Genomic DNA, 57465 nt, shown 5'->3' on the forward strand with positions numbered 1-57465 from the left:
CCTGACCAGCAAGTGTTTGATTAAGCTCTGCACAAATCCTACGATACCCATACCTGCCTTTGTGGGTGTGGTAGATGTGCTTGATTTGTTCTTTTTGATGCCCGCCGACATAAATCCCCCCAAAATTTTGAGATAATTCAGGGGGATTTTTATTGCCGATGGTGCAATACAGTTTCAGATTTTAAAAATCATGTTGTCTTCATACGTTGAACTTTTATTGACGTACGATGTAAAAGACAACTTCTCAAAGCCACCCAACCGCTCCCACATCACAGGCTCGTATTCCTTGACATAATCCAAATACGACAAAAACTCGCTTTTGGTACTGCTAAAAAACAAATACGGCGGTCGCACCCACTTCATCAGCTTTAAAAACTGTATCATGCCAAAATACTCACCCAAACCATAGGCTTCTTGCTTGGTGCGTAGGTAGGGTGGGTCTAGGATAAACAGTGTTTTATCTTGATGATAAAACTTAGGCATCAAGATTTCAAAGCTCTCCGACACAATTTCCAAGCCGTCCAAATAGCCGTCCGCAGTCGGATAATCGCTTCTGCGAATGGTGTTATAAAACTCGTGCTTGGGCAACTCGTCAATATGGCTAATTTGGTTGCCACTAAACAATAACCAAGTAGAAACGCTATGGCAGTCCACAAAGCCGTCAAAGTTTTGGATAATTTCCAGCAACTTTTGCTTGGTAGGTTCGTCAATGCGTTTGGCTCGTGGCAACGGCTCTAAAATGGCATAAAGCTGTTGTCGTAAGCGGTTGGTGTCACAGAGATGATAAAGTCTTTGGCTAAAATTATCAAAGTCATTATAGATAACCCTTGCCTTTGGTTTTAGGTATTTGGCGTTGTGGGCAAGCAGTCCACTACCACCGAATACATCTATAATCGTCCACCCTTGACCGTCATCAGGCACGATGCGGTCAAGGGTGTTACGAAAGACTTGAATAATTTGCCGTTTTTGCCCGATAAAGGGCAAGGGGGCGGTGCTGTGGGGTTTATTGTGTTGATTGGATTTCGCCACAAGTTTCTCCATTTTTGGGAGTCTCGTGGACTTCTGGCAGGACGCTGATGGCGTTCAAGGGATTTTGGCTTAAAATAGCTTGATAATTGTTGATTGCCTTACATCTTGGACATTTGACCTGCAAACGGTCAAAGTTTGCGATTTTAAGTAACTTTTTGTGGCAAGATTGACAAGCGATAAAGTTCATAAATAACCTATTTAAATTTTGCAATGGCATTGCATTTTTGATAGAATAATCAGCGTTGTGTACACAACGGCTGGGCTTTGCTTTTGACAGCTTGCTTGTCAGAAGGTCGGTGTATTGTTCCACCAATGCACCGTCCCCAGTTTTCTTTTTCAAGTTTTGAAAGTCGCCTATTCTACTTGCCATTTTTCAAATGGTCTTTTAACCCATTTTAAAGATTAAGATTAGCCCACCGCCACTTCTATACTGTGCCGTTGCCAGCTTGTCAGTCCGTCTTTAACCGCCCAAAGTTCCACTTTTATCATCACTGCATTGTCCAAATTTACCACCAATTTTGTCTCATCATTACTTGGATTATCAGCAACAATATCCAATGAAAAGCCTGTGATACCGCTCTTTTGCACCACCCTTTGATATGAGCCATTGGCAGATGTTTTCTTTGAGATAATTAGACTGACCGTTGCCCCTGTTTCTACACTCTGGTGAGGGGCGTTTTGGTCTAAAATGGCGGTGTTTTGGCTGATTTTGTTGCGTCCTACCCACGAGATTTTGTTTAGAGCTTGGATTTGATTAGGGTAAGACAGCCCATTGATTTGCACATTGGCAGGGGCAAAGGGGCGAGCGTGGCGGTTGTCAATCAAAAGCGAATTTGCAGTCGCTTTTGATAAATCCAGCGTGCCTTGTGAAGTTTGCGACAGTAGTTTAACTGTCAGCGTTTGCCCTACCTTGATCGCCTTTTCTGCCACCAACGCCACATCGTCATAAAACCAAATCGCTGAATTTTCATCGTGGGCGGTTGGCACGGTGTCCATACAGCCCCGTTTAACGCTGATTTGGCGGTTGTCAAAATTAATGGCTTGGATTTGTACGATTTCATCATTCAACAAGGCACATTGTCCAATACTCATCACGCCAATAGTATCAAGGGTTAGCGTGGTAATTTGACTGGTCTGATGAACCGCATTTTGCACCATACCACGACTGACAAATTGCCCTTGCCCTACGTACTGCTCGCTTGGCTCGCCTGTGGTTTTTGCCCACATCTCAAAGCCTTGTTGCAAAGAATTGGGGCGTTCTGCCAGCACAAGGGCATAGCCATCCGAATTTAGGGCGAGCTGTTCAGGGCTAAATACGTCCAATAAATGCGGATAAGGCAACTGCCAAAGCCGTGCATTGACAATCGGTTCTGGGCTAAGGCTTGGCTGTATCCATAGGCTTGGCTGAACTTGGCTATAAGTGGTGCGTGGCAAACCAAACACATCTTGGACGGCGGTTACCGTGATTTCGCCATTGGTCAGCGTGCCGTGTTCTACACGCACCGCACGCATCATCATACTGTCAATGCCCCTTTGGGGGATTTTGAGTACAAAAGCACTGGTTGGTTGCAGGGCATAGGCTCGTCTGTCCAGCACGATTTTAAACTTTTTAAGGTGCGATTGGATAATTTTCATATCACGACTGGCGACACGCCCTGCCAAATCGCTCGTTGGTAGTCCGACATAGGTTTTGTTTTGTAAAATTATGCCGTCCCTTTGAATGCTGGCAAGATTCTCGGTGCGAACGGTGCGAGTTTCGTTAGAAACAGGGTCTGTATAGCTGACGACCAGCTGATTGGTAACCAGCTCATTGGACGAGTTGTTGTCTTCTTCTATGCGGAGCATACCTGTGCCATAGTCAAAACTGGGCAAGGTTTCAGGCTTGTCGCTTTCACGAATGAGTACGAGTTTCCAAAGCCCTGTGGTGCGGTCAATCATTAACGCACCGCCAATGTGGTCAAGGATTTGCTGGATAAATTGTTTTAAGGTGTCTTGTCTTTTCCACGCAATGCACATTCCAAATTTCTCATCGTACAAAATATCAGCACACTCTTTAAAACTATCCAAGTCAAGCTGTCCAATATCCGTACCACGCCCCCAATCTTCATTGGTTTGGGCTTCAAAAATGATGTGGGCAGGGTTCATGGCTTTGATTGGGTTGCCATTACCGTCATCAAGCCAAATTGTTGCTTTTTCATTATACCATTCGCAAGTCGTACGGCGAACACGAAACGCCCACGCCTTTGGATAGGGCGAACCTGAACATACCATACCATCAAAAAAGAATGTTACCACCCCACGATAGGCAGGGACTGGACTGTCATACATTTGTTGCAACTGGGGGAGTGGTCGTTGGTCGCTCGCCCCTTTCATGATGATGAGCGTGCCATCAATGCCCCCTTCTTTATCATCACCACCAAACAAATCGGGCTTGTGAATGCGAATGTGACTTTGGTTGGCACTGTCGCTAACCCCTTGCCATGCCACACGATCGCCAATTTTTATCTGTGTAATTTCGTCCATCAATAGACAAAGCCCCATGTGAAGCGACATCAAGTAGCGATGTCCCACCGTTTGGCGTTTTGAGCCGAACAGCCCTTTTTGTTTTTTGACAATGGGACTTGTGCGATAATTACCTGCCCCAATCACGCACCAGTCGGTCAGCCACACATCACCAAATACCACCATGCGTGGCGTGCCGTCATCAATCGTTGGAAATTTAATGTCATCAAAAGCAGACGGCTTGGCTTGTGGTGGTTTGGGTTGTAAAAGATAGCTGATGACCAGCGATGCGACAAATAAAGCAACTTGTACCCACATATTTTATCTCCTAAAAAATTGGTGTGCCGTCAAAAGGCGATTTTTGGGGCATGTGTGGACTACCGCCATAATTATCAGTATTATTAAATTTGCTCTGGCAAGCGGTAAAGGTGCGGTTGCACCCTGCAAAAACCTTGATATTTTGCCCCACCACCAAGCCTTGTACACCGCCAAACAGTTGCAAGCGGTTGCCAAGTTGCCGTTCAATGCCACGCTGTTCAATGCCGTACTCGGACGACCATTCTACATAACCGCCTGTAAAATAATCGTCCGATGATTTATCGCTTGGCAAAACCACATCTACAAATGAGCCGTCCACCGCCACAACAGTCATCTCGCTCATAAATGCCCGTCTGTCTAGGTTGCACCCCTTGCCGTAGAGCTGATGAGAGCATAGCTTACTCCAAGTTTTTCTAAGCCCTGTGCGTTCCAATGACACAGACAAATTTTGGCATTGCACTTGGGCGGTAAAGTCACCCACAAATTTCACACCCACCACAAAGCCTTTCCAAACTGCCAAATACGCCCCTTGTTCGGTGCTTGTAAGTTCTGGATAATGCAAATCAAAAATCGTCAAATTGACCGCCTGAGCAGGGGCAAAATGGCGGTACATCAAAGCCAAATCCGAACTGGCAGGAACGGTTAAAGTCAATAAATCCGCCCCACTGTCCTGCGTTTGCCTAATACCATCATCTTTAATTCCACCCAAAAGCGACACAAAAGTTATGCTATTAAACCGCACATCACGGTCAGCTGAAGTATAGCCCCACCGCAATGCTCCCCGTTGGAATTGGTATAGACGTATCGGCTGGGCGTTTTGTAGCGAAGTTTCAAAATTATAAAAGCTCATTTTCTTACGCTCTTTATTCAACAATGCCTCTAAAAGTAATCTCTGCCGTTGATAGCCCTTGTATGTCATTGTGATGCACGATATTGACGGTGTCGCTGTTAAGACGGCAAAGGCTCATAAAGCTAATGCGTTTGACAAGGTGTGGACTAATGCTGTTCAAAAACGGCTCATCAAGCGTTAATCGCTCTACCGTGCCAAGTTCTTCTGATAAGACAATTTTGCGATAAAATCGTTCGCCATTATGTAATTCAATCTGCACAAATTGCCGTCCGTTTTGCCCTTGCCCAAACTTGGTATAGCCACAATTTGCGACTTCTAGGCGAGTGCCTGATATGGCTTTGATAAGCTGTAAATCATCGCTAAAAGTCGGCAACCACACCGCTTTTTGTCGTCCATTAAGTAAATTCAGCCACGCATAAAAAGTAGCGTGCTGTTCACTCCCCACCAAAAACCAACGGTACTGGAATAATGAAAAACTGGCGTTGGCACTGTCCACAAACAAAGGACGACCTGACAAATTGTCCAGTTGTTGTTGCAAGCGTTCGTAAGAATGGGTTAAATTGTCCACTTCGTTGGGGGCAATGGATAGGACTGGATAACCCCTAAATGTGTCAGGCTTGACAGGGTCTGGCAGGTTCACACCGTCCACCGCTTGTAGGCTGACCGCCGTTCGCATTACTTGACTGCTGTGTTTAGTCAATCTTGGCAAGCCATTTAATTGGGCAGACAGAGCAGGGAAAATCTGCGTGCCACGCTCCCAAGCGTGTTGCAATGGGCGTTTTAAAATGATTTGATCGTCATTGACCGCCCCCACTTCGCCCACTTCATAAGAAAATGCGTCTTTGATAAGCATAATGTATTGAAAATTGCCATAAGGAATTTGGGTGGTATCGCAAAGAATGATACGGCTTTGACTGTTAATTTTTGTCGTCAAATAGGCTTGATAAAACCACACAGGCACAACAAAATTTTTACTCGCCCAAGCGGTCATTGCTAAGTCAAACAGCGTGCGTTCTTGACCGTGTAAAAGCAAATTCACATCAAGCGTTTGGCGTGGGGCAAGGCGTAAACTACGGCGTTGCTCAAATCCTGTTTGGGATTGCAAAATATCGGTGTGCCACGCTAGGCTCTCATTCACGCCCTTATCCCAGTCAATGAGCCACGCAAAGCCGATGACCCTTTGACCGCTCAGTTTGCTTGCGACTTGATAGGCGTTTTGGCTTACCTTGCCGACAAATCGCCACGCCAAATCCAAATTAAGCTGTGCGTCCCCGTCTGGTAAAATATGCAGTTGCCACGACCGCTCTTCCAATGCCTGAAAAACTAAGGGTGGCAGGTCGTGGTTGTCAAAATACACACCTGCCGTCAAGCCATCAATGCGTTTTAAGTCAAGGGGTTCAAAATACGCATTCCACAGGGCAAAATTGATGACCTGCTTGCTTGCCACCACACCCAAATCGGCTTGCAAATTGTCAATATGAATGCGATGATAAAAATCGTCCACAAAGCTGTGAGCCACGACAAAATCAAGTGGTTTTGGGTGCGTGCTGACAGGAATGTTTGATGTGAGTGGGTGGGCGATGATGTCGCTGACTCGGGTGTTTCGGGCGGTGCTGACTGGATACCACACCCCGTCCACCGCCAAATCAAAGTCGCTCGTCAAATACTCGTTAATGGCGTGATTGGGCGACAGCGTTACCACATAGTCAATGTTTGCCATTACGCACCTTCATAACGAATTGCCCAGCCGAACGTACCAGTATGGTCAAATGCCCTGCCTGAGCCGTCCGTGCCGTCTCGCACGCTGATGTCTTTGCGATAGAAAGGAAAAACCATCCAACGCTCATGCCCTAATGTGATGATTTGTTCAGGTTCGTGGTTGTCAATGCGTAAAAAACGAGCGTTGGCAAATTGACAAATCAGACTCATTTTGTTTTCGGGGCGTTCAAGATAAACGTTATACGGCAATAGCGGACTATCTGCAAAATGAGCGGTGGGTAAGCGGTCAATGAGTGGCTCAAAACTAGCATAAGCACGGCTAGTGCCTGACGACCACAACACTCCGCCAATGCCATGACAAATGGTAGCATTTGACCAGTCATCACTCCAATTTCTTCTATTCCAAAAGGGGGCAAAAGCTGACGAGCTGTGCGTGCCACTACTGCCACCATATGTTTTGCCAATATAAACCGTTTCTGGCAGTCTAGACGAACTGGCTCGGTAATAGCACGCATTGGCAGACAGCCATAGCCCATTGCCCTGTGTGCCTTTGATGAATGATGATTTACCAAAGGTGAGATGGTAAAATCTATCTACATCAAACTTCATGACCAAATAGACTTCATCAACAAAGATAAATAAATGATAATTGGCAGGAAAAAAGCGTGGTGGGACGTTATAGCCTATCCCTGTTTGCCCCAGTCGTACACGGCTAGACGGATTGACAAGCTCCGTGCCGATTTTGCTTGTGCCACCTGTGAGCGTGATGCCCTGATGTTGCCCCCAAAAACTACTTTCTACTTGCTCTTTAACCGAGATTTTTACAAACAAGTTGTCTTTGCTTAAAATCTCATCTCGCCAAGTCCAGCCATGAGCTTGACATTTTTCTACAAGTACATCAGTAAGATTTTGAAAGCTGGTGCAAAGCCCTGAATAATATGCCATATTTACCCCCTTATTTATCCATTTTTAACGCAATATAATCATTAAAGCCCGTCCGCCCTACATCTTGCAACACCACCCATTCATCACCGCAGGTATTTTCAGTTACATTGTCAAAACCACTGACAAATCGCACGCCGTCCAGCTCGCCATAAATACCATCTTTATCGGTCAAAATAATCGGCATGAGTGGATAAATGCCATTGGCGTCCCTAATTTGCCGACTGCTCGCCAATGCTGATGAATTGTAGGGGTAGCACTCAGGCTGTGTATACACGCCTGTATTAAACCGCATGGCAAAATTTCGGCGGTCGCCTTTTGCGATGTGTCTGAAAAACGAGTGGTGGGCGTGCCATTAAGCATTCCTGCACACACGACTGGGTACGGATATTGCGATGGGCGAGCATAGGGCAAAAATTTGCCAATATAAAAATGCTCATACACAGGCGTGCCAACTTTCATACAGCATGCTATGCGTTGGGGATTGACGGTGAGCCAATAATCAATGCGTTGGTTGTGAGCAGGGACACCGCTAATCTTAGCGGACGGTTGATTGTCAAAGGGATTGGACGGCACATAGCCTGTAAAAGTCGCCACCGCCAAATTATAATAATCGGCTTGTGGGTTTTGATAAGTACGCACACCAACAAAAATTTCTTCTTTTTGACTATACCCACGCCCCTTTAAAATAATTTCGTGATTGTCGGTACTGATGTCTTCTCGCAATAACTGCCAATCGCCTGACCGTAAAGCTAAGTCTTTGATTTTTTGGAGCATTTGATAGTGGGCAGGTTTACCGTCTTGGGCGGTTACAAAACCGATGTCGTGTGGCATTTTGATTGACCTATTTTTAATCATAAAAAAACTTAGGCTATCATAACCTAAGTTTTTTAAACCGTCTTTTAACCCATTTTAAAGCTATTTTATAGTCCGTTTACAACCGCAGGGCGGTTTTAAACTTTTCAGGGTCACGGCTCATCATCACGACTAAGTTTTCTTGCCCTTGACTAGAATTAAGCGTGTCTAAAATCCGACTGGGGTCGTCCACAAGGTAAAAGTTTTGGTTGGCGTTGAAACTGGTGGATTGGGCAATTTTTTCGCTGGGGCTAGACAGCTTTGGTGCTTGGATGTTTGGAGCAAAGATTTGTGGCATACTTGCCCCCACCAATCCCCCACTTGAATAGCCCTGCAAGCCTTTAATGGCGTTCATTCCATAGTGGTTAAATTGTGCCAAAAATTCTTTTGCCCCTACTTGGTTGGTCATCTCTTTTCGGATAACAAATTCATCTCTATGAACAATACCTGCTGGCTCGTATTTTCCGCCTTTGCCTGTGTAGCCACCTGTTGCATAGCCTTTACCGCCAAAAGCCGAGCCAAGCACGCCAGCCACCATTCCACCCCAGCCACCACCACCTGCCTTACCTGCGGTTGAAATGGCATTAAAAATCATCTGTTTTAAAATCATTTGGGCGATTTCTCTAAAAAAGCTGGACGCAAATTCACGGAAAGCCTGTTCAGCCGACTTTGTGCCGTCCGCAAAAGCAAAAAATGCGTCTGTTAGCCCGTTGGTAATGCGGTCATTTAATTGCTCGGCGGTTGGTAAAAACTGTTGAAAACTGCTTTGAGCTTGGTTTAAGCCATCAATAAATAGCCCTAATTTTTCCACCGAAAAGGCATCGCCTAGACTTTGGGCGAGTAGTTGGGCATAAGTCGCCATTGTTTGTAATTGGGGGTTGATTTCTGTATCAATCGCCTGTTTTTGGGTGTGAAATTCGTGGGCGGTCATGTTGGTGTTGTCATAGCGTTGTTGTAGAATATCAAGCTGTTGCTGTTTGCTTGCTTGCAGTTTGTCAAGCTCCGTCATGGCATTGTCGTATTCTGCCTTTAATTTTTCCTTATCAATAATCAAGCGGATTTTATGTTCAGCATCGGTCAACTCGGAGAGTTGCATAGGGTCAATGGCAAGCTCTTTTAAGGCGTTGATGTCGGCAAGCAAGTCATCGTATTTATGCTCTATGTCATGCATGGTTTTTTCATGCTCACTGACTGTCGCCCCCAAAAAGTCTTGTTCAAGCTGTTTAACCGCTCCCAATGCTCGCCCCAAAATCTCTGGGCGACGGGTCAGCTTATCTTGATACTCTTGCTCCGCCTTTTGCAAAAGCTCGGTTTCTTGGGCTGGCTCAAACCCTGCCGACTTAATGTCTGCCACCTGCTTTTCATAATCAGTTTTGAGTTTAATGGGTTCACTGGCATAGTAATATTCTAGCTCGGCTCGCTTTTCGGCTTGCTGGCGTGCAAGCTCGGCTTGCTTTTCGGCTTCTTCTTTGGCTTTTCGCTCTTGCTCTTTGATGATGTCGTTTTGGGCTTGGATATAAGCAAGATTTTGGCGTGCATCATGCTCACGGTCTAATGCTTCATCACCCCCAAACCATGCCGACCACTTTGCGATTTTTGGGACATATTCACGCACTTCTTTGTTGCGAGCTTTACTACCCTTAACCTTACCTGTGCGAGCAAACTGAGACGCACCGCCACGCCCTGCATTATAGGAACGAATGGCATCTTCCCAGTTACCGAACTGTTCATAAGATTTTGCCAAAAACTCAATGGCTTTTGCTCCTGATTTTTTCAAATCAAAACTGTCTTCTTTTGACATTTTCATGTCTGTGCGATAAGAACTGGTTGTCTGAAAGTAGCCCAATGCCCCCGTTGGGCTTTTAGCATACTGCAACCCCTTTGACTCTTGCATCATTAAACCTGCCAAAAGCTCTGCTGGCACACCATGTTTTCTTGCCAAGTCTGCCAAGCCAGAGTTGCCATAAATAAGCCCCTGCACACGCTTTAATGCAATAATCTCATCTTTTGTATAGTTGTATTTTTTCTCATTTTTAACTTTTGATGTACCGCTTGATGATGAGCCACTTGACCCACCCATGACTTTCTTTTGCATGGACGGGTCTTGGTGTAATAGCTTCATCACCAAACCATCTTCAAACATGACTTCGCTAACCCAGCCACCTTTTTTATCATACCATTTTTTAACATCTTTGACAGGGACGGTGGTGGTTACTTCCGTGCCCTTCGCAATGGCAAAATCAAGCCCTTTATGAAATTTGGACGCACCTTCCACATTAATATTGCGATGACCATAGCCTGATGTCATGCGATAATCGGTCAGCTTTTTGCCCCCTGCCCGAAAGCGGTCAAGGTCGGACTGGGTAGGCTTTTTGCCGTCCGCACGGCGAATGTCCAAGTGAGTCGCCCCAATGCCTGTATCGCCCACAATGCCCACCACTCGAGGGGCGGTAGATTTTTTGGCACTTGTGGTGCTGGGTTCGTCTTTTTTGGTTAATTCGGCATGTTTGTTTTGGGCGGACAAATGTCTGTCAATCAAGGCAATGTCGTCTTTGGTTAGGTCCGACCCTTTGGCACTTCTTGCTTTGGCAATGGCACTCGCTCGTTCTGGCTCAAACCCGTGTTTTTGAATAAGAGCATTGGTCATTTCAAGCTCAAAAATATCTTTTTTGGTCTGCTCCATTAAATCCTTATACTGCTTGGACAATTCGCCAATCTTGGCGGTGGTTTTTTCGGCGGATCTGCCAACATTGTCAAGCCCACTAGACAGTCCGTTGGTGGCAGATGTAGCGGATAGGGTTTTGCCCTGATAAGCAGATAACACAGTGTTGGCGTTATCCAGTTCGGATTTGGCTTGCCCTGTGGCGTTAGCTTGTTTGTCAATTTTGTGCTTTAAGTCATCAGAGATAAAGCTAAGTTTGTTCATCTCATTAGCAAATTGCTCTGCTGATAGTGTGCCATTGTTGTAGGCTTGGATAAGGGCATAGACTTGCTCTTTTTGTTCTTTGCTAATTTTCCAAAAGTCGTAAATGCTTTCGGTTGCCAAGATTTTTAAAGTATTAGATTGCTGTTTGTAGGCTTTTGTTAGCTCATTAATTTTATCCAGTTGCTCGGCGGTTTTGATGCGTTTTTGGGTTTCGGAGAGCTGATTGTATTCGTGTTTTAATTCCGCCACCGATTTTCTTTGACCATCAAGGCTTGTTGCGACATCGTCTGACGATTTTTTCATGAGCAGAAAGCCAGCGACAATGCTTGCCACCGCCACCCCAAGCCCAATCAAGCCACCGCTTGCCGTCAGCATTCGTGATGCCATTGTTAGGGCATTGAGCCGTGTGGCGGTCAGTGCTGACACATCTGCCATACGAGCCAGAGCCATTTGATAACGAATGGCTTCGGCTTGCCCTGCAATAAATGCCACCGTAGTCGCCACCATTGATGCTGTCATTCGCCCTGCAAATACGCTTGCCACCACAATCCCTGCCTTAACAAGTGCATCAAGGTGCTGACTGACAAATTGCAAGGCAGGTATTAAATTAACCGTCATGCGATTGCCCACGCCCTGCATTTCGTTGCTAAACTCGGATATGGCGGATTTGGCTTTGAGTGCGTCATTGACGGTGGCTTGGCTTAAAATCGCTCCTGCCCTTTGTGCCTGTTCGCCATACTTACGAAAGCCTTCGCCCCCTTCGTTTAAAAGCGGTAAAAGTGCCGATGCCTCATCAGCGATAGACTCCATATAAAAAATCATTTCGTTTTCGGAAACATTGGCTTCTCTTAAACTGTTTACATACAGCTGTAATGCATCCGCACCGCTTAGATGACGAAACTGCTCCGCCGTTACGCCCACCTGTGGGGCAATGGTTTCAAAAAAGTCTTGCAGTTCACCGCCCCCAGTCGTCAAAAAGTCGCCCACCTTGTCTCTGGTGTCCTTAAAAATATCGGACAATTTGTCCATTTCAATGCCGACTGTCTTTGCACCCACCGCAAAATATTGAAACTGCTCCACATTCATTCCAGAGATGTTTGACAAGTTTTTAAGCTGTGCTGATTTTTCAAGGGCGTTCATACTGGCAGTCAAAAGTCCCCCCGATAGCCCAATCAAGCTCATAAAATGGGGCGTGAGTGAACGCAAGGACTGCTCCATTCGCTCATTGATATTGACCGTATTTTGCGTAGCCCTTGTGGTGTCGTTCATTGCTTGCCCAAGCCTTTGGGTTTGGCGGATTTCATCGGTCAAATCAAGGCTATCGCTTGCTTGTGCTAGGGCTTGCGATTGTTGATTGATTGCGGTTGTGGTTTGGCTTGTCGCTTGGGCGGATTGGTTTTGGGCGGTGGTTGCCCTTTGCCCTGTTTGTGTGATGTTGCTTTGTAGGCTGTTTAATTGGTTGACCGCCCCTGCGACATCGGCACGAATGCGTAACGCCAGTTCTAGGTTATTGTTTGCCATAGTTTTCTCCGACAAAAATAGGGCTAAAAAGCCCCATTTCTTAACTTCAATTTCTCAAATCTTTTAAATACTGCGTGGTTTGACTGCCACCATTAAAACCTAAATTAACCGCCTCAATGGTGTCGGCTTTTTGGGCGTGTTTATCTTTGATAATGGTGTGATAAAACAGCTCAATTTGTCTTTGGGTATAACCGCCAATCGCCCCAAAATGGTGTCCATTTGCCACAAGGGTCTGGATAATCACACCCCAGCCGATTGGCTTTTGGCTTGATTTTTTCGCACCGCCCTTACCACGCTTTTCATAAAAAAATGCTTATTGACCTGCCACCAGCTAAGGCATTAGGCTTTCCATTTCGGTTAGGGTCAAACTGTCCAAGAAGTCGGCAGGTTCATCAATGCTTGCCAATAATAAGCCTTTTAAATCAGCAAATTCATCTTCAAAAAATGCCAAAACATCGTCCACCAGTACATCGTCATTGGCAGTCATCAATGTGGTAAATTTGGCAATAAATGGGGCGTAAGTTTGGCGTAAGTTTAGCCACTCTACAAAGGCGTATTCTTTGATTTTGATGGTTTTATCCCCAATCAGCAGGGACTGGTTGGGAAATAAAATGTCAAGCTCTTGGGCAAGCTCATCATTTTGGCTTTGGGGTTGATTTTGGGCTTGTTCTTGGCGTTCTAATTGTGCCAATTCATCATCGGTTAGGGTTTTTGCCATTTTACTGCTCTTTTTTTGGGGTAAATGTCCCAAAATGGGACTTTTGATTAAATTTAAGTCAAAAGCGACAAATTGTCGGATTTGGGTTAGACTACCAAAAGCGAACTCAAATTCGCTTTTGGCTTTGGGTCATCAATCCAATAACTCAATCTTACCATAACCACCCAAATCAGGGTCTTGTTGATAGACACTATCAAGCAGACATTTGCCCTGCAAGGTAATTTCGCCCAAACTTTCGTCAATCAAGCCAAGATTGGCAAGTGGGGCAAACTCCACCTTGTACAAGTGTAATCGCTCACGGCTGTTATCCACCGTGTTGATACTGTCCATTAACAGATAGACAGGCTTTGGTTTGACGGTAAGCACGGATAAATTTTTGCTACCACCATAGGTGTAATTGGCTTTTAGCGGTTGGGTAAACGATGCCAAATCCAAGATTTCAATCACACCGCCCTTGTCCGAACGAATGCGGTAATGGGTGTTTTCGCTTAGGGTTTTACCGCCATTGTCGCTGATGACAAGGCTTGAAATTGCACCGTGTTCTAGCAAAATCACTCGCCCAGCTTCGGTCTGTGGAAACACTTCGTCCGTAACAGAGCCACCTGCTATTGTCTTTGTTTTGCCGTGTAGCCCAAGTGCCAAATTTTCGGCATCGGCATAGCGGATATTCATCTCAATGGAGATTTCAAGCCCTGTTCGTACCACCACCGAAGTGGCTCGCTGACCTGTGTAGTTGTCTTTACGCACTTCTTGCTCTTCATTGATAGATAGCGATACCGTGCCAGTATCACCAATCCAGCGAGCATCGCCACGCTTGCCGTCTCCAAGTGTTTCGGCAAGGTAAATCGCTCCTTGTCGGCTAAAATCTTTACGAACGGTTGTCATTTAATAGCTCCTTTTCTTTGGTTTTGGGTTTGGTAGGTTCGGCTTTATCATCAGCTTTAAGCTCGGCAATGTCGTTTTTAATCAGCCAATCAGCCGTTGTCTGCGACACCGACAAAGTATCATTAGCTTGATAAGATTGCCCTGCGCGGGTGTGGTTTTTTAATAAAGTAACTTGAATTTCAGTTACGGTTTGATTGGTTTGGCTCATATTAAATCTCCCAGAGTTCAACGGCTGTTTTTATGCCGTATTGCCAAATGCCCTGTGTTTCGCTGATAAAACTTTCTGCCACAAAATACACTTGGGTTAGGCAGTCAGTAGGACGAAACTTTTTAAGGCTATTTCTAATATCATCAAGGCGTGCGGTGGTGCTTGTTGCTCCCCTAAGCGACCGAATGACAAGGGTTAATTGAATGTTAATCCGCCGTCTTTGGGGGCGGTCAAGCAGTGGAGCGTTGGGATAATTCCCACCAGACAACTCAGGCTCAGCAAATTCACTCCCAATATACTGCACCAAGATTTCCCCCAAAGGGTGTTTTAGGGCGTAACTGCTTGGACTGTCGGGCATTTCGCTGATTGCCAAATCTGTGATATGCTCACGCAATCGGCTAATGTAGTCATCAATGACGGTTTGGGTTTTTGACATTGATTTTCCTAAAAATATTTGCTAAAATTTCTACTTCTACACCGTATAGGTGGCTTAGAAATGTTGATATAATCGTCAATGATGGCTTGGGTTCTTCTACACCGTATAGGTGGTTTACTGTCCAAAGGGCATATGCAATACGCCCCTACGGGTTAAACCTACGCTTTGGTACTTTGACCAGCCACACTTGGTTTGGTTGGGGTTTTTGTGTGCTTTGAATACCGAGACTTAAATCTCCTTTTTGTAACTTTTCTAAGTCATCGTTGGCGGTCTTATAAGCCAATACCACCGCACTGGGCAAATCGCCCCCATCTGGACGGCGTAAATATAGGGCGTACCGCACCAAGTCCAACGCAATGCCTTTTAATAAATCTGATTTTTGGGTAAGCGGTAGAGCATACCGCCCCCTAAGATTGGCGTTAATTCGCTCGCCCACATCAGCAATCACTTCTTTGATAATGCCATCATTGATAACCTGTTTGCTTGGGTCATCTTGGGTCAAAGAAATTAAAGTATCAGCAGGAATGAGCTTTTTGATCTGTGCTACGGTGCAGTACATTTTATCCCCTTATTTTGCTAAGTTTAAGCGGTCAGCTCAATCAAAGCATCGGGCTGAGTGCAGATTGACAACGGATTGGACTGGGCTTCAATGTCATAGCCTTTTGCCCATATTGCGTGGCTCAATCTTGGCATACATTTCTTTGCCTAGCGTACCCACCGTTTCGTTATAGTTGGCAGGGGCGTACACGGTTTTAAACAGTCCGTCCACAATCGGCACAAGTCTTCCTATGCCTTCTTTGATATAGCGGATAAGTTTGCCATTTGTCCCCATGACTTCCACTTCGTATTCAATGAATTTAACTCCACCAAACTCAAAGCCGTCTCGCTTATCGCCACCAAGTTTATCGGACGCTTCTGCATAGTTGGCATAGGCTTTTTGCACATTGGGGTGGGCGGTTAATTTGTCAAACATATCGGCAGAGCAGTAGCATTTCCAATCTTTAACTATCGCACCGCCCAATTTCTTTTGAGCTTGGCGTTTGGCTTTGATGATGTTGCCCCGCACATCGGCATTGGGGTCATCAAGCCCAAGCGATTGGGTTAGTTGTTTAACGCCAAATTCTTTGTACAAGTCATAAATGACGGTTGTGCCGTCTGCATCGTAAATCACCCCATTAATCGCCCCAATGCGGTGATATTCTTGGGTGGCGATGATGTCATCTTTGAGCTCTTGTAGTTTATTGTTGATGACTTTGGATTGCTCATCACTTTCAGAGCTTTCGCCAAAGCCTGCTACGGTCAAATCATCAGGTGCAAGCTGAGTGGCTCTTGGCAAATGGGGAATTTCAAAGACACGGCGAACTCGCTTACCGTGTGTCTTTTTGGCAGGTTCGCCATTTCTTGAAGTATTTTCTACCAAGACCAATTTGCCATTTTGATTTTCTACCACGACAAATAAATGCTTGGTAGATTCCACTTTAAACAGTTTGCTATCGCCCAAAACGGTGGGCGGTGCTGGCAGGGTGTTGATTGCCTTTGTTAGTTCGGCAAGGGTAAATAGGTCTGATAAATTCATTGTCGTCATACGATTATCCTATGTTAAGTAAAAGTCAAAAATCAGTCGCCAATCGCCCCAGAACCTTCGCCTGTTACGACATTGGAACGGTCAATTTCGGGCAATGGTATGGTAGCAATTGGTAAAATCTCGCCTTGTGTCATGATGCCCATTGTGTTGAGCGTGGAGAGAGCTTGTTTTTTCTCGTCATCGGACACATCATTAGGGAAAATCAGATTTTCGGTGGCAACCACCGCCCCACGCACAATGGCAAGACTGGTTTTGACATCATCAGATGACTCTACCTTCTCCGCCAAAATACCTGCCACTCGTGTATAATCGGACGGTTCGGCAGTTAGGTAGTCTTGTCCGTCCACATAGTACAGCACCGTGCCAATCGCAAGGGCGGTGTCGGTTTTGACTTTGATAGTTTGGGTTGTCCAGCCCCGAGCGACTTCGGTCAAAAGCACATCAGATAGGTACATCGGTTCGTGATAAGTTGCCATCATTTTCTCCTAGATTAAGATTGGTTTTCTTTGGCACGGCGTTTGGCGTCACGCATCAGCGGACTTTCTTTATCGTCTGTGGTTCGGTTGCCTTTGTTTAACTCAGCAAAACTGGCGTTTTTTGGCAATTCGCTAAACAGTTTTTTCAATGCGTCCGTGAGCGACTGCTCGCCCCCTTCGCCAAAACTGGCTGTGTGAGCCGTGCCAGCCGTCATCACTTCCACCACCTGCGATTTTAGCTTTGGAGGCAGTTGCCCTGATTTAACCAAGCCTTCTGCAAAGTCTTGAATTTGGCTTGCCGTCTCTTTTGCTTTGTCATCAGCAATTTTCTTTTGTAAGTCTGCAAGCTGTTTTTCAAGGGCTTTTTCACGCTCACTTTTTTCATCAGATTTTTTATCATCTTTTTGAACACTAATCTGCCCGAGAATGCTATCCAATTGTGAAGGGTCATTTTTGATATACTCTTGTAAAAATGATAGAGCGGATTTAAAATCAATCTGAGTTGGCTTATTATCGTCTGGCTTGCCTTCCAAAGGCTCACTAAAAGACGCTGTGCCATTTTCATTCTCCGCAAACTGAACACTTCCAAGCCCTTTAATCGCTGGCACTTGACCGCCCAAAAATCCGATATGACGCAGATAGAGCGTGCCTTTTTTGGGGTTTTGGGGGCTGTCGGGCAGGTAGAAACTTGGCGACACTTTGTTGTGTTTGCCTTGATTGACACTTTCGGCAAAAGATGCGTCCACTTGTTTTGCGTATGCCCAAAGCACATTGTCTTTGTCCAGTTCCAACTTTTCTACCCAGCCATAGGCAGGGTCATCGTGCTTGGGGTGTCCTAAAACTAATGGAGCTTGGTGCAGGTCTTCGGCATAACTGGCAACGCAGTCAGCGAGCATTTGGGGCGTATAATCAATGGTATCGCCCTCCATACTGGTGTGCTTGCCCGCTTTAAAGATTTTGATTTTTTTCATCAATCAGTTACTCCTTTGTTTTGGCAAGCCAAAAGCCGTAAGGTTGCCACATTGAGTTAAAGGCATTGTCGTAGGCAATTTGGCGACCGATTTGCTCGTCAAATGTACTTTCATCAACACAGGCACTCTCGCCTGTAAAGACAAAGCCACATTTGACGGTAATGGCACAATGCGTTAAGGTCTTGGACAGGCGAGTGTAGCTAACATCTACAATCTCACTCTCCAAAAATTCTTTGGTGATTTTGTTCATAAAAAAGCCCATTGAAGTGAAACAATGGGCATAGTATGACAAAGATTTTTTGGGCGGTCTTTTAACCTGATTTAAAGTTTTTTGGCAGGGTTTTGAAGTGTGGGCGACAAGGTGCGTTTTGTGATAGATTTACACGCATTTATAAAGGGGTTTTTGGCGTGTTTTGGGATAAGGTGGGGCAAATGTACCATTTGGTATTTTAAAACGCTTAAAACCCCTGTTTTTGGCGATTTTTGGTTATAGGTTCAAATGGTCTTTGACAATCTCTTTGATTTCGGCTTCATCAGCCACTGACACGCCTAAAAACGGACGAGCAGGAATATCTCCCCAAAGGTGGGGAAACTGTGATTTTGTACCGCCAAAGTGCATCATCGGGGCATAGATAAGATTTGAGCCGACAAACACTTCGCCATTACCAAGCTGATAGTGAATGCTGTCTCTTAGTGTACCGCCAGTTTGTCCAAAGCCAACCAACGGCTTTTTGCTATTAAAGCGGTTTCGTCCTTTTTTGTTTACCGTGCCGTTTTTGTTAAAATGGGCATCGCCCAAGCCACGCCACAGCGTAACTGAGCTGTTGGCTTGCCAACGGTTGCCATTGGGGTCGGTAGAAGTGCGAAAGCGGTCTTGGGTGGTGTTGGTGAGATGTTCGCCGATGCCTTTTAACAGGGCTTGTTGTCCGCCACCGCCTAGCGTGTCTATGATACTAGGCAGAGTGTTGTTGGTGGTTGTCAGTTCAAATTGTAATAACACTTGTCTTTTCTCTTGATATGGTTTAGAATTAAATCAGCACCTGTTCCATAACGGCAATGAGTCTCCCTGTTGCGTCCCATTTTCTTTTGAAAATGTTGCTGGAAGTTGGCTTTGAAAGATTGGGGAGCGTCTTTACAGGTGCTATTTATTTCTCAAAAAGTACCACACCTTTATTTTTAAGTTTTTCATCTTTACTACTGTCCAAACGATAGGATTTTAGATACACACCTGCACCGTCTGCCGTTTGATGAATGATAGCAAGATAGCGTTTTCCGTCATCACGAATACCCTCAACCCAAGTTGTCTGCTGTCGGTATCGGTTATTTTTCTTATCATATTCACGCACGATAAGCACGGCATTATCCAGTAAATACTGCACATAATAATAATCAGTCGGCTCAAAACCCGTGTTACCGTCTCGGCTAATGGCTTGTTTTAGGGCATCATTTTCACTAAATAGCACCGTCTGCGTAGATACACCAAGCATCTGCATTTGGTCTGGACTAAGCACCGCCACAGGATAGCTTTCTTTTTGGTCAAGTTCACGAAAGCCGTCAATCCGCTCTTGTTTGGGTAGTTTATCATAATCAGGCGTGTCTTTTTTATAGTCATCAAGCTGATTTTCTATCCGAGAAAGCCACCTAATAAAAACACCGTCTCGCATATTGTCCGCCACAAAAGACTTGGCGACTTGATAAGGGTATTTATCCACATCAGGAAACCAGCTTGCCCCTGCCACACCGTCAAAACTCTCCCCCACATTGTCGGCATAGTTGGCAGGGAGTTCATCAGGCTTTTCTTTGCCCATTCTTTTAAGTTCACGCTCGTTAATGGCTTCTACGGTACAACGACAACCCCAGCCATTAGGCGGATAGTTGGTTTGCCAAAAAGGGCTGTCGGCTGGCAACACCAAGCCGTCCCAAGATTTGTGCTGATGACGGGGATTTTCCACCGTGTTGTGGCGATACCGCCAGTAAGGGCGAGCCTTTAATACGTCAGGGTCGGTCATCTGTTTGTACCGTCCTGCCATGTGGGACGTGCGTAGATTGGTTTGATAAATAACTTTGGCACGCCATGCCTTATAATCTTTGTCTTTATCGTTAAGCCAACCCTTTTTCGCCAAAATGTCGTCAAAATTGGCTTGAAACTCGTGAAAGGCTTGCCCGTCCGCCACCGCCTTTTGTACGGCATTGTGTAGGTCGGCAAGCAGGTCGGCTTTCATTGCCCCTGCAACCACAAAGGCTTTATCGTGCTGTTGTGATGTCAGCTCGTCATAACGTTCAGTGGGGATACGCACCTTTTGTCGTAAAAAGTCAATTTGCTCTTGAAAGGGCAGACGTTGTCCTGAGATTTTAGTCATTTTTACCACCTTAGAGATACATCAACGCATGATGAGCAGGCTCACTATAGATGGAGCAAAACGCATTGCATAACAAATATGCGGTTAAAATTAGATGTAATTTCATATCTCACTCCGTCCTTTGAGTTCTGCTAAAGTCATCGCAATTTCCATCACTTTGACCATTTCATCAGCATTTAGATCATCAAAAGCATTGACGATACTATCTTGCAATTCGCTAAATGATTGAGCTTGGCTGACGATGTCTTTAAGCCGTACCACCATATCATCAAGGTAGGGATTGGCGTGGGTTGCCAATTCATCAGCCGTTTTACTCACAAAATCATCTTTGTTTTTGGGTGTAGGCTCGGCAAAGGATTGTTGTGGATTGTCGGCTTGAATATGCACACCATCAATATCGCCATCTTGTAAACCGTACTCACGCATAAAATATTGTGATGATAATTTTAGCCCTGCTTGGCTCAGAGCAACATCTCGTTGAGCCTGTTCAAGCCCACCGTTGCTGTCTTCAAAAAACTCAAATCGTGGAGCGATACCACCCCAGTTATAATCCACAATCCAGTTAATCAAGGTTTGCAGTTGTTCAGCGACAATTTCACAATCGGCTAATGCAATCTCAAATGCCACTTCTGCCCCTGCTTGCGAGCTGGCACGGTTGCTGTTGCTTTCGGTGGATTGGTTTTGACCCAGTAGTGCGATATTGACCTCACTACGGCAAAACATCAAAAACTTTTCAAATGCGTCTGATGATGCCGACTTGCCACCTGCTTCCATAATCTCAATCGTGGAATTGTCAGGAATGACCGCCACCGCATCTTGTACCATTGACGATAGGTTATCGAGCAAAATTTGCTGTTGTTCAATGTCATAGTTTTTGCCATATTTACCAATGACCCACGGACTGCCGTATTTTTCGGTAAATCTTACCCAAAAATCCAAGCCACCGAGTTTAAAAGTTGTCGCCCAAAATACCGATGATGCGTCAGGTTCGCCATAGGGATTTTCGTACGTTGGGTCTTGACGTGGTAGTAAAAACCGACGCTCAGGCACGATTAAGCCGTCTTGCCCTGCATCTTTATCCTTAAATCTTAGGCGGTTATCTGAGTCAAAGAAAAACCAGTCTGGGGGCATTGCCTGAATGTCCACAGGCAACCACGCACCGTCTTGATACGCCCACGAGATTTCGCAGGGTTGATAGCCATAAAAACTTGCGTCCGCCATCGCCCCAATAATTCTAGATAAAGGCAAATTTTTAAAAATACGGTTAATGCGTTCGGTGGTTTCAAGGCTTGCTTCATCTTGCACAATTCGCCACGCCTTAGATTTCACCGCCGATTTTCGTCTACGTAAACAACCTTTTACCCCTGCTTCTGCCTTGATTTCTTTATAGACTTGTATGTCTTTGCCCAGTTTCTTTAAAATGGGGTCGGGGTTTGGTAGGACGGTGTTTAAGGAGCTAAATCCTGCCACCGTGCTACGGCTGGCAATTTGTCTTAGGTGTGGTTGTTTGCTATTTCTAAGTTCGGTAAAAGAGACAAATTCATTGCCCAAATATAAACCGTTCATCGTCTAAATCCTCGTAGCATACTGCCAAAACCATGAAAACCCCTTAATAATTTGGCAGATTCTCGTGGTTTGGCGGTGTGAATGCGTATGTCCACCCCACCATTGTCAATATTTTTAAAAGCATAATAGGCAAGCACCAACGCAATGCCCATATCGCCGTGCCGTGCTTGCTCATTTGTCCCTTTGTTTTTACGGTTGGGCAGTTTTGGAATGCCGTCAATGATTTCAAAGGCAAGCAGGTCAGATAAGGTATTTTCGTGTTTGGGTAGGTTAAATAACACTTTGTCTTCCAAACCTGCCTTAAACGGAGGCATATTCAAGCTGTACCATTTTTGGCTAAATTTGATACATTCCACCGTGTCCACGCCATAGCGGTGCTGGGCTTTTTCGGCATTGCTTGCACCAATGCCACGAGCGTCCAGAGCCATTCCTGCAAGCTGTTTTTCCACACGGTCGCAGATATAATTTAAGACTTGTTCTTGTTGTGAAAAAGGAATATTTTCAAGCTCCACCACGCCCACGCATTGCAAGTTTAAATCAACGGTTTGCACCGCAATCGCATAATCGGTTAAGTCGCCATTTCGTCCATAGTCGCCCCCAATAAAAACTTTGCCTTTGGGGATTTCTGCCAAAAAATCCGATAAATACTCATCGCACCAATCCACGCAGTCATTTTCACGATAAAAATCATCCTGCAAGTTAAAATCATTGTCTCGTTTATAGACAAAAATCGGTGTATCAGCCGACATCGCTTGTTCAATGAGTGGGCGAGATAACCAGCGACCGCCACTATTTTTGGGGATACAATTTAACTCTTCGTCCACATTGTCGGCATAAATTTTACGGATATTATCCGCCCATTCTTGTTCGCCTTGTTGTGTCCATTCAATACCACGCTTGAGACAAATACGCTGATATAATCCCTGTTCTAAGGCTTCATCAAAGGTGCAATAATGTAGGCTGTAAGGTAATCGTCCTGCTTTAACATCTTCAACCAACACATTAAATGGATTGTCCACACCGTTATGTGTAGAGATGATACGGACACAACCACCCCAAATCAGTAAGGCAAATGCAGCCTTAAGTAATTCCGATAAATTGTCATGGAATGCTGCCTCGTCAATAATCACTCGACCTTGTTTACCACGCAAATTTCGTGGAGCAGATGATAAAGCGGTTACACGATGTCCACTGGCAAATTTAATCGTAAATGCCAAAATCGCCTTTTTCTCATCGCCATTTTCAAAGATTTCTTCGTATTCTTGAATTTCATCAACTGCAAAATTGTAGAATTTAGCCCAATCAGCGACATCACGGATAAACTCAATCGCCATGTCTTTTGTATAGCCGATGTACCAAGTGTCCTGTCCGTGCGTGCGAGATGCTTCAAGTGCCGACTCGCCAGCTTCTGCCCACGAGCCACCGATACGCCGTGATTTGACAAAAATTTTTACTTCGGATTGGTCAGCTACCCATTTTTGTTGGTATGGTAAAAATACACTCGGTGTATGTCTTTTTAATTCTCCAATCAATGCACCTTGTGTACGCTTTTCAGCAAGTGTGAAACCACTATTTTTACTCATTCAGCAATCCCCAAAATCTTGGCACGGATAAGGTTGGCGGTTTCATCAGACAATCCGCCTGTTTTTACAATTTCTTGTACTTCTTTGGCGGTTTTTTCGGCTTTTTCTTTAACATCTAGGGCGTGTTGTTTTTGCAAGATAGATGCTTTGACAATCTCACTAATGCCTTTGCCTGCTTTGGTAATCATTGATAAACGCTTGACAGGGTCAATACTCTCATCATCGTCCAAATCTTGCAAAGCAACCAACGCATTAAAAAGCTCGGTCTGTACAAGTGATAGCACCGCCTGACTACGAGCATCGCCATCATCAGGCACGGCTTCGGCAATCATCAGTGATGCTTGCGTACTGGCTTGGATTGCCGATAATTTTCGTTCTAACTTTTGCCCATAGCGATGAATGGCAGATTTGCTAATTTCATAGCCTAAGCCCCTAAGCCAACTTTCCAGTTCCACATAGCCATTAAAACCATTTGAAAACAAACGGTCATCAAGCTGTTTTTTATGCTCTGGACTTAATTTACTCACTGCATTGGCACGAGCCATAGACACCCCCTAGACCCAGTATTTGTCAGGGCGAGAAATACCGACAGGGCATTCTGCGACATATTCCACCACATCAATGCCGATATGCGTGAGCTTGGCGTGCCAATGACCGTCTGGGCGTTTGTCAAGCTCTACAAAGGTTTGGCTGTGCAGGTAGTCTAATTGGGCGTGCAGTTCGGTGGCTGTACTATCAGGGTAAATACACCGCACCACATCTAAGAGTAGTATGTCCAATGCCCCCAAAGGGCGAGCCTTGTCAAGGGCATTTAACAAATGCCAACGAAGGCTTTCTCGGCGTACTTTTAACAAATCAATCGTCATCATTTTTCCTTATTATGTAGATGAGTAAGCGTGGTTTGCACCGCATCAATCTTGGCTTCAACAACGGTAAACGAACGAATAAAGTCATCTTTGGAGACATATTCTCGTGGCAGTTCAGCCTTTAATTTTAAAATCTCACGGTCAAGCTGGCGAATGGCTTCGGATTCTTTGTCCAGTTTTTCGCCCAGACTTGATAGGGCTTTGGCAAGGGTTTCGTCTTTTTCTTTGATAGAAGTTTCCACTCTATTAAAAAACGCCTTACCCACGCCCCACAGCGTGCCACCAATCGTCAAGGCAAGGGTAATCAGCTGATACAGTTCCAATTTAAAAATCATCATTTACCCCTTTCAAATTCAGACTGGCACGCCACGCACGCCACACACCGCACCGCATAGGGGACGGCTTGTTTGCGTTTTTCGCCAATTGGCTCGCCACAGTCTAAGCATTCGGTGATGTCATTGGCTGGTGTGGTTTGGCGTTGCTTGATTTTGCCATTTAGCCAGCGTTCGTAGTCGGCATTGGCTTTGTCAATGGTGTCCATTGCACCCCCCTTTAATCAAAACTTATGTTATAATAGCGATGTCTAACGACTTTTTTAATTTCTACTATTATAGATTCAATGGTGTCCGCCATTATCCACCCCCTTGCCCTGCGTTGGGATTGGATTGCTTAACAAAGCGTAAAATCAGCCCACACACCGCTACAATGGCAGTCATTTTGTCTTGAATGACTGGTGGTAAAAGCTGTGTAATTTCTGGTGGTAGGGGCGTGGTTGCCAAAAAGACAATCAGCACAAACGCCCAGTTAGAAAACCATTTGTAGCCTGTTTGCCAGTTATCAACGAGTAGCTTATTCATGCCAATACCTCCTGTGTTTCATCGGTGCTGGCAATACTGTCTTGGGCGACAAATTTTAAATTGTCGCTCATTCGTCTCATCCAGCCACGCCCAAAGTGATTGAAACTTGAAATTTTGGTGTAGAAGGCAATGCGTTCAGCGTTAAACAAATCAGTCAAATGCTTGGCGTTGTCGTCCATTGCTTGCCGTGTTACTTTACCAATCACACCGTCATCTACCACGCCTACGGCTCGTTGGAGCATTCGTTTGGCATTGCCAATGCCGTGATTAACGCCAGCATCAAACAGCTGAAAAGCAAAGGCAAAGCCATATTTTTCGGTAAGTTCATCACAATTTAGCGTATCCCAAAACCGTGCCTTGTAAATCTGTTCTACCACGCTCATCGGAATTGACCGCATTGACCCTGTATAGCCAAATTGACGAGCCGTGCCAATGGTGATGCCATAGTTGGTTTCGCCCCCTTTGTCTTTGGGGTCATTGACATAACCGCCTTCGTGTTTTAAGACCCGTTTGAGTGCTGTTTTAAAATTTGACATAAAAAATCTCCTAAGTAAAAATACTTAGGAGATTATGCAATGGGCAGGGTGTTTTTGTCTTTTAACCTGTTTTAAAGATTGGTTGTTGATATTTTTGGGCAAATTTGGGTTCGCCACTACATTCATTCATAATCAAATAGGTCATATTGATTTTGTTTTCTTTCAATCTCACTCATTCGTTTTAAAATGCGGTAAATATAGGGCAAGGATAAGCCATATTCTTGCGACAGTTCAGCGTGGTTGTGTCCGTTGAACGCACGATAAATTTCCACATCTCGCTTATCGGCAAGAAATTTGCTGTCTTTGATGACATAAATCAGCTGACCGCCCCAATGCTGACTGATTTGAAACATCAGCTCATTGGCGACTTGGCAAGCAAGGTCGGGGGCAATGTTGATTTCTGCTAATAGGCTTTCGGTATGGCTTTTTAAATCGTTTAGAAGTGCGTTGCCTTGCTTGCTGGTTTTACCTTGTTTTTTCACTATAAATTACCTATTTTATGGTAAAAATCACTAAAAAATTTGTTATTTATATGAAATTATGCCAAAAAATAGGCAATTTTACAAGATTTTTCTTGACAATAAGATGATCTATGCTAGAATATCGCCAGAATGTCAGCACGCCAAGAGCGTCCGAACATCAAAAAGCCCCCAATTTTTTTAGGATTGGGGGCTTTGTTTGGGGGTGATTAAGGCTCAACGGTTTGGGCGTGAACACCTACAAAACTCTGCATAATAAAGCTCATCTCTGTTTGAGCCAAGCTACCCAAAGTAAACACATTGCCTTGTATGAAAACCCCTGCAATTTCTTCGGATACTAGAACAAACTTGCGAAAGTTTGCTTGCTTGCCCATTAAGTCAGCATTAGAAACAACCAAAATCATATCACGATTGTGTTGTAGTGCTGATTGTAGTTGCAAGCCACGCTTATAATGTTCTCGGTGTGGCTCTATGCCACAAGCAAGCAGAATTTTGCGAAACAAATCAGCCATTGTATCACCCACTTCCATTTCAATATGCACAACATATTTGTTGTCCAAACTTAGGCTTGGCGATGGAATTTTATCAATAATCCACAAATTAGAATGATTAACCAACCATTTCAAGGTTGTATCTTTAATCTGCACAAAATTCATAAACTAATCCTTTCTATTAAAACTATTCAAAACTTGACTGTTGGGGCTATTGACAACCCCAACCGCCTCCGAAACAGGCTCAACGCCTGACAATAACAACAACGCTCTGTATCGCAAATTTTCATTTGCTCCACGCAATTTTTCCAAAAACAATTGTTCCTCTGCACTCAATGGTGGAACGCTTGGATTGCCCGTTAAAAGATAATTGACATCAAAACCCAAATCCCTTAATGCAAACAATTTATCACTTGGAATGGGTGTGTCAGCCTCCCACCGTGATACAGATTTTTCAACCACACCTAACTGCTCCGCAAGGGCTTTTTGGGTCAAATTTAACCGTTTACGCTCATTTTTTAGCCAATTTGAGACATTTAAGTACATTTTTTCCACCAAAATACTTTACAAACGGACAAAAATGTCCTATTATATATCCACACAAGGAAATCCCCTTGTAAAAATCGGTAAATAAAAGGGTAATTGTACCACAGTTTTTACTTATATTGGAGTTTTTATGACCCGAGAACAGCAATCCCGTCTTGTCAAACAACGGCTCTACGCCCAAGGCATCACTGTCAAACAATGGGCAGTCAATCACGGCTTTTCTGCCCACGAAGTCTACAAAGTCCTAAGTGGCGAACGCAAAGGGCTATATGGGCGAGGCTTTGAAATCGCCCAAAAACTCGGCATTGTCGCCACCACCGACCACCACAACCAACCCAATCCCTAGGAGCATCGTATGGAGCTTATCCCAGTAACAAACCGCCTTATCGGTAACCGCCAAATCCCAACCGCAAATGCCCGTGAATTGCACGCTTTTTTGCAAGTCAAAAGCAAATTTGCCGAATGGATTAACCGCCGTATTAATGAATATAAATTTATTGAAAATCAAGATTTTATCAGTTTTTCCGAAAATTCGGAAAAACTCCAAAACGGTCGCCCAACCAAAGACTACTTTATTAGCCTAAATATGGCAAAAGAACTCGCTATGGTAGAACGCACTGACAAAGGGCGGCAGGCTCGTCAATATTTTATTGACTGCGAAAGACAGCTACACGAGCTGACCATCGCTCACCAAACCAAAGCAGTGAGTAAAAACGCCAACTGGCATTTAACCCAACTCATTAACACCCTTAAAACCACCGTGCATAATCAGCAAAAAGCAATGGATAAGATTGTCAGTCTGCACGAACAAAGTTTACAGTTACAAGCCTTGTCGCTGGAATTGTTGCAACGCCAAGCTCTTGCCAAAAAAAGCTACCGCCAAGCGGTACTCTATGATGTAGATTGTGTCTTTGATTTGGTTGAGCAAGGCTATACCAATGCCCAAATCAGCGAAAAATTGGGGCTTAGCACTTATGCCATTAGCCGTATCAAAAACCACCGTTATAGCCTTGACAACGACACAGGTCGGCTAAGCTACCATTAAGGAGATAACAATGAGCAAATCCGCCGAAAAAGTCCTAACGACACTCAAAGCCCTACGGGGACACACCCTAACAGGCGTATCGGTGTCCGAGCTTGCCAAGACCACAGGCGAGTCTCAGTCGCAAGTCTGCCGTTATCTTGCCACCCTTGTCGGTCAAGGCTTTGCCCGTCAAGATGACAATGGACTGTATTATTTGTCCGTTGCCTTTGTGCAAATCGCCACCGCTCATCAAAAAGAGATAGAGTTTGCCCAAGCACGGATTAACGAAATCCGCCAATTAACCCTTTAACTTATTAAACTTTTTAAAAAATTTGGAGCAGTTTATGAACCAAATGATTGATATGACACAAGACGGTGTTACGGTTATTTCTGAAAGTACCGATAATCAAGAAATGGCAATCAGCCAGCACGCCCAAGCGGTTGGTGTGCTTGCCACCAAACTTGGCTATGACGGCACATTGAGCGTAGGAGCGTTGGAAGACGGTATTCGTTTTTACCAACTGCGGACGGCTGAGTCGTGCTTTGAAATGGGCAAACGCTTATTGCTACTAAAAGAAATGACCGCACACGGCGAATTTAGCAAGCGTGTGGAAATGCTTGGGTTTAGCAAGCGTATGGCTCAAAAATTTATGTCAGCCGTATTGAAATTGTCAAATGCGAATTCGAGTTCGCTTTTGCAAAAAGCAGGAACACAAACCAAACTTTTGGAGCTTATCAGCCTTGATGATGACGAAATCCAAGTGATTGAAGAAGGTGGTAGTATTGGCGAAGTGAACTTGGACAGCATTGAAACAATGAGTGTGCGAGAGCTAAAACAAGCCCTGCGAGATGCCAAAGCCGACAACCAAGCCAAAGAAAACATCATCAAGAAAAAAGATGAAAAATTGAACGAGTTGGACGCAGAGCTGACCAAGCTACAAGCTCCTGCCAAAGTCAAAGAACGAGCCGAAACTGAGCAACAACAGCTTGCCAAAAGCGTGTTGGAAAAAATCCAAGAAAGTACGCTGACCCTGTACAATGACATCACTCGCTTTGTGAACGCTTGCCAAGCGGTCGCTGAGACCATTGAAGAGCATGGTTTGTACCACCTACAAGAGCAGTACGAGATGAGTATTGTTGCAAGTTTTCAGCAGATTGCCGAACTTAGCACTACGCTTGGCGTGCAGATTGACTTTGAAAATATGGTAACACCGTCTTGGGCGAACCAAGCCGAGCAAAACTAAGGGGTAAGCCATGAACGACCTTGCACGCACCGACTATTTGCGAGAGATTGTCCAAAAGCTCACTCATGCCAAGCACGGTGAGAAAGGCAACATCATCGCCAAAGCGTGCGACACTTTGCAGATTAGCCGTCCGCAGTTATACCGTGAATTGGAAACCGTTGGCTTTGAAAGTGATAGAAAAACTCGCTGTGATAAGGGCAAGACGGTCGTCCCTGCCGAAGTCGCCGAGCAGGTAGGGGCAATGGTACACCTTGCCACTCGTGCCAATGGTAAAAAGACCTTACCTATCAGCACCGCCCTAGAAATTTTACAGGCAGACGGTAAAGTCCCAAAGGTAAGTCCTGCGACAATCAGCCGAGTGATGAAAGCCAATATGTGCCACCCAAAACAACTTGCCACGCCAACCGCTCACACCAGAATGCGTAGTTTGCACCCAAACCACCTATGGCAAGTTGATGCGTCCGTTTGTGTGATTTTTTATTTACCCAAAGACAAACAGGGGCGTGGGGGCGGTATGCAAATTATGGACGAAAAGAAATTTTACAAAAACAAACCGCACAACCTTAAAAAGATTGAAAATGAGCGAGTCATTCGCTATGTCATCACCGACCATTATAGTGGCTGGGTGTATGTGGAATATGTGGCAGGGGCAGAAAGTAGCGAGAACCTAACCCAAGTGTTTTTAAATGCCATACAAATTCGTGGCTTTGATGAACCCATGCACGGCGTGCCGTTTATTCTTTATGCGGATAAAGGCTGTGCCAACACATCAGGGCTTTTTAAAAATCTCATGGAGCGACTGGACATCACATTCATCGCCCACGCCACAGGTAATAGCCGTGCAAAGGGGCAGGTGGAAAACGCCAACAACATCGTAGAGACGCAGTTTGAAGGTCGCTTTAAGTTTTTAAACATTGAAAACATTGAGCATTTGAATGCGTTGGCAAAGCGGTGGCGAGTGGACTACAACGAACACAAAAAACACAGCCGAACCAAACGCACAAGAAACGAAGTTTGGCGAACGATTGCGGTTAATCAGCTTAGAAAAGCCCCATCAATGGAGCTGTGCAAAGAGCTTGTCAGTACCGTGCCTGTGGAGCGTACCGTTCGTGGTAATTTGACGATTAGTCATAGTGTTAAGGGCTACGGCTCGCACGATTATGACCTACGCCACATTAACGGCATTTATCCCAAAGCCAAAGTGTCTGTGGTGGTTAATCCTTATCGCAGTCCGTGCGTGGATGTGATTGTACCGACCGCAGGGGGCGAGAGCGTAACTTATACGGTTGAACCAATGCAGACAGATTGGGTGGGCTTTGATGTCAATGCCCCTGTGGTTGGACAAGAGATAAAAGCGATGCCAAACAGCCAAATTGACAACCAACGCAATAAAGCCATCAAAACCGCCTATGGTGTGGATACGCTTGAAAAGGCAGAACTTGCCCAAGCTAAAAAAGCGGTGGCGTATGACGGCAAACTCAATATTATGGCAGACATCGACAGCCACGAACAAAAAGACTATATGCCCAAAGGCGGTGAGAAACTTAGCACGCCAGCCATTGACCGCACGCCACAGTCTCGCAAACTTGCCCCATTCAACTGGGTGCAAACCGCCAAAGTCATCAGAGCGGAAATTGGCGATAAGTGGACAGCCGAGCATTATCGTGAGTTGCAGGAGACTTTCCCCACAGGCGAAGTACCGCAGGAAGTCATCAGCGAGATTATCAAAGGCATTTTAGAGCCAAAAGAAACGGAGCATGAATATGACGAATACCCCCAAGCATTGGCTGGATAAATACGGCTTGACCCAAGCCAAAATTGCCAAAGCCCTAAAAGTCAGTCCTGCCACGATTAACCTGATTTTTAATCATGGCAAATACCCCAAAACAGGGGCAAACGACTTATATGAACGATTGTGCGAGCATTTAAGCGGTCAAAACGTGTCCCAAGCCGACATTGACACCATTGCCAAACCCCAAACCCAAACCAAATTAAGCAAACAGGAGCAAGCGATGCTACTTAGAAAACAAACCCTAAGCCACCCAGCCAAACGCCAGTTTAAGCTGTTCACCAACATCTTTACCGACAATGTGCGTGAAGCCAATCAAGTCTATCAAAATAGCGACATCAAGGACATTCGTGAAGCCCTATGGCAGACGGCTCGAGGCAATATGAGTTTTGTTGCCGTCATAGGTCAGTCAGGGGCTGGCAAAAGCACGCTCCGCCGTGAACTTATTGACCGACTTGACCGCCAAAAAGAGAGCGTGATTGTCATTGAGCCGTATGTTTTGGCAACCGAAGACAATGACATTAAGGGCAAAACTTTAAAATCCGTCCACATTGCCGAAAGCATTCTTGCCACGCTCGCCCCAAGTGTGAATGCCAAGCGTAGCCCAGAGGCTCGTTTTCGCCAAGTGCATAACCTGCTTAAAGAAAGTAGCAAGGCTGGCAATCATCATTTGCTGATTATTGAAGAGGCTCATAGCTTACCCATTCCAACTTTAAAGCACCTTAAAAGATTTTTGGAATTGGAAAATGGTTTTACCCCGCTTTTGTCAATTGTACTCATTGGGCAAAATGAACTTAAAAACAAGCTGTCCGAAAACAATGAACAAGTGCGAGAAGTCGTCCAACGCTGTGAGATTTTTGAGCTTGCCCCCTTTGACCGAGACAGCCTAGAAGCCTACTTACAACACCGCTCACAAAGTGCAGGGCGTGAGCTTGGCGAGTTTATTGATGAAAGCGGACTAAACGCCATTGCTCACCGCCTTAGTGCACAGAAAGGAGCAGATAGCCTACTTTATCCTCTAGCGGTTGGCAATCTTTTAACTGGGGCGTTAAATGTCGCCAGCGAACTTGGAATGCCTGTCGTTACGGGCGATTTGGTAAAAGAAGTTTAATTAAGATAGGTGTAAAAAATGAATACTAGCCCATTCTCCAACGAGCAGTCCCACTCCAAAGACAAGCACCCAGCCCTATCGGTGTCCGAATACCTATGGCTACAACACGAAAAGAAGCGACTGGCACAAATGGATATGGACATCGTGCGTATGCAATACCGACAAGACCGCCAGTCTGCGTGGATTGCCTTGCTTATCTTGACCGTGATTGTGCTAGCGATTGGCTTGGTGTTTACGCTGATATTTTAGGAGCAACTTATGCCAATGATTTTACACATTGACGATAATACCGATGCCAAAAACTCGCTAGGCTTGCTAATGCTAGATGAAGCCTTGCAAATCCTAATCAAAAATGGCGAGCTTGACAAAGAAAAACTGGCAACGGCGATTATGACCGCCAAAGATGATTTATTCAAACTCAACCAAGACAATGACGATAACCTGCTAAAAATGCGACTGTTTATGACCGCTCACACTTTGCAATGTCGTTATCTTGAATTAACTTAATAACCAATCCAATCGGAGTAATTATGACCGACACCGAAACCCAAAAGCCACTCATCTTGACAGTTGACGAGTTTTTAGATGCAGATTTTTCTTCAGAGAAGTTGCTAGGCTCTGCTTTGTATTTAATGTACCACGAAATTCCAGAAATCAAGCAACTTATTGATAGTAATGCTGATAAATTAGGTAATGGCTACTGTTTTGGCGATATTCATTATTTTGATAGTCAATTATATGAACGCATTCGTATTCAACTTAGTCTTGCTAGTGATAAATCTGTTGAACTGACAGTCTTTTTAACCAAACCTGCGGAGTAACCTATGAAAAAACCCACCAAAACCAAAGCAAAAGCCCTACAAGCGTGCCAAAGCCTTGATGAAGCCCAAGTCATCATCAAAACCATTGGCGAACATAACCGTGAAATCACACGGCTCACAGGGCAAATGAACGATGAAGTGGCGGACATTACCCAAAGTTATGCCGAAAAAATCAATCCTTTAAAACTTGCCATCGACGAGCTGACGCCCAAGCTACAAATTTGGTGTGAAGCGAACCGTGCAATGCTCTTAAAAGATGGGGGTAAAACTGCAAACCTTATCACAGGTGAAGTGTCGTGGCGTATCCGTCCGCCGTCTGTATCATTGCGTAAGATTGATGAAGTGATTGAGCGACTAGAACGCTTTGGACTGCACCGCTTTATTCGCACCAAAAAGGAGGTAAACAAAGACGCTATTTTAAATGAACCCAATGCCGTAACTGACATCAATGGCATTACCATTAGTACAGGTGTGGAAGATTTTATCGTTTCGCCCTTTGAAATTGATGTCAAACCTTAATTTTAACCTTAAAAAGGAAAATCCTTATGAACAAACAAGAACTTATCCAAGCCGTAGCTGACAAATCTGGCTTGACTCAAAAAGCCCGTACAGGTCGCAACCCCCAAACAGGCGAAAAATTGACAATTCCAGCCAAAAAAGTGCCGAGCTTTAAGGCAAGTAAAGGGCTAAGAGACGCTGTCAATTAACCCATTTTTAGGTAAAACAAAAGCGTTTAAAGTGGGTTAAAAGTCGCTTTAAACGCTTTTTTACAACCATTCGGAGCATAAAATGACCCAAACCACCCCAAAACCTTATGACAAAAAGAAAAAGCTAGTCGAGCTTATCCATATTGGAAAATCCAAATTATGCCTTGATGACGAAACTTATCGTACTTTGCTTGAAACCACCACAGGCAAAACCAGCACCAAAGAAATGACCTTAGGCGAATTAAACAAGGTAATGACACGGCTTAAACAGCTCGGCTTTACCCCCACCGCCCCCAAGTCAGCAGGTAAAATCAAGCAAGACAAAGACCCCCAAGCCAAACTTATCCGTCATTTATGGCTAACTTTGCATAATTTGGGGGCAGTCAAAGACCCGAGCGAAAAAGCCCTATGTGCCTATGTTAAAAGACAAACTGGAATTGATTTATTGGCGTGGCTACCCAGCCATAAGGCAAGCACAGTCATTGAAAGCCTTAAAAAATGGGTTGAGCGGGTAGAAAAGCAAGCCAAAACAACGGAAAGTACCACCCACATTCACGGCGATTTTACAGGCATTATTGCAGGAAAAAATTCCACCGTTGTCCAAATCAACATCAATCAACCTTAGCTCAATCCAAGAAAAAAACCACGACAAAAATCGTGGTTTTTTACCCAAAAAAATAAGCCAAATTAAGTCAAATAAGACTTGCTATGCGTGCCGACAAGAGCGATACTGTCCCTACACAAACAATTTAACCAACTGATTTTAAAGGTGTTTTTATGTTAGATGTTCAACAAATTTTCCAATACACCCAAGATTTTGGCGTAGCAGAATGCGAAATGACAGGCGATGATGAGCTATGGGTGCGTGGCAAGGAATGGGGGACGCACATCATCATCAAAATGATGAAAAATAAGCCAGTATTGACAGTTTGGGGCGGTGATGACTGTCAAGAAGTATTAGACAGAACAAGCCTACCAAGCGTTGCAGCCTTACACGCCTACTTAGACGAACACGCCAGAGTTACAAGCGATAACACACAAAGCAAAGACACCAGCATGATTGATATTTACATCAACATCATCAAAGAAAAATTAGCCGAACAGCAAATCAGCCTTGATTTTGACAAGCAGACCAAAGCCGAGCGGTTGGTGGTTAGGCACATTGAAAACAAACTGGCTGAAATTATTCAATTTCTACAATAATCCAACTCAAAGCAAAAGCCCCAGACCAAAATCTGGGGCTTTATTGTATGGGCTAGGTATGTTATGGTAAAATGCGAAAACGAAGTCGCTTTTGCTATTTTGCTATGATTTTCTCATCTTGCCAACCGACTTAAATCTCATTGCATAATGTGCAACGCAATTGCAAAAGACCCTTCCCACTTTCTCCACCATGTTCCCTGTTCTTCCCATTTATCTCGGAATTCTGATTAGATTATATCAATAGGGTTCATCTTTTAGGGATAGGTCTTTGTCAGGCTTTGCGCTTTGACGAATATGGTAATAAAACACACTTCTTGGCAGGTTTGAAACTGCCAGTAGGTTGTTAAGTTTGTGTTTATGCCTTAATTCTTGAACAATCAGGACTTGTTCTTTTGTTGTGCTTCTTGTTCCTTTTGACGAATTAAGGCATCTAGCTTTTTTAGGTAGTCGTTCTCTGCTCTAAGATAGGCAAGCTCAGCAAGTAAGTCATCAACGCTTTTTTCATTGTCTGGTTTGGCCTGCCAACTTGGTTTGCTTGTTGTTTTGTTTGTTAATTTGTTTTGATTGGCGTTGTGCTTGTTTGACATTGCTTTTCTGCCTTTGGGTTTGGGGGTGAGTCCCATTATACCAAAGGTTTGATAAGACTTTAACCAATTGGACAGTAAAGAAGGTGTTGGTAGGTTAAGTTCTATGGCAAGTTTGGTTAGAGATTTGCCATTTTGAATTTGTTTGATTGCGTTTAGTTTAAAGTCTGTGTCATAGACGGCTTTGGTACTTCGTCTTTGAATACCATCAATGCCGTGTGCTTGATAGAGTTTGACCCACTGCTTGATCATACTGTCTGTGGATAGGTTAAACTGTTTAGCGGTTTGCTTGTAACCGTGTCCGTTTAGATAATATGCTATTACAGACAGTTTAAAGTCGGTGGTGTATTTTGCCATAGAAAGCACCCCAAAGGTTAGTGTGAGTGGCGAGCTTTGGGGTGCGGTTCACAGACAGGGTTTTTATCATTATACCACCGCTTTTTGTGGTTCTTTTTGGCGAATAAAGGCATACAGTATACCAGTTACCAGACTACCGACCGTAATAGCCACCAGATACATGAGTGGTTGTGAGACGAACGGTATCACAAACAGTCCGCCATGCGGTGCTTGTAGCCCGATACCAAGCCCCATAGAAATCGCCCCTGCCAATGCCCCACCGACCACAGAGGCGATAATCACACGAGCAGGGTCAGCCGCCACAAAAGGCAATGCCCCTTCTGAGATAAAGCACAGACCCAACACAAAGGACGCTTTACCGGCGTTACGCTGATTGTCATTGAACTTATTTTTGGCAATCCACGTCGCTATCGCCATACCAATGGGCGGCACCATGCCCCCTGCCATTGCCGCCGCAATCGGTGTAAACACCCCTGAGGCAATCATACCCACCGAGAACGTATAAGCTGCCTTATTCACAGGGCCGCCCATGTCGGTACACATCATCGCCCCCAAAATCAGCCCCAAGATAATGGCATTGGTGTCATTCATGGTTTTTAGCCACTCGGTTAGGGCAGTCATGAGTGCCGCCATAGGCGGATTAATGGCATAGACCATGAGCAGACCAACGATGAGCGAACCCAATAACGGCAATATCAAAATCGGCTTTAAGGACGTCAAACTGGCAGGTAGTTTGATGACATCATTTAAAAACTTGACCGTATAACCTGCCAAAAAACCAGCAATGATACCGCCTAAAATCCCTGCCCCTGCGGTATTGGCAAGCATACCACCAATCAGACCCACCGCCAAACCGGGGCGGTCAGCGATAGAGTAAGCCACATAGCCGGCAAACACCGCAATCATCAAGGCGAACGCACCACCGCCACCAATGTCCATAAGTGCTTTGGGTAAGCCAAAGGCAATGCTCTCATCTTTAAAGGCTTCCACGCCAAACATAAAGGACATGGCAATGAGCAAACCACCTGCCACCACGAGTGGCAACATATGCGACACGCCTGTCATTAGGTGCTTATACAACCCCTTTTTCTCATCGCTCTCGCCTGCCGTGCTTGCACTTTGGGTGCCGCCATAGACACTTGCTTGATGAAAGGCTTTGGCAAATTCTTGCTCGGTTTTTTTGAGTGCCAACCCTGTGGACGTGCGGTACATTTTTTTGCCACTAAATTTAGACAAATCCACGTCAATGTCCGCCGCCACAAACACCAAATCCGCCTGTGCCACTTCGTCTGCCGTAATGGCATTACCCACACCAACCTGCCCACGGGTCTCCACCTTGATGTTCCAGCCCTGTGCTTTGGCATAGTTCTCAATGGCTTCTGCCGACATAAAGGTATGAGCCACCCCTGTCGGACAAGCGGTAACTGCCACGATGTTACGCACCGATGAATTTGCCGACTTTAAAACCGCTTGGTCGGTTTGGGTGGGCGTAAGCAGTGTCTTTAAATAATCCACATCGCCAAATTTGGCTGAATCAAGCTCATGCTGATTTAGATAAATGACCTGCTCGGTGCTGGCTCGCTCATCATCAGTGATGACCACGCTCACACCATGAGCGGTGTTTTTGTCTGTGATAAATTGTGCGTCAATGCCATTTTTTTGCAAACTGGCAACCAACTGCTTGGCAATGAGCAAGCCATAAGCAGAATTATCCGCCACGCTAATGGCATAAGTTTTGTTTGTCATAGGGTTTGCCTATTTTTCAATTTTTAATTTTAATTTACTTCAATCTCAACTTAAATTTACAAATTATTGATTTTTCAATGATTATTTTTCTGGTTGTAGGGGCGAGTTACAATTAGCCCTTGATAAATCAATCGCTTATACAAAGTTGAGAACAGGGTTTTAATTTTTGGTAGTAGTCTAAAAAGTATGCCAAACTAGGTTTTCCGTTCGCCCTGAGCCATGCCTACGGGTAGGAAAACCGTTAGGTTTGACAAGCTCACCACGAACGGTTTTCTTTGTAGCATACTTTTTGAACCAGAGCCTAATTTTTAAATTCAATTCAGCCTAAACTTAGGGCATGCCTGCCTTTTGTATTTGCAATGAATAATGTGAAAAATCGCCCGTTTTTCAAGGAAAAATGAAGTTTGATCGTCATTCTATCAAATAAGCTTTTGCCTCCGAGCCACAAGATTTAGCCATTTTTCATGCAAAAACATTATTTTATTTCCAAAATATTTCTATATTGTAAATAGTGTTATAAAGGGCAGGCACGCCCTAGATTAAGCCAATTTTTTCACAGCAACTTGCTCAATTAAGTCAGTTAGTACGTCCTGCTCTGGCACTTTAAAGCCAATGATACAGACCGCATGAGCCGATAAAGCAGTTGCCCTTGCCAATGCCTTGGTTGGCTCATCTTCTCGGAGCAAGCCAAAAATCATACCCGCGGTAAAGGTATCACCCGCCCCCACGGTACTTTTGACAGTCATGACAGGCGGTGTCGCCCCATATATCTCACGCCCATTAGGGGTTTGACGTAACCAATGCACGCCCTTCTCGCCCATCGAGATAAAAACATGCTCAATATGGCTATGAATCTCATCAAAGAGTGCCACCTGCTCATCTAGCCCATCGGCACGTATGCCAAAGGCTTCAAACAGCTCATCGTTGTTGGGCTTGATAAGCCATAACGGATAACGCATGGCGATTTTTAGAGCCTCGCCACTGACATCAACCGCCACTTTGCTGTGGATATTTGTCAGCAGAGCAAGCAAATGGTCAAAGTCAGGCAAACCAAAACCCGTCGCCAAACTGCCAGCAATCAGCACCGCATCGCAGGCAGGGGCAAGCTCTGCCACCTGCTCAAAAAAGTGCAGTTTGTCCGTCTCGGTCACCACAAAGCCCTGACCATTGACATCTGTGGTGCGACCGACACCATCGACCACATCGGCAAGTTTGATGTTGGTGCGAGTAATGCCTGCCACTCGCACAAAGCTGTCAGTAACCCAACCTAGATTCTCACTGTGGTTTAGGGCATCACGCTCGTCAAAGAGTCGGTTAAAAATACCGTCATTATCACCACCCAAAAACCCTGTAGCAAGGGCATTTACGCCCAAATCCGCCAAAATCTGAGCAGCGTTTAGACCTTTGCCCGCAGCATCCATCTGACTGGATAAGGCACGATTCACCGCCCCAAGCGTTAGCACATCAAGACTGACCGTCATGTCGATGGCAGGGTTTAGGGTAATACAAAGCACTTGCATATTACACCCCCATCACCAAAGCACGCACTTCGCCAGCGGTGCGACAGGACAGGGCTTTTTTGGCAAGGTATTGGCAATCGGCAAAGTTAAGCTCACGCACCACTGCCTTGGCAAGGGCGATATTACCTGCCGACATGGACAGCTCGTCCACACCTAGCCCCACCAATATCGGTATGGCTCGCTCATCGCCTGCCAGCTCGCCACACACGCCCACCCACTTGCCGTAAGCATGGGCGTTGGCAACGGTGTTTTGGATAAGCCGAAGTACGCTTGGGTGCAGACCGTCAGCATCCTTTGAGAGCGCAGCATGACCACGGTCAATGGCAAGGGCATACTGAGTCAAGTCATTGGTGCCAATGCTAAAAAAGTCCACTTCACTGGCAAAAATATCCGCCATGACCGCCGCACTTGGTACTTCTATCATCATACCCACTTGAAGCTTATCATGGGGGTAGTCAGTCAGCACTTTATCTAGTATCGCTTTGGCATCATGCCACTCTTCTAATCTACCCACCATGGGGAACATGATACGCAAATCACGTCCCTTGGACGCTTTAATCAAGGCAATGAGCTGATTTTCCAATAAAGCAGGCTGTCTTAGAGTCAAGCGAATGCCACGCACCCCCAAAAATGGGTTGTCTTCAAACGGCATGGGTAGATACGGCAAAGGTTTGTCACCACCGACATCTAAGGTACGCACCACGAGCGGACGACCATCTAAGGCATCAAACACCTGCGTGTAATCTGCCACCTGCGTGTCAATGTCAGGCACGCTCTGATGACTCATGAACACAAGCTCGGTACGCAGTAGTCCCACCGCTTCTGCCCCACTCTCTACCGCCATCTTGGTATCGTGAACATTACCCAAATTAACAGCAATCTCCACTTGATGACCATCTTGGGTGATGGCAGGGTTTAGGGCAGTCTCACTGGCCAGGCGTTTACGCTCTGCCCAGCTAGCTTGCTCGGCTTTGGCGACCGCCACCATCTCATCGGTTGGTGCAACCACAAACCAACCTTGACCACCATCTATCAGCACCTGCTCGCCATCGTTAATGTCAAGCACGCCCTTGCCTGCTCCCACAATCGCAGGAATACCCAACGCTCGGGCGACGATGGCACTGTGCGAACTGGCACCACCCACCGCCGTGAGAATGCCTGCCACTCGTGCAGGGTCTAGGCGTGCCACATCAGACGGTAGCAGGTCTTCTTTGATAAGCACATAAGGCTCGGCAGGCTCGATTGCAACCGCTTGACCTGTTAGCTTAGCAAGCACTTTTTGCCCCACATCTCGCAAATCCGCTGCTCGCTCGGCAAGCAGATGATTGGCAACGCTCGCCTGCACTTTTGCCAACTGCTCAATATGAGCATGCCATGCCGCCGCTGCCGATAGCCCATCATCAATACCATCTTTTGCCCCGTGTGTAACTTCTTCATCATCAAGCAGAGCCACATGAGCAGTAAAAATCTGAGCAATGGACGCTTTTTTGGCAGTCTGAACAATGGCTTTTAGCTCATCTTTGACCGACCCAATCGCCTGTTGCAAACTCGCCCACTCGCTCGCCTTATCACCCCCTTGGACAGGATAATCAAACCGCACTTGACGTACCACAAATGCTTCGCCATGAGCCAGTCCCACTGACGCTGATGTGGCGTGTGTGCGTTCGCCTTTGATGATGGCGGTGTTATCGGTCAAGTCAAGCACGGCAGGTTCATGATTTTCTTTACCACTTTCTTGGCTGTTTACTTGACTATTACCTATCGGTGTTACTTCTTCGCCCAGTCCGTCTTGCACCGCTTGGATAAGTTTGGGTAGGTACGCCACCGCATCGGTATTCGGCTCGGCGATGAATGTTAGGCTCTGCCCCCGTGTCGCCCCCAGTGAGAGTAGTTTGGTTAGGCTCTTGGCGGAGACGTATGCTCCATTGTCCACCGCCACTTTTAGCTCGCCTATCGCTCCTTTGGCAAGCTCAGATAAGGCAGTGGCAGGGCGTGCGTGCAACCCATGAGCGTTGGGCAGTACCACGCTTGCCGATTGCCAATGCTCCGCCTTGTCCGCCCCCAAAAATGTCACCAGCTCGGGCAGACTGGCATGTTGTAATTTACCGCCAAACTCTGCCGACAACAGCACATCATACAACGCCAACAGCTTATCTTGATTTACCGTTTGGTTACTGACGATGACCGCCAATGCCCTCATGTCATCATGACCCAGTTTAACCACCTCTTTGGCAACCGCTAAGGCAAAGGCAGGTTCGGCAACCAGTTCATCATGCTCTAAGGTCGCACAGTAGATGGCTTCTGAGAGCTTGGTAAAACTGGGGCGAATGCCTGTGGCACTCACCAATTTACCTTGCTGTTTTAGTAGCGACACCGCCACCCCATACAGCTCATCGGCATTTTTGGCGTTGATGTCGGTTTTGATGAGATTTTCATGAATGCTAAGCGAGCGATTGCCCGTGCCATCCAAAATAGCCAATAGTTCATCGGCACTGGTGGCATGCTTGATACGTCCTTCGATGTCATCGCCCAAGGCTTTGGTTAGCTGTCTTAAAATGGACAAATGCTCATCGGATTTGGCACAAATCCCCATCAACAAATACGCCCTCTCGCCGTCATCATTCCACACCACGCCATCGTCAAAATGCACAAGTCGCACCCCTGTTTGTTGCACAAAAGAGCGTGATTCTGGCGTGCCATGCGGAATGGCAATCCCCTGCCCCAGATAGGTACTGGTCTGTGCTTCACGGGCTTGCAGTCCTGCAAGATAATCGGCAGTCGCCAGCCCGTCTTCGCTCAATATCTTGGCAAGTAGGGATAAGGCTTCGTCTTTATTGGTAGCCTGTGCATTCATACGCACGTCAGTGGCGGTAAGATTTAACATAGATTTCCTTATAAGATAAAGGATAATTTAAAATATTGTTTAGGGCGTGTTGAACATTGATAACATTATTTATTAAAATGATGAAAATTTAACGCTTTTATCAATTTTTGCATGAAAAATGGCTAAATCTTGTGGCTTAAAGTCAAAAACTTGTCTGATAGAAGACTCACAGCCTCAAGTTTTTTCCTTGAAAAACGGGCGATTCCCCTGCTTTTTTAAACAGGCATTTTTCATGGCAAATACCAATATTCAACACGCCCTAATAAATTTTAAAAATTTTTACGATACAAACAAAAATCGGCTAATTTTACCATTATTTTTTAAAAAATAATACCAAAAAAGACAAGCCAAATGAGATACTTTTGCAAATGTTGTTTTTACTTTAATTCCAACTTAAAATGGTAGATGATTGGTGATTATGTCATTTTTGGGTTGTAGGGACAAATCCTATTTGCCCTTGATAAATCAATCCGTTATATGGCGTTGTAAATGGGGCATTTTTTAAAAACATCATTGGCAAATATCCATTTAAACAGGATTATCAATATCCACAAAAACCACATCAAGCCCAAGCACGTCCGCCAAATGCTCGCCCAACGCCTTGACACCGCCCCGCTCGGTTGCGTGATGACCCGCCCCAAAATAATCCACGCCCATCTCTCGTGCCAAATGCGTGGTACGCTCGGATGCTTCCCCTGAGATAAACGCCTGACAACCTATGGCATGAGCTTGGGTTATCATGTCTTGGGCGCCGCCTGTGCATAGGGCGATTTTGGTTAGGGTGCGGTTAGGGTCATCGCTGATGTGCAGGGGCATGCGTCCCAACACTTGCTCAATTTTTTTGGCAAAATCGGCAGATGCCGTGGGCGGACACGTGGCAACATTGCCCACAGGGTGTTTTTCATGGGGGTATAACGCCCCTGTGATGGTCAAGCCAAGCTCATCGGCAAGCACTGCATTATTGCCGATGACAGGGTGAGCATCAAGGGGCAGATGATAGGCGATGAGTGAGATGTTGTGTTGGAGCAGAGTGCGAATGCGTTTGCCTTTCATGCCGACCAGTGGGGCAGGCTCGCCTTTCCAAAAATAGCCATGATGTACCAATATCGCTTGGGCGTTTAGCTCTATCGCCTTATCCATCAAGGCTTGGCAAGCGGTAACGCCGGTGACAACTTTACTAATGGGCGTATCGGCATCGACTTGCAAACCGTTGGGGCAATAGTCGTTAAATTCGCTTGCTTGTAGGTATTCATCGCAAAATTTTGCTAAGTTGGTGGGGGTAATTGGGGTGTTTTTGCTCATGGTGTGCCTTTGTGCGTTACTCATTTAAAATCATTCAAAGTTTTTGCTATGTTACGTTATTTATGGCATTTTGGCAATTTTAAATTAAAACCTGCCTCTTTGCCATCATCAGCATTCATAAATCATCAAAAATCTGTTACAATCTTAGGCGTGCCAAACATTGATGGCATTTTTATAAATACGATAAATTTAACGTTTTAATTAGGGCATGCCTGCCCTTTATAACACAATTTAACATTTAGAAATATTGCAGTAATAAAATGATGTTTTTGCATGAAAAACGGGCGATTCCCCTGCTTTTTTAAACAGGCATTTTTCATGGCAAATACCAACATTCAACACGCCCCAGTGTTATTTTGCCCTTTTAAGTGCCTTTTTACTTTTTACCTTTTTACTTTAAAACAGCCACCATGAACCACAAAGCCATTTTGACCGCCCTAGACCAAAACCTAGACAGACTAGCACAGACCCAAAACAGTACCGACATCAATGCCCTACACCAAGCCATCGCCGATGAGATGAATGGCGTATCTGATGAGCCGACATTGGCAGGGGTGCAGTTATCGCTCAGTAGCTACCTAGAAGCGGTGAAACTGGTCATCAGCGACACCTTTGACCATGAAGTGTGGATACAAGCAGAACTGCGAGCGGTCAATACCAAGGGCGGGCATTATTATTTTGAGCTTGCCGAAAAGGACGACAACGGCAACATCATCGCCAGTGCTCGGGCGACGTTGTGGCGATATCGGGCAAATGCGGTTGTCGGCAAATTCACCCGTGAGACAGACAAACCGCTCTCGGCAGGACTGGCGGTGCTGATAAAAGGTTCGGCAAGTTTTCATCCGCAGTATGGGTTTGGCATTAACATAAGCGACATCGACCCCACCTACACGCTCGGGGCGTTGGCTCAGGCTTATAACGCCATGCTAAAACGCTTACATGACGAAGGACTGACCGCCCTAAATAAAGCCCTGCCCACCCCCTTTGACCTCCGTCACGTCATCGTCATCGCCCCCGAGCAGGCGGCAGGGCTGGGCGATTTTCGTGCCGAAGCGGACAGATTGGCACAGACGGGGGCGTGCCAGTTTTATTATCATCACGCCACGTTTCAGGGCAATCACGCCCCAAGCGAGATAAGAACAGCCATCACACACGCCATCGGTGAGTTTTATGCCAGCCATGCCTATCATGCTGACCTGCTCGTCATCATCCGTGGGGGCGGAGCGGTGGGCGATTTGGCGTATCTTAATGACTATGAGTTGTCGGCATTGATTGCCGAATCGCCCATGCCTGTGTGGGTCGGTATCGGGCATGAGCGTGATAAGGTACTGCTTGATGAAGTGGCACACACTCGCTTTGACACGCCATCTAAGGTCATCTTAGCCATCGAAAACCATCTGGTCGCCATGGTCGCCCTTGCCAAAGATGCCATGACCACCATCAGCAACATCAGTCGCACTCGCCTGCACCACGCCAAAGAGCAAAGCCATCTTGCCATGAAAAGCGTCCATCATGGGGCAAGCCAAACTCTAAAACTTGCCAAAAAAGACAGCGACTTTTTGTTAAGCATGCTAAGCAGTCATGCCAAATACCGCATCCACACACTCTCATCAACCATCAGCGACCTGCTCGCCCGTCAGCACAAAACCGCTCACGAACACATCAAACATGCTCGCCAAACCACCGCCCACACCCTATCTCGGCACAAAGCACTACTACCCCGCTTATCCGCCTTGCGTGATGAGACTCGCCACTTACAAAGCATGATTTTGGTGCAACACCCTGTCCGCACCCTAACCAAAGGCTACGCACTCATCCATCAAGATGGGCATGTCATTGGCTCATCGAACGCCATCAAACAAGGCGAGATTGACATCGAATTTCATGACGGGCGTGTCAAGGCTGTGGTAAAATAGGCGGTTTTTGTATCGCCCGTTTGTCTCCCCATCTGTCCATCGCTTGGTAGTGTTCATGACCCATTTACGCCAGCTGTTTTATCAGCTCTCGCCCACCGCCCAAGGCTACGTTTGTATCGTACTGACCATGCTCGTGTGGGGCAGTTTTAGCTTGCTTGCTCGCCTAAACGCCAGTTGGGGCATATCAGCGTGGGACATCATCGCCGTGCGTTTTGGTGTGTCGGCGGGGCTACTTTTGCCCATACTCATCTATCGGCAAAATACGGCGTTTTTGTGGCAACCCAAAGCCGTCATCTTAGCACTGTTTGGTGGGGTCGGTTATAGCTCGCTTGTGTACAGTGCTTTTTTGCTTGCCCCTGTGGTGCATGGGGCGGTATTTTTAAATGGCATGATACCTGTCGCCACCGCCCTACTCATGCTCCTACTGCTCAAAAAACGCCCCGACCACGACACCAAAATCGCACTTATCCTTATCATCATTACACTCACACTCATGACCGCTCTCATGCTCATCAAGGGCTTGTCCTTTGGCGTGGGCGATGTACTGTTTGTCATCTGTGCCTGCTGTTGGGCAGGTTATGGCATCATGCTAAAAGAATGGGGATTTAGCCCATGGCAAATCATGTGTAGCACCGCCATCTGGTCGGCGATACTCTACCTGCCCATCTATGGCGTGCTACTGTATTTGGGCGTGGGCGGTTTGGGCTTTGGTGGCGTATCTTTGTCGCATGCCATCATCCAAGGGGCATTTCACAGCGTCATGGTGATGATATTTGCCACGATGACATATTCGCTGGCGGTAGAGCGACTTGGGGCGTTTTTCGCTGGCGGACTTGCCAGTCTTGCCCCGTTTCTCTCAGCCTTACTTGCCGTGCCACTCTTGGGCGAATCCCTAAACGGCGTCATGGTGCTAGGACTCATCGGCATGGGGCTTGGTACGGTACAGCCATGGCGTTATGTGGGCGTGCTAAAAAATCGTTTGTTCAAATCATCTAGATAAACCACAACACCCAAACCCCCAAGCCATCATTGATTTTTTATCAAAGTTTTGTTAAATTAGGGTATTTATTGTTTTGACAAAATGTTTTATAAATGTCATTTGAATTTTTTGTAACAACGCCCACAAATTACCTTGATAAATAAGTAAAAGTATAGCGAGTTTTTATGTCTGCCATCAAGCTAAATAACATCACCGTCTATTGTGGTTCTAACTTTGGTGAGATTCCCGATTATTATCATCACGCCCAAATCCTAGGCGAACGCCTTGCCCATCATAATATCCGCCTTATCTATGGTGGGGGCAATGTCGGACTTATGGGAACGCTTGCCGACAGCATGTTGTCGCATGGTGGGGAAGTCATTGGCGTGATTCCCACTTTTTTAAAACAAAAGGAAGTCGCCCATCTGGGACTGACCGAGCTCATCGAAACCCCCGACATGGTCTCTCGCAAAACCAAGCTCATCGAACTGGCGGACGGCTTTATCGCCATGGCAGGTGGTTTGGGGACGTATGAAGAGCTGTTTGAAGTGCTGTCCATCACTCAGCTTAATCTCATCCGCAAACCCATCGGTTTATTAAATGTCGCTCATTTCTTTGATCCGCTACTTGACATGCTCGCCAAGACTGCCAAGAGCGGATTTATGCCCAAAGAGAATTTACAGCTTTTGTGCATCGCCGACAACAGCGAAGAGCTACTGCACAAAATGGCAAATTTTAAATTCATCAATGCCCCCAAATGGGTCAAACCAGCATGGCTTGATGAGATTGTTTCTTGATGTTGTGTGATACTGGCTGAATGTAGGCTGTTGATTTAAAACAGTTATTTTCAATTAAAGACATATTCGAAATTTAAACGTGTAAGAACAAATCATATTTACCCAAAAGTCAAGACGTTACATAGGGCAAATTGCAATTTGCCCCTACAAAACCTGTCCAAAAGCATGTTCAATGATGTATGAACACAAAACCAGCGCCCCCTACAAGCCCAATCCCAATTTATAAAGAAAAATTTTAAAGGGCATTCATCAACAATCCAATCATTAAAAATGGTTAAAAATTAACCACATCTTATCTTTATTTTGCCCAATTTACCCTATTTTTGTAAAAAATTTACCCAAAATCGCAAAAAATACTTGCAAAATATCCGTACGCATGTACACTATGCACCTGATGATAATACAAATTTTTGCGTTAGCGATTTTAACAATAACGCCGATGATTGCCACTAGGCGATTTTGAAAAAATTTGTTACAATAAACTTTTATATTTTATAAGGTGACGGCATGGGCATTCTAAAAAACACCCAAAAACCAACTTCCCAACCCACAAAAACACAGACGGCAACGAATGCCACCATTGACATCGCTCAGATTCGTGAGTTGATTGAACTCATGGAAGAAAAGGATTTGGCAAACCTAGAACTGGGCAACGATGACAGCTATATTCATCTGACCCGTAACGTGGCGGTGCAAACCGTTGCCGTCCCCCAAGCCGTCATTTCATCAGATAGCACCCCTGCTGTCGCCCCCACACCCAAAGCCCCGAGCGGTAAGGTTGAGACATCACCCATGGTCGGGGTATTTTACTCTGCCCCTAGTCCGAACGACCCACCTTTTGTCAAAGTCGGGCAAAAAGTAGAAGCAGGCGACCAGCTTGGTATCATCGAAGCCATGAAAATCATGAACCCCCTAGAAGCCACCCAAAGCGGTATCATTGAAGAGATTTTGGTGTCTAACGCTGACGTGGTGCAGTTTGGACAACCTGTCATTCGCTACAAAGCCTAACGGGTGAGTTATGATTAAGAAGTTATTGATTGCCAACCGTGGCGAGATTGCCCTGCGTATCGTACGTGCGTGCAAACAGCTTGGCATACAGACGGTGGGCGTGTATTCATCGGCGGACAAGGATTTGATGCACCTGCGGTTTTGTGATGAAGCGGTCTGCATTGGCGATGCCCCATCCACCCAAAGCTATCTGTCCATCCCTGCCATCTTGACCGCTGCCGAGATAACGGGGGCGGATGCCATCCATCCTGGTTATGGCTTTTTGTCCGAAAATGCCGACTTTGCCGAGCAGGTCGAAGAAGCAGGGCTGACTTTTGTAGGCCCCCACCCTGACCACATCCGCCTGATGGGTAACAAGGTCTCTGCCATCAATGCCATGAAACAAGCAGGCGTACCCACTGTCCCCGGTTCGGTCGGTGCCATCACCCTGCACAATGCCGAAGAGCAAGCTCGTGCCATCGGCTTTCCACTCATCGTCAAAGCGGCAGCTGGCGGGGGTGGTCGTGGCATGCGTGTGGTCGAGCGTTTTGAAGAGCTTATCAATCAAGTCCAAGCCGCCAAAACCGAAGCCAAAAACGCCTTTGGTGATGATACGGTCTATATGGAGCGGTTTTTGAAAAACCCACGCCACGTAGAAGTCCAAGTCCTAGGCGACGGCAATGGCAACGCCCTACATCTGTTTGACCGTGACTGCTCACTCCAACGTCGCCACCAAAAGGTGCTAGAAGAAGCCCCTGCCCCTGGTATCCCTGACGACATCAAACAGCCAATTTTAGATGCGTGCGTGCGTGCGTGCGAACAAATCGGCTATCGTGGGGCGGGGACGTTTGAGTTTTTGTATGAAAATGAGCAGTTTTTCTTTATCGAGATGAATACTCGTGTGCAAGTTGAGCACCCTGTGACCGAGATGATTACGGGTATTGATATCATTGTCGAACAGCTTAAAATCGCCGCAGGTTATGGTCTGTCCTATCATCAAGATGAGATTACCATTCACGGTCATGCCATGGAATGCCGTATCAATGCCGAAGACCCCAAGACCTTTATGCCCTGCCCTGGTCGCATTGACAATCTATTCGCCCCAAGCGGTTCTGGCGTGCGTTTTGACAGTCATCTGTATCAAGGGTACAGCATTCCTAGCTACTATGACTCGATGATTGGCAAGCTTATCTGCCACGCCCAAACTCGCAAACAGGTCGTACAAAAAATGCTCCACGCCCTAGATGAACTCATCATCGAAGGCATTAAGACCAACACCGCCTTGCACCGTGATGTGATATTGCAAGATGAAGCCTTTACCGAAGAAGCCCAAAACATTCATTATTTGGAAAATCATTTATTAAAGAGCAACTAACTCATCACTCTTTAACAAACCAATAAAAAACCTTGGCCCTCACCAAGGTTTTTTATTATTACGCCCGATTCTCTTCACTCTGCACATCTTTAATGCCTAACATATCAAGCAAGGCATCTGTGCCTGAGGAGCGAGTTAGGTTAGGATTAATAACCAACCCCAAATGCCGTTGTAATTCGATGTTTTCTTTCAAATCAATCTTTACCAAATCTTGATTAATGAGTGTCTCAGGTAGCACCGACCAGCCCAGTCCTACCGATACAAGCATACGGATGGATTCTAACGGATTGGTACTCATGGTGGCAAAGGGGCGCAGGTTGTGCTTATTAAACTCAGCCAAGGTAATCTGACTGGTAAAAGTATTCGCCGCAGGCAAAATGGCAGGATGGCGTGCCAGTTGCAAGAGACTCACAGACGACTGCTGTGCCAATGGGCTTAGTACCCCCGTGACAAAATACAGCGGGTCAGACCACAGCGTATGATACGCCAGTCGTCTGTCAAAAGTCGGGGGTAAGGTCAAAAATGCCAATGCCACATCGCCTTCTAGCACCGCCTTGTGTGCCGTTTCGCTGTCCATGAACTGTACTTCTAGCTGAACAGACGGATAGGTTTGAATAAACTGCTTTAAGACGGGGGGCAAGTGGTGCAGTCCGATATGATGACTGGTGCCGATGACCAGTCGTCCCGTTGCCACTTCCTTTGAGTAAAGCAGACTGGCTTTACAGCTTTCATAGTCTTCAAGCCATTTTTTAGCGTAGGGCAGTAGCTCATGAGCCGATGCTGTGGGGATAATGCCACGCCCGATGGTGTCAAACAGTGCCGTGCCAAACTCATCTTCTAAGCTCTTAATCCGCTTGGAAACGGCAGGCTGGGTAATAAACAGTTTCTCGGCAGCACCTGAGATACTGCCAGTTTGCATGACGGTGATGAACGTGGATAAATTGGTGGTATTCATGTCGCACTCCTGCGTAAATGATTATCGTATTATGACAAAGTTGTCAGTGCAATATTATACCAAATTTTTGGGGATTGGTAATAACTTTATTTACTTTTGGTTATGTTTTTTAAAAAACAAATAAGACAAAATGATGAAAATATTAGTTTTAAGTGGCTTTCTAATAAATATCTCACATCTGTCTTAGCTTTGCTAAATTGTGATACAATACCATGTTACCTGCTATCTTTGATAATGTCATGACCGCCCACAATCCCACTTTTACCCAGAAATTCACCATTGCAATGATTGGCTTTTTTGCCTTTTTACAGGTCTATTCAGTGCAGGCGATTTTGCCGGTACTCATGCAGGAATTGCAGGCAAGCGAAGTACAAGTGGGGCTGGCGGTTGGGGCAACAGTCATGGCGATTGCCCTGATGTCGCCTTTTATGGGCATGCTCTCGGATGCCTTTGGGCGACGGCGGTTTATCATCGGCTCGCTACTCATGCTCGCCATTCCTACTTTCATGGTCGGCATGGCAGGGTCGGTGGACGGGCTGACTTTTTGGCGGTTTTTGCAGGGGCTTGCCGTCCCTGGTATCACGGTGGTACTCATTGCCTACATTGGCGAAGAGTACAGCAACAACATCGCTGGCATGATGAGCCTGTATGTAGCAGGCACGGTATTGGGCGGATTTAGCGGACGGTTCTTTGCAGGGCATTTGCACGAATGGATAGGCTGGCGGTGGGGCTATGGGGTCATGGCGGTGCTGACCTTGGTGGGGGCGGTGTGGGTACTAAAAAGCCTGCCCAAATCACAATATTTTAAAAAAAGCCAAAACTTCCAAGATGCCCTACGCCTGCTCCTATCCCACACCAAAAACCGCCATGTCATGAGTGCCTGCCTGCTCGGTGGCTGTGTACTGTTTAGCTTGGTGGGCTGTTTTACCTTTATCAACTTGCACCTAGCCGATGCCCCTTATCGGCTGTTACCATCTCATCTGGCGAACATTTTTGCTCTGTATCTCATTGGCATGGTCATCACCCCTTTGTCCGCCAAAATCATCGCTCGCTTTGGCATGACGGGCACCATCATCTTTGCCGTCATCTGCTCCATCACAGGGCTGTTCATCACGTTATCCACCCCCTTACCACTCATCATCATCGGCTTGACCATCATGTCATCAGGGGTGTTCATCACGCAGTCGGCGACCATCAGCTACATCGCAAGCCATGTCAAAGAAGGGCGTTCGCTGGCGTCAGGACTGTACTACATGGGCTACTATGGCGGGGGCAGTGTAGGGGCATGGGTCTGTGCCATCGCCTACGCTCATGGTGGATGGCTCTATGCTGTACTGACCATCTTTGGCGTGCAACTGCTGGCGTTAGGCGTGGTAATGGGTCTTATGAAAAAGGCGTGATGATAAAAGGTATTTTCAATGAACAGACCTTTTGACATACTCCCACCACCAAACCTAGCGGTTATGGTGGGGGGGGAATCTTTGCGACCCATAGCAATTTAGTTTGCTACCTTTCGCTATGCCACTATCGCTGAATAGTATAGGCATAGGGGGACTCTTTATACAGTAGCAAGCCCTGCTACATCAGCTAATGCTTGATTGCGTATATTATTACTTGCATTGATATCACGGTCATGATGTGTTTGACAGCTAGGACATGTCCAATTCCTCACCGACAACGCCAAACTGTCTAATTTGTAATGACAATGCGAACAAATTTTACTACTGGCAAAGAACCGATTTACTTTCAGAATATTTTTACCATACCAATTTGCCTTGTAAGTGAGTAGGGTAACAAATTGACCCCAACCTACATCATGAATCGCTTTGGCAAGTTTTCGGTTCTTTACCATGTTTTTTACCGCCAAATCTTCAAGTGCATAGCTTGTCGCTTGGTTTTCGCAAATAAGACTATGTGTGATTTTGTGGTGTAAGTCTAGCCGAGAATGTCGTACTTTTTCATGAGTATGAGCAACGGCTAATTTTTGTTTTTGATAATTTTTACTTTGTTTTTGTTTGCGAGCAAAGATTTTTTGTTGTACCGCCAGTCGTTTGCTGGCACGGGTTAAATACTTTGGATTATCAAACTTGCTACCGTCTGATAGATTGAGTAAGTGGCTAATACCTAAATCAATACCAAGTGTTAGATTTGGTTCTATCGTTGTCGGTGTTGGCAATGTTTCATCATTTTCAACCAATAAACTTGCATAATATTTGCCTGTGGCGGTTTTACTAATTGTAACCGTTTTGATATTGCCAATAAATTTACGACTAAATACAGTTTTAATGCCTTTGATTTTAGGTAGATTTATAATGCCTTGTTCAAAATTTACGGTACAGTGTTGGGGGCATTGATAGCTACGCCCTGGGATTTTTTTAGATTTAAACCGTGGAAAACTGGCACGACCTTTGAAAAAGTTAGTGAAAGCGGTATAGACATTTAGCAAGGCATTGAGTAATGATTGGCTATTAACCTCGTTTAGCCACGCAAACTTGCCTGTTTTCTTTTTCTTAACCAACTGGTTTTATATTCGAGTACGAGATAACGACTTGCCAAACATGGCATAGTAGCGTTTTTGCAATGCCAACGCCCAATTATAAACAAACCGAACACAGCCAAAGTGTTGTTCAAACGCTAAGGCTTGTTGCTGGTTTGGATAAATTCGGTATTTGTAGGCTTTGAGCATGGCTTGTTAGATAATTGAAATATGGGTATCATTTAGTGTTAGTCACAAAATATCGTAAAAAATGGGGGGTTGAGCTGTTAGAGTTCAATGGGGAGGCTGACCATGTGCATTTACTGCTTGATATGCACCCTAATATTATGCCAAGTAAATTTATCAATAATCTAAAAACGGTAACTAGCCGATTGATGAGAAAGGAGTTTGCAAAGCATTTGGCACACTTTTACTGGAAGCCTGTACTTTGGACTAGAGCGTATTGTTTGCTCACGACAGGGGGTGCTACGATTGATACAATTAGGCAGTATATCGAAAAACAAGAACGCCCTGATTAGGGTGTTAGTGCTCACATCTCCACCTAAATCAAAGATTATAGGTGGAGAATTACGCACGATAAGTTAACCTACAGCACCAGATGGATTGTTATTTACCCGATTTGCACATAAATCTACCCATTTTTACCGAATTTTTGCTACAATAGCACAACTTTTTATTTCCCTTTTATTTTTTAGCATTTATGAATAACACTTACGACAGTCGTACACAGGCGGATTTTTCTGACGAACAAGCAGGATTTGAGCAAACAGGATTCGCCTTTGAAAACGAAAATTTATTTGACAACATCACCACCAGCATTCAAAATATCCTAACCAACATCAAACACAGCTACACTAACACCGCAAGCGATTTGGTTGATGAGATTTATGTAACGGGCAGTCAGGAGCAGATTAATGATGCTCTAAATCAATTTGTGGTGCAAAATGTCGGCATGGTGCTAGATTTACACCTTGAACTTTTTGATGGCTTTTTAAGACTCTACTGCACAGCAGATGTGTTAGATATGCACCTGTCGGTAGCGTGTAATTTTAAACTCACCGAAGCTCGTCTTGACCGTCATGTTCAGCGGTTCGCCTTTGAACAAATCTCCAACACCGACATCATCACCCTACACAGCAAATCATGGTGGAAGACCCCTGCTATCAAGTTTGCCGTGCCTGCCTATCGCACCTTACTTAGAAAAGACCCCCTGCCCTTTTTGTTGTCGCTGTCGCCCAAACTCAAAGGCAAGCCCTTTATCGAGTATAAAGGCAACGTCATCTACTTAGAAATCGGACGTTGGCTCCCCGAGAACATCAAAAATTACCTAAAAAAAGCTCAGGTCAATCACGGCGTGGTTAAAAAAGAACAGCTTATCTTAAAAGTACAGCCCAACTTTGGCGATATATTGAGCTTTGGCGACCCAAATAGTCCCATCATCACCGAAAAAGACAATCCTAATAAGGTGGGTGATACATGATTGATTGCCAATTCATGCTCTCATAATAGCGTTCAATTTTTCAACCATAAAAAGTTTATAATTACGTCAATCTTACACCACCCATCCGTTTTAGATGTAACGATAGCGAACAAAAAACACCCAAGCGACAACTTGGGTGTTTGTTTTGCCAAAGCGATGATTACTTGATACGCATATCGCCCGTTTCAACAAAACGTTGGTGCCATGATAGGGCTTCTAGCAATAGGTGCGGGGTGTGTACACCGCCTGATTTTTGGCTTGCCACGAATGCACGGTCATAATAATCACGGAGCATATCACGGTAATCAGGGTGCGAGCAGTTGTCAATGATAAGTTTGGCACGCTCTTTTGGCGACTTACCACGCAAATCCGCCATGCCTTGCTCAGTTACGATAAACATCACGTCATGCTCGGTATGGTCGTGGTGGCTTACCATTGGCACGATAGCCGAGATTGCCCCACCTTTTGCGGTAGACGGGCTGACATAAATGCTAAAAAAGCCGTTACGGGTAAAGTCACCAGAACCGCCAATACCGTTCATCATGCGAGTACCCATGACGTGCGTTGAGTTTACGTTACCATAAATATCCGCTTCAATCATGGAGTTCATGCCAATCACACCCAAACGGCGAATGACTTCTGGGTTGTTGCTAATCTCCATAGGACGAAGGATAATTTTGTCTTTTAAAAACTCAATGTTTTCGTTAAAGCGAGCCAGAGCATCTGGGCTAAATGACAAGGCGGTGGCGGACGCTGTTTTCATCTTTTTGGCAAGAATCAAATCAAGCATACCGTCTTGCAATACTTCGGTATAACCTGTCAAATCGTCAAATGGAGCGTCCAATAGTCCTGCCATGACTGCGTTCGCTACGTTACCCACGCCTGATTGAAGTGGCAATAAGCTCTTAGGCAAGCGACCTGCTTTAACTTCATGGTCAAGAAAATCAATGACTTGGGCGGCGATACGCTTAGAGATGTCATCGGGTTCTGCAAACTTAGAGTTACGGTCACCTGCGTTGGTAAATACAATCGCTACGATTTTGTTGGGGTCAATCGCCAGCCCTGTGGTACCGATACGGTCAAACGCCCCTACCACAGGAATCGGCTTGCGGTGCGGTGGCAAGCCTACATCGCCATAGATGTCATGCATACCTTCTAAGCCTGCACTTAGGGCAGCGTTAATCTCAACGATGACTTTGTCGGCATTTTTGACCGCTTCTACGCCATGACCGATACCCATCGCAAAAATTAGCTCGCCATTTTCGGTAATGGCGGTCGCCTCAACGATAGCCACGTCAAATTTACCATAAAAGCCTTGACGCATTTGCTGTTCAACGTGCGATAGGTGCATGTCTTGATAAGCAATTTCGCCTGCGTTAATGCCGTTACGCAGGGTTGGGTCAGACTGAAATGGTGAGCGAAAATGCAAGGCTTTGGCTTCGGCAAGCACGCCATCACACTCAGGGGCGGTGGACGCACCTGTTACCATACCTACGCTAAATTTTTCGCCTTTGGCGTGAGCGTCTTTGGCTTTGTTGGCGATGGCGGTTGGCATTGCTTTAGGATAACCTGCCCCTGTAAAGCCTGTAACGGCAAGCATCATGCCATTTTGGATAAATTGGGCAGCTTCATCAGCACTCATTACCTTTTCACGCAAAGTAGCGTGGCGAACACGGTCAATTGACATAATCATTCCTTATTGAAGTCATGGAAATTAAAAATACCCTTTTAAACAGGTGCTAAGATTTTAACACCTGTTAGGGATAAAATAAATAGTTTGTTACAATATTTAGCAGGATTTTTTGACAGGCAAAATCAATCATTACCATTTATCATAATTGATTTTAAAAATCAAAGTCCCGCCTTTAAACTTGCCACAATAAACTTATCCAAATCACCATTTAACACCGCTTGTGTGTTGGACGTCTCAACGCCCGTACGTAAATCCTTAATGCGTGAATCATCAAGCACATAGGAGCGGATTTGCGACCCCCAACCGATGTCAGATTTACTGTCTTCTAGGGCTTGCTGTTTTTCCATGCGTTTTTGCATTTCAAGCTCGTAGAGTTTGGCACGGAGCATTTTCATGGCGGTGTCTTTGTTGGCGTGCTGTGAACGCTCGTTTTGACACGCCACGACCACGCCTGTGGGCCCGTGCGTGATACGCACGGCAGAGTCGGTGGTATTGACGTGCTGACCGCCTGCCCCACTTGAACGATAGGTATCGATACGTAGGTCGGCAGGATTGATGTCAATCTGCACGTTGTCGTCAATCTCGGGGGAGACGAACACTGCCGAAAATGACGTATGACGACCGTTGTTGCTGTCAAAGGGAGATTTACGCACCAAACGATGAACGCCAATCTCGGTGCGAAGCCAACCAAAAGCATAATCACCCTTGACCGCAATGGTTGCCGACTTAATGCCTGCCACACCGCCTTCGGAGACTTCTAAAACTTCCGCCTTAAAGCCATGCGACTCGCACCAACGCAGATACATACGCAAGAGCATCTCCGACCAGTCTTGGGCTTCTGTCCCGCCAGAGCCTGCCTGTATGTCTAGGTAGCAGTTGTTAGCGTCCATCTCGCCGCTAAACATACGTTTAAATTCTAAGTCTTCCACGCTTTTTAGGGCATCATCAAGCTCGGCTTGCACGTCTGCCAGCAGGCTCTCATCGTCCGCTTCTACGGCAAGCTCTAACATGGCGGCAGCGTCATCTAGCTTGACGGTCAAGCCGTCCACCACACCCACGATACCATCTAGGACGGATTTTTCTTTGCTGATTTTGGTGGCAAGCTCAGGGTCGTTCCAGATGTCGGGGTTTTCTAGTTCTAGATTAACTTCTTCTAGGCGTTCTTTTTTGCTTTCGACGTCAAAGATACCCCCAAAGCTCTTTGCCACGAGCGTGTAGGTCTTTGATTTGTTCTTGATATGGGGCGATTTCCATGATGATTACCTTAAA

65 protein-coding genes are annotated in these 57465 nt (G+C 45.6%); 21 read left to right on the forward strand and 44 right to left on the reverse strand.

Features of this window, described 5'->3' with window-relative positions:
* The 34 genes from K941_RS18055 to K941_RS16255 all read right to left on the reverse strand — a co-directional run.
* Window positions 1-178 (reverse strand): IS3 family transposase (locus tag K941_RS18055; RefSeq protein ID WP_156892283.1); only part of this gene is annotated, 178 nt, incomplete at its 3' end.
* Window positions 175-1029, reverse strand: coding sequence for a DNA adenine methylase (locus K941_RS0100010; protein ID WP_228130334.1), 855 nt, complete (start codon window positions 1027-1029; stop codon window positions 175-177). The genes K941_RS18055 and K941_RS0100010, both read right to left, overlap by 4 nt.
* Window positions 1004-1369, reverse strand: coding sequence for a Com family DNA-binding transcriptional regulator (locus K941_RS14115; protein WP_167539574.1), 366 nt, complete (start codon window positions 1367-1369; stop codon window positions 1004-1006). Before K941_RS14115 ends, K941_RS0100010 begins: the two co-directional genes overlap by 26 nt.
* A 68-nt stretch (window positions 1370-1437) precedes the next feature.
* Window positions 1438-3849 carry a hypothetical protein gene (locus K941_RS14120; protein WP_051225740.1) on the reverse strand — a complete coding sequence of 804 codons (2412 nt, stop codon included), beginning with the start codon at window positions 3847-3849 and terminating at the stop codon, window positions 1438-1440.
* A gap of 10 nt (window positions 3850-3859) precedes the next feature.
* Window positions 3860-4699: a phage BR0599 family protein gene (locus K941_RS0100030; protein WP_029101982.1), complete on the reverse strand. Its 840-nt coding sequence runs from the start codon at window positions 4697-4699 to the stop codon at window positions 3860-3862.
* A 13-nt stretch (window positions 4700-4712) separates the two neighbouring features.
* A complete protein-coding gene (locus K941_RS0100035; protein ID WP_029101983.1) occupies window positions 4713-6419 on the reverse strand; it encodes a hypothetical protein in 1707 nt (568 codons plus the stop codon).
* Window positions 6419-7363: a hypothetical protein gene (locus K941_RS0100040; protein ID WP_029101984.1), complete on the reverse strand. Its 945-nt coding sequence runs from the start codon at window positions 7361-7363 to the stop codon at window positions 6419-6421. Before K941_RS0100040 ends, K941_RS0100035 begins: the two co-directional genes overlap by 1 nt.
* 10 nt (window positions 7364-7373) lie before the next feature.
* Entirely contained in the window at window positions 7374-7547 is a 174-nt protein-coding gene (locus tag K941_RS17660) for a hypothetical protein (protein WP_228130335.1), read from the reverse strand.
* Window positions 7532-8194, reverse strand: coding sequence for a hypothetical protein (locus tag K941_RS14130; RefSeq protein ID WP_228130336.1), 663 nt, complete (start codon window positions 8192-8194; stop codon window positions 7532-7534). The genes K941_RS17660 and K941_RS14130 overlap by 16 nt, the downstream gene beginning before the upstream one ends.
* Before the next feature lie 100 nt (window positions 8195-8294).
* On the reverse strand, window positions 8295-12662 hold the full coding sequence (locus K941_RS16240) for a transglycosylase SLT domain-containing protein (RefSeq protein ID WP_051225741.1): 4368 nt from the start codon (window positions 12660-12662) through the stop codon (window positions 8295-8297).
* A 46-nt stretch (window positions 12663-12708) separates the two neighbouring features.
* The gene (locus K941_RS0100055; protein ID WP_051225742.1) at window positions 12709-12906 is read right to left on the reverse strand and encodes a hypothetical protein; all 198 of its coding nucleotides are present in this window, start codon (window positions 12904-12906) and stop codon (window positions 12709-12711) included.
* Window positions 12907-12993: 87 nt separating this feature from the next.
* The gene (locus K941_RS0100060; protein WP_029101986.1) at window positions 12994-13380 is read right to left on the reverse strand and encodes a hypothetical protein; all 387 of its coding nucleotides are present in this window, start codon (window positions 13378-13380) and stop codon (window positions 12994-12996) included.
* Between the two features lie 132 nt (window positions 13381-13512).
* Window positions 13513-14265 (reverse strand): phage tail tube protein, encoded by a 753-nt coding sequence (locus tag K941_RS0100065; RefSeq protein ID WP_029101987.1) that lies wholly within the window; start codon window positions 14263-14265, stop codon window positions 13513-13515.
* On the reverse strand, window positions 14249-14473 hold the full coding sequence (locus K941_RS0100070; RefSeq protein WP_029101988.1) for a DUF7210 family protein: 225 nt from the start codon (window positions 14471-14473) through the stop codon (window positions 14249-14251). Before K941_RS0100070 ends, K941_RS0100065 begins: the two co-directional genes overlap by 17 nt.
* Window position 14474: 1 nt before the next feature.
* The gene (locus tag K941_RS0100075; RefSeq protein ID WP_029101989.1) at window positions 14475-14909 is read right to left on the reverse strand and encodes a Gp37 family protein; all 435 of its coding nucleotides are present in this window, start codon (window positions 14907-14909) and stop codon (window positions 14475-14477) included.
* 145 nt (window positions 14910-15054) lie between these two features.
* Window positions 15055-15468, reverse strand: a complete 414-nt coding sequence (locus K941_RS0100080; RefSeq protein ID WP_029101990.1) for a DUF1320 domain-containing protein — start codon at window positions 15466-15468, stop codon at window positions 15055-15057.
* A 23-nt stretch (window positions 15469-15491) separates the two neighbouring features.
* Window positions 15492-15602, reverse strand: a complete 111-nt coding sequence (locus K941_RS17925) for a major capsid protein (RefSeq protein ID WP_115341074.1) — start codon at window positions 15600-15602, stop codon at window positions 15492-15494.
* Window positions 15562-16494, reverse strand: coding sequence for a major capsid protein (locus K941_RS14140; protein WP_051225743.1), 933 nt, complete (start codon window positions 16492-16494; stop codon window positions 15562-15564). The genes K941_RS17925 and K941_RS14140 overlap by 41 nt, the downstream gene beginning before the upstream one ends.
* 32 nt (window positions 16495-16526) lie before the next feature.
* Window positions 16527-16970: a head decoration protein gene (locus K941_RS0100090; RefSeq protein ID WP_029101991.1), complete on the reverse strand. Its 444-nt coding sequence runs from the start codon at window positions 16968-16970 to the stop codon at window positions 16527-16529.
* 14 nt (window positions 16971-16984) lie between these two features.
* The gene (locus tag K941_RS14145; RefSeq protein ID WP_051225744.1) at window positions 16985-17941 is read right to left on the reverse strand and encodes a hypothetical protein; all 957 of its coding nucleotides are present in this window, start codon (window positions 17939-17941) and stop codon (window positions 16985-16987) included.
* A gap of 7 nt (window positions 17942-17948) precedes the next feature.
* Entirely contained in the window at window positions 17949-18191 is a 243-nt protein-coding gene (locus K941_RS0100100; RefSeq protein ID WP_029101992.1) for a Gp49 family protein, read from the reverse strand.
* A gap of 237 nt (window positions 18192-18428) precedes the next feature.
* Complete coding sequence (locus K941_RS16245; RefSeq protein WP_051225745.1) at window positions 18429-18941, reverse strand: phage virion morphogenesis protein; 513 nt, start codon at window positions 18939-18941, stop codon at window positions 18429-18431.
* A 145-nt stretch (window positions 18942-19086) separates the two neighbouring features.
* Window positions 19087-20301 (reverse strand): phage head morphogenesis protein, encoded by a 1215-nt coding sequence (locus K941_RS16250; RefSeq protein ID WP_051225746.1) that lies wholly within the window; start codon window positions 20299-20301, stop codon window positions 19087-19089.
* A gap of 102 nt (window positions 20302-20403) precedes the next feature.
* Window positions 20404-21867, reverse strand: a complete 1464-nt coding sequence (locus tag K941_RS0100120) for a DUF935 domain-containing protein (RefSeq protein WP_036387069.1) — start codon at window positions 21865-21867, stop codon at window positions 20404-20406.
* Window positions 21864-23450, reverse strand: a complete 1587-nt coding sequence (locus K941_RS14165) for a terminase large subunit domain-containing protein (RefSeq protein ID WP_051225747.1) — start codon at window positions 23448-23450, stop codon at window positions 21864-21866. The genes K941_RS0100120 and K941_RS14165 overlap by 4 nt, the downstream gene beginning before the upstream one ends.
* Complete coding sequence (locus tag K941_RS0100130) at window positions 23447-23995, reverse strand: DUF3486 family protein (RefSeq protein ID WP_029101994.1); 549 nt, start codon at window positions 23993-23995, stop codon at window positions 23447-23449. The genes K941_RS14165 and K941_RS0100130 overlap by 4 nt, the downstream gene beginning before the upstream one ends.
* Before the next feature lie 9 nt (window positions 23996-24004).
* Window positions 24005-24316 carry a hypothetical protein gene (locus tag K941_RS0100135; protein WP_029101995.1) on the reverse strand — a complete coding sequence of 104 codons (312 nt, stop codon included), beginning with the start codon at window positions 24314-24316 and terminating at the stop codon, window positions 24005-24007.
* Entirely contained in the window at window positions 24316-24651 is a 336-nt protein-coding gene (locus K941_RS0100140) for a hypothetical protein (protein WP_029101996.1), read from the reverse strand. Before K941_RS0100140 ends, K941_RS0100135 begins: the two co-directional genes overlap by 1 nt.
* Complete coding sequence (locus tag K941_RS0100145) at window positions 24651-24857, reverse strand: TraR/DksA C4-type zinc finger protein (protein WP_029101997.1); 207 nt, start codon at window positions 24855-24857, stop codon at window positions 24651-24653. Before K941_RS0100145 ends, K941_RS0100140 begins: the two co-directional genes overlap by 1 nt.
* Window positions 24858-24948: 91 nt before the next feature.
* Window positions 24949-25173: a DUF7940 domain-containing protein gene (locus tag K941_RS14170; RefSeq protein ID WP_051225748.1), complete on the reverse strand. Its 225-nt coding sequence runs from the start codon at window positions 25171-25173 to the stop codon at window positions 24949-24951.
* Window positions 25170-25709: a glycoside hydrolase family 108 protein gene (locus K941_RS14175; protein WP_051225749.1), complete on the reverse strand. Its 540-nt coding sequence runs from the start codon at window positions 25707-25709 to the stop codon at window positions 25170-25172. The genes K941_RS14170 and K941_RS14175 overlap by 4 nt, the downstream gene beginning before the upstream one ends.
* 122 nt (window positions 25710-25831) lie before the next feature.
* On the reverse strand, window positions 25832-26191 hold the full coding sequence (locus tag K941_RS0100160) for a Mor transcription activator family protein (RefSeq protein ID WP_228130337.1): 360 nt from the start codon (window positions 26189-26191) through the stop codon (window positions 25832-25834).
* A gap of 206 nt (window positions 26192-26397) precedes the next feature.
* Window positions 26398-26844: a hypothetical protein gene (locus K941_RS0100165; protein WP_029101999.1), complete on the reverse strand. Its 447-nt coding sequence runs from the start codon at window positions 26842-26844 to the stop codon at window positions 26398-26400.
* Window positions 26845-26847: 3 nt separating this feature from the next.
* On the reverse strand, window positions 26848-27225 hold the full coding sequence (locus K941_RS16255; RefSeq protein ID WP_051225750.1) for a helix-turn-helix transcriptional regulator: 378 nt from the start codon (window positions 27223-27225) through the stop codon (window positions 26848-26850).
* A 130-nt stretch (window positions 27226-27355) separates the two neighbouring features.
* Between K941_RS16255 and K941_RS0100175 the strand changes: the two genes are divergently transcribed.
* From K941_RS0100175 to K941_RS0100235, 13 genes are all read left to right on the forward strand, one after another.
* A complete protein-coding gene (locus tag K941_RS0100175; protein WP_029102000.1) occupies window positions 27356-27571 on the forward strand; it encodes a helix-turn-helix domain-containing protein in 216 nt (71 codons plus the stop codon).
* A gap of 9 nt (window positions 27572-27580) precedes the next feature.
* Window positions 27581-28270 carry an antA/AntB antirepressor family protein gene (locus K941_RS16260; RefSeq protein ID WP_051225751.1) on the forward strand — a complete coding sequence of 230 codons (690 nt, stop codon included), beginning with the start codon at window positions 27581-27583 and terminating at the stop codon, window positions 28268-28270.
* A 10-nt stretch (window positions 28271-28280) separates the two neighbouring features.
* A complete protein-coding gene (locus K941_RS0100185; protein ID WP_208854340.1) occupies window positions 28281-28559 on the forward strand; it encodes a helix-turn-helix domain-containing protein in 279 nt (92 codons plus the stop codon).
* Between the two features lie 43 nt (window positions 28560-28602).
* Window positions 28603-29493, forward strand: coding sequence for a DUF3102 domain-containing protein (locus tag K941_RS0100190; RefSeq protein WP_407662299.1), 891 nt, complete (start codon window positions 28603-28605; stop codon window positions 29491-29493).
* Between the two features lie 10 nt (window positions 29494-29503).
* Window positions 29504-31288 (forward strand): DDE-type integrase/transposase/recombinase, encoded by a 1785-nt coding sequence (locus tag K941_RS14190; protein ID WP_051225752.1) that lies wholly within the window; start codon window positions 29504-29506, stop codon window positions 31286-31288.
* Entirely contained in the window at window positions 31257-32393 is a 1137-nt protein-coding gene (locus K941_RS0100200) for an ExeA family protein (protein WP_029102003.1), read from the forward strand. Before K941_RS14190 ends, K941_RS0100200 begins: the two co-directional genes overlap by 32 nt.
* 18 nt (window positions 32394-32411) lie before the next feature.
* Window positions 32412-32642: a hypothetical protein gene (locus K941_RS0100205; RefSeq protein ID WP_029102004.1), complete on the forward strand. Its 231-nt coding sequence runs from the start codon at window positions 32412-32414 to the stop codon at window positions 32640-32642.
* Window positions 32643-32651: 9 nt separating this feature from the next.
* Window positions 32652-32900 carry a hypothetical protein gene (locus K941_RS0100210; protein WP_029102005.1) on the forward strand — a complete coding sequence of 83 codons (249 nt, stop codon included), beginning with the start codon at window positions 32652-32654 and terminating at the stop codon, window positions 32898-32900.
* 23 nt (window positions 32901-32923) lie between these two features.
* Window positions 32924-33214, forward strand: a complete 291-nt coding sequence (locus tag K941_RS0100215; protein WP_029102006.1) for a hypothetical protein — start codon at window positions 32924-32926, stop codon at window positions 33212-33214.
* Window positions 33215-33217: 3 nt separating this feature from the next.
* On the forward strand, window positions 33218-33733 hold the full coding sequence (locus tag K941_RS0100220; RefSeq protein ID WP_029102007.1) for a host-nuclease inhibitor Gam family protein: 516 nt from the start codon (window positions 33218-33220) through the stop codon (window positions 33731-33733).
* 26 nt (window positions 33734-33759) lie between these two features.
* Entirely contained in the window at window positions 33760-33921 is a 162-nt protein-coding gene (locus tag K941_RS16675; protein ID WP_084137617.1) for an HU family DNA-binding protein, read from the forward strand.
* Between the two features lie 82 nt (window positions 33922-34003).
* Complete coding sequence (locus K941_RS14195) at window positions 34004-34546, forward strand: gp16 family protein (protein ID WP_084137618.1); 543 nt, start codon at window positions 34004-34006, stop codon at window positions 34544-34546.
* 152 nt (window positions 34547-34698) lie between these two features.
* On the forward strand, window positions 34699-35124 hold the full coding sequence (locus K941_RS0100235) for a hypothetical protein (RefSeq protein WP_029102008.1): 426 nt from the start codon (window positions 34699-34701) through the stop codon (window positions 35122-35124).
* 377 nt (window positions 35125-35501) lie between these two features.
* Here K941_RS0100235 and K941_RS0100240 read toward each other — a convergent pair whose 3' ends face one another.
* From K941_RS0100240 to K941_RS0100265, 5 genes are all read right to left on the reverse strand, one after another.
* The gene (locus K941_RS0100240; protein WP_029102009.1) at window positions 35502-36065 is read right to left on the reverse strand and encodes a helix-turn-helix domain-containing protein; all 564 of its coding nucleotides are present in this window, start codon (window positions 36063-36065) and stop codon (window positions 35502-35504) included.
* 69 nt (window positions 36066-36134) lie between these two features.
* Complete coding sequence (locus K941_RS14200) at window positions 36135-37811, reverse strand: fructose-specific PTS transporter subunit EIIC (RefSeq protein WP_115341070.1); 1677 nt, start codon at window positions 37809-37811, stop codon at window positions 36135-36137.
* Window positions 37812-38350: 539 nt separating this feature from the next.
* The gene (locus tag K941_RS0100250; protein ID WP_029102010.1) at window positions 38351-39331 is read right to left on the reverse strand and encodes a 1-phosphofructokinase family hexose kinase; all 981 of its coding nucleotides are present in this window, start codon (window positions 39329-39331) and stop codon (window positions 38351-38353) included.
* 1 nt (window position 39332) lies between these two features.
* Window positions 39333-42215 carry a phosphoenolpyruvate--protein phosphotransferase gene (gene ptsP / locus K941_RS0100255; protein ID WP_029102011.1) on the reverse strand — a complete coding sequence of 961 codons (2883 nt, stop codon included), beginning with the start codon at window positions 42213-42215 and terminating at the stop codon, window positions 39333-39335.
* Between the two features lie 528 nt (window positions 42216-42743).
* Window positions 42744-43517 carry a Nif3-like dinuclear metal center hexameric protein gene (locus tag K941_RS0100265; protein ID WP_029102012.1) on the reverse strand — a complete coding sequence of 258 codons (774 nt, stop codon included), beginning with the start codon at window positions 43515-43517 and terminating at the stop codon, window positions 42744-42746.
* A 410-nt stretch (window positions 43518-43927) separates the two neighbouring features.
* On the opposite strand from K941_RS0100265, the gene xseA reads away from it, so the two are divergent.
* The 5 genes from xseA to accC all read left to right on the forward strand — a co-directional run bounded on the left by xseA (window position 43928) and on the right by accC (window position 49571).
* Window positions 43928-45433, forward strand: coding sequence for an exodeoxyribonuclease VII large subunit (gene xseA / locus K941_RS0100280; protein ID WP_036387073.1), 1506 nt, complete (start codon window positions 43928-43930; stop codon window positions 45431-45433).
* Between the two features lie 55 nt (window positions 45434-45488).
* Window positions 45489-46433 (forward strand): DMT family transporter, encoded by a 945-nt coding sequence (locus K941_RS0100285; protein ID WP_029102014.1) that lies wholly within the window; start codon window positions 45489-45491, stop codon window positions 46431-46433.
* 164 nt (window positions 46434-46597) lie between these two features.
* Window positions 46598-47209 carry an LOG family protein gene (locus K941_RS0100290; protein WP_029102015.1) on the forward strand — a complete coding sequence of 204 codons (612 nt, stop codon included), beginning with the start codon at window positions 46598-46600 and terminating at the stop codon, window positions 47207-47209.
* A 579-nt stretch (window positions 47210-47788) separates the two neighbouring features.
* A complete protein-coding gene (gene accB / locus K941_RS0100295; protein WP_029102016.1) occupies window positions 47789-48217 on the forward strand; it encodes an acetyl-CoA carboxylase biotin carboxyl carrier protein in 429 nt (142 codons plus the stop codon).
* 10 nt (window positions 48218-48227) lie between these two features.
* Window positions 48228-49571 (forward strand): acetyl-CoA carboxylase biotin carboxylase subunit, encoded by a 1344-nt coding sequence (gene accC / locus K941_RS0100300; protein ID WP_029102017.1) that lies wholly within the window; start codon window positions 48228-48230, stop codon window positions 49569-49571.
* A 58-nt stretch (window positions 49572-49629) separates the two neighbouring features.
* On the opposite strand, the gene K941_RS0100305 is transcribed toward accC, so the two are convergent.
* Window positions 49630-50526 carry a LysR family transcriptional regulator gene (locus K941_RS0100305; protein ID WP_029102018.1) on the reverse strand — a complete coding sequence of 299 codons (897 nt, stop codon included), beginning with the start codon at window positions 50524-50526 and terminating at the stop codon, window positions 49630-49632.
* 239 nt (window positions 50527-50765) lie between these two features.
* On the opposite strand from K941_RS0100305, the gene K941_RS0100315 reads away from it, so the two are divergent.
* Window positions 50766-51926, forward strand: a complete 1161-nt coding sequence (locus K941_RS0100315) for an MFS transporter (protein ID WP_029102019.1) — start codon at window positions 50766-50768, stop codon at window positions 51924-51926.
* A 158-nt stretch (window positions 51927-52084) separates the two neighbouring features.
* On the opposite strand, the gene K941_RS14205 is transcribed toward K941_RS0100315, so the two are convergent.
* Together K941_RS14205 and K941_RS17665 are read right to left on the reverse strand one after the other, a co-directional pair.
* A complete protein-coding gene (locus K941_RS14205) occupies window positions 52085-53044 on the reverse strand; it encodes a transposase (protein ID WP_228130338.1) in 960 nt (319 codons plus the stop codon).
* Between the two features lie 6 nt (window positions 53045-53050).
* Window positions 53051-53212: a helix-turn-helix domain-containing protein gene (locus K941_RS17665; protein WP_228130339.1), complete on the reverse strand. Its 162-nt coding sequence runs from the start codon at window positions 53210-53212 to the stop codon at window positions 53051-53053.
* Window positions 53213-53226: 14 nt separating this feature from the next.
* Between K941_RS17665 and tnpA the strand changes: the two genes are divergently transcribed.
* A complete protein-coding gene (tnpA, locus tag K941_RS0100325) occupies window positions 53227-53541 on the forward strand; it encodes an IS200/IS605 family transposase (protein ID WP_084137619.1) in 315 nt (104 codons plus the stop codon).
* A 182-nt stretch (window positions 53542-53723) separates the two neighbouring features.
* A complete protein-coding gene (locus tag K941_RS14210; protein WP_051225754.1) occupies window positions 53724-54503 on the forward strand; it encodes a hypothetical protein in 780 nt (259 codons plus the stop codon).
* A 160-nt stretch (window positions 54504-54663) separates the two neighbouring features.
* Here K941_RS14210 and K941_RS0100335 read toward each other — a convergent pair whose 3' ends face one another.
* Entirely contained in the window at window positions 54664-56190 is a 1527-nt protein-coding gene (locus tag K941_RS0100335) for an acetyl-CoA hydrolase/transferase family protein (protein WP_029102021.1), read from the reverse strand.
* Between the two features lie 164 nt (window positions 56191-56354).
* Window positions 56355-57450 (reverse strand): peptide chain release factor 2 gene (prfB, locus tag K941_RS0100340; RefSeq protein WP_112742417.1). Its coding sequence is split into 2 segments (ribosomal slippage): window positions 56355-57377 and window positions 57379-57450, totalling 1095 coding nucleotides; the frame shifts between segments, so codons are not numbered across the junction.
* Window positions 57451-57465: the final 15 nt, after the last annotated feature.

It is taken from the genome of Moraxella caprae DSM 19149 (assembly GCF_000426885.1).
Lineage (GTDB): Bacteria > Pseudomonadota > Gammaproteobacteria > Pseudomonadales > Moraxellaceae > Moraxella > Moraxella caprae.

Coding starts and splice junctions, on each gene's coding strand:
- K941_RS0100175 (WP_029102000.1), top strand. CDS start 27,356: ATGACCCGAGAACAGCAATCCCGTCTTGTCAAACAACGGCTCTACGCC.
- K941_RS0100040 (WP_029101984.1), bottom strand. CDS start 7,363: ATGGCATATTATTCAGGGCTTTGCACCAGCTTTCAAAATCTTACTGAT.
- K941_RS0100220 (WP_029102007.1), top strand. CDS start 33,218: ATGAAAAAACCCACCAAAACCAAAGCAAAAGCCCTACAAGCGTGCCAA.
- K941_RS0100335 (WP_029102021.1), bottom strand. CDS start 56,190: ATGTCAATTGACCGTGTTCGCCACGCTACTTTGCGTGAAAAGGTAATG.
- K941_RS16260 (WP_051225751.1), top strand. CDS start 27,581: ATGGAGCTTATCCCAGTAACAAACCGCCTTATCGGTAACCGCCAAATC.
- xseA (WP_036387073.1), top strand. CDS start 43,928: ATGAACCACAAAGCCATTTTGACCGCCCTAGACCAAAACCTAGACAGA.
- K941_RS0100065 (WP_029101987.1), bottom strand. CDS start 14,265: ATGACAACCGTTCGTAAAGATTTTAGCCGACAAGGAGCGATTTACCTT.
- K941_RS0100200 (WP_029102003.1), top strand. CDS start 31,257: ATGACGAATACCCCCAAGCATTGGCTGGATAAATACGGCTTGACCCAA.
- K941_RS14130 (WP_228130336.1), bottom strand. CDS start 8,194: ATGCCACACGACATCGGTTTTGTAACCGCCCAAGACGGTAAACCTGCC.
- K941_RS0100080 (WP_029101990.1), bottom strand. CDS start 15,468: ATGTACTGCACCGTAGCACAGATCAAAAAGCTCATTCCTGCTGATACT.
- K941_RS0100130 (WP_029101994.1), bottom strand. CDS start 23,995: ATGGCTCGTGCCAATGCAGTGAGTAAATTAAGTCCAGAGCATAAAAAA.
- K941_RS0100185 (WP_208854340.1), top strand. CDS start 28,281: ATGAGCAAATCCGCCGAAAAAGTCCTAACGACACTCAAAGCCCTACGG.
- K941_RS0100135 (WP_029101995.1), bottom strand. CDS start 24,316: ATGACGATTGATTTGTTAAAAGTACGCCGAGAAAGCCTTCGTTGGCAT.
- K941_RS17925 (WP_115341074.1), bottom strand. CDS start 15,602: ATGCCAAGATTGAGCCACGCAATATGGGCAAAAGGCTATGACATTGAA.
- K941_RS16250 (WP_051225746.1), bottom strand. CDS start 20,301: ATGACTAAAATCTCAGGACAACGTCTGCCCTTTCAAGAGCAAATTGAC.
- K941_RS0100120 (WP_036387069.1), bottom strand. CDS start 21,867: ATGAACGGTTTATATTTGGGCAATGAATTTGTCTCTTTTACCGAACTT.
- K941_RS0100240 (WP_029102009.1), bottom strand. CDS start 36,065: ATGGCAAAATACACCACCGACTTTAAACTGTCTGTAATAGCATATTAT.
- K941_RS0100140 (WP_029101996.1), bottom strand. CDS start 24,651: ATGATTTTTAAATTGGAACTGTATCAGCTGATTACCCTTGCCTTGACG.
- K941_RS14145 (WP_051225744.1), bottom strand. CDS start 17,941: ATGAAAAAAATCAAAATCTTTAAAGCGGGCAAGCACACCAGTATGGAG.
- K941_RS0100265 (WP_029102012.1), bottom strand. CDS start 43,517: ATGAGCAAAAACACCCCAATTACCCCCACCAACTTAGCAAAATTTTGC.
- K941_RS17665 (WP_228130339.1), bottom strand. CDS start 53,212: ATGCTCAAAGCCTACAAATACCGAATTTATCCAAACCAGCAACAAGCC.
- ptsP (WP_029102011.1), bottom strand. CDS start 42,215: ATGTTAAATCTTACCGCCACTGACGTGCGTATGAATGCACAGGCTACC.
- K941_RS0100285 (WP_029102014.1), top strand. CDS start 45,489: ATGACCCATTTACGCCAGCTGTTTTATCAGCTCTCGCCCACCGCCCAA.
- K941_RS0100235 (WP_029102008.1), top strand. CDS start 34,699: ATGTTAGATGTTCAACAAATTTTCCAATACACCCAAGATTTTGGCGTA.
- K941_RS14175 (WP_051225749.1), bottom strand. CDS start 25,709: ATGTCAAATTTTAAAACAGCACTCAAACGGGTCTTAAAACACGAAGGC.
- K941_RS0100070 (WP_029101988.1), bottom strand. CDS start 14,473: ATGAGCCAAACCAATCAAACCGTAACTGAAATTCAAGTTACTTTATTA.
- K941_RS0100060 (WP_029101986.1), bottom strand. CDS start 13,380: ATGGCAAAAACCCTAACCGATGATGAATTGGCACAATTAGAACGCCAA.
- K941_RS16240 (WP_051225741.1), bottom strand. CDS start 12,662: ATGGCAAACAATAACCTAGAACTGGCGTTACGCATTCGTGCCGATGTC.
- K941_RS14140 (WP_051225743.1), bottom strand. CDS start 16,494: ATGACGACAATGAATTTATCAGACCTATTTACCCTTGCCGAACTAACA.
- K941_RS0100215 (WP_029102006.1), top strand. CDS start 32,924: ATGACCGACACCGAAACCCAAAAGCCACTCATCTTGACAGTTGACGAG.
- K941_RS0100290 (WP_029102015.1), top strand. CDS start 46,598: ATGTCTGCCATCAAGCTAAATAACATCACCGTCTATTGTGGTTCTAAC.
- K941_RS0100305 (WP_029102018.1), bottom strand. CDS start 50,526: ATGAATACCACCAATTTATCCACGTTCATCACCGTCATGCAAACTGGC.
- K941_RS16675 (WP_084137617.1), top strand. CDS start 33,760: ATGAACAAACAAGAACTTATCCAAGCCGTAGCTGACAAATCTGGCTTG.
- K941_RS0100030 (WP_029101982.1), bottom strand. CDS start 4,699: ATGAGCTTTTATAATTTTGAAACTTCGCTACAAAACGCCCAGCCGATA.
- K941_RS14210 (WP_051225754.1), top strand. CDS start 53,724: ATGAATAACACTTACGACAGTCGTACACAGGCGGATTTTTCTGACGAA.
- K941_RS14190 (WP_051225752.1), top strand. CDS start 29,504: ATGAACGACCTTGCACGCACCGACTATTTGCGAGAGATTGTCCAAAAG.
- K941_RS0100205 (WP_029102004.1), top strand. CDS start 32,412: ATGAATACTAGCCCATTCTCCAACGAGCAGTCCCACTCCAAAGACAAG.
- accC (WP_029102017.1), top strand. CDS start 48,228: ATGATTAAGAAGTTATTGATTGCCAACCGTGGCGAGATTGCCCTGCGT.
- K941_RS0100190 (WP_407662299.1), top strand. CDS start 28,603: ATGATTGATATGACACAAGACGGTGTTACGGTTATTTCTGAAAGTACC.
- K941_RS0100075 (WP_029101989.1), bottom strand. CDS start 14,909: ATGTCAAAAACCCAAACCGTCATTGATGACTACATTAGCCGATTGCGT.
- K941_RS0100315 (WP_029102019.1), top strand. CDS start 50,766: ATGACCGCCCACAATCCCACTTTTACCCAGAAATTCACCATTGCAATG.
- K941_RS14170 (WP_051225748.1), bottom strand. CDS start 25,173: ATGAATAAGCTACTCGTTGATAACTGGCAAACAGGCTACAAATGGTTT.
- K941_RS0100165 (WP_029101999.1), bottom strand. CDS start 26,844: ATGAATTTTGTGCAGATTAAAGATACAACCTTGAAATGGTTGGTTAAT.
- K941_RS0100090 (WP_029101991.1), bottom strand. CDS start 16,970: ATGGCAACTTATCACGAACCGATGTACCTATCTGATGTGCTTTTGACC.
- K941_RS0100145 (WP_029101997.1), bottom strand. CDS start 24,857: ATGGACACCATTGACAAAGCCAATGCCGACTACGAACGCTGGCTAAAT.
- K941_RS14195 (WP_084137618.1), top strand. CDS start 34,004: ATGACCCAAACCACCCCAAAACCTTATGACAAAAAGAAAAAGCTAGTC.
- K941_RS17660 (WP_228130335.1), bottom strand. CDS start 7,547: ATGCCGATTATTTTGACCGATAAAGATGGTATTTATGGCGAGCTGGAC.
- K941_RS0100035 (WP_029101983.1), bottom strand. CDS start 6,419: ATGGCAAACATTGACTATGTGGTAACGCTGTCGCCCAATCACGCCATT.
- K941_RS14200 (WP_115341070.1), bottom strand. CDS start 37,811: ATGACAAACAAAACTTATGCCATTAGCGTGGCGGATAATTCTGCTTAT.
- K941_RS14120 (WP_051225740.1), bottom strand. CDS start 3,849: ATGTGGGTACAAGTTGCTTTATTTGTCGCATCGCTGGTCATCAGCTAT.
- K941_RS16255 (WP_051225750.1), bottom strand. CDS start 27,225: ATGTACTTAAATGTCTCAAATTGGCTAAAAAATGAGCGTAAACGGTTA.
- K941_RS0100100 (WP_029101992.1), bottom strand. CDS start 18,191: ATGAACAAAATCACCAAAGAATTTTTGGAGAGTGAGATTGTAGATGTT.
- K941_RS14165 (WP_051225747.1), bottom strand. CDS start 23,450: ATGAGTAAAAATAGTGGTTTCACACTTGCTGAAAAGCGTACACAAGGT.
- K941_RS0100210 (WP_029102005.1), top strand. CDS start 32,652: ATGCCAATGATTTTACACATTGACGATAATACCGATGCCAAAAACTCG.
- K941_RS0100250 (WP_029102010.1), bottom strand. CDS start 39,331: ATGCAAGTGCTTTGTATTACCCTAAACCCTGCCATCGACATGACGGTC.